Below are 57,671 nucleotides of genomic sequence, written 5' to 3'. Positions count from 1 at the left end.
GGTTTCAGGGCCGCCAGCGTGCGGTCGAAATAGCCGCCGCCATAGCCGAGACGATAGCCATCGCCGGTCCACCCGACGACGGGCGCCAGCGCGATCGCAGGAGCGACTTCCTGTGCATCCGGTGGCGGGACGGGAATGCCCCAATCCCCCTTCACCATTTTCGTTTCCGGCGTCCAGCGGCGAAACACAAGCGGCGCGGCCCTGGTTTCCACCAGAGGCAAGGCGACGATGACGCCCGCCCGGTGCAGTTCCGCCATCAGGGGGCGAAGATCCGGTTCCCCCTTGATCGGCCAGTAAGCCGAAAAGACCTGTCCCGGCGCACCTTCAAGTCGTGTCAACACGATCTCTCGCAGATGCCCGGCAAGGATTTCACCGGCCTGCCTTCGTTCCGCAACCGACAGTGCCATTCGCCGGGCGCGCAAACGGGTTCGCTCCGCCTTTCGCCAGCGTGCAACGTCGCGGGCCTGTTCGGGATCAACGGCCATCGGGTCGAAGTAACCGGGTGCGACCTCGGCCGCGTAGCAGGGCGGAGAGGAATAGCCGCCGGCCGCGCGCCCGTCTTTCAACTCGTCCGCCATGACATTGCCTCCCGTTTTCCCGTGACCTTTCGATCCGGCCTAAGCGTCCTTGCCACGAACCGGATAGATCGGCCGCCGGATTGTGGAACGCTTTACGATACTCTGCAAACTTCCCGCCGTTACAATTCGCGGTTCCGGACCTGCATCGGGTCCAGGGCAATGGGCGCCAGCGACATGGTTCGAGGCAATCTGCGCTGCCGATTGTCCGTTCGATGCGTCACTCTTCACGCTGGTTGAAGAGTGTCTTTACCGCCGGCCTCTCACGGCGAACCGGCAAACCGGTCGATGGTCCGCGGGTCAACAGCCCGAGGATACCAGACATGACACGCATACTCATTCTCTACTATTCCAGCTATGGCCACGTTCGCGCCATGGCCGAGGCCGAAGCCGAAGGCGCGCGGAGCGTGCCGGGTGTATCCGCCGATATCCGGCGCGTGCCGGAAACACTGCCGGCCGACATCCGGCAACGGGCCGGTTTCGCGCCGGACACCACGCCGGTCGCGGCCATTGCCGATCTTGCCGGTTACGACGCCATCATCATCGGGACGCCAACGCTGTTCGGCACCATGGCCGGGCAGATGAAATCCTTTCTCGACCAGGCAGGGAGCCTGTGGGCGCGCAATGCGCTGGAAGGAAAGGTCGGCGCGGTCTTTGCCTCGACAGGGTCGCAGCACGGCGGCCACGAGGCCACGCTGCTGACCAGCCAGATCCCCTTGCAGCATTTCGGCATGATCCTCGCCGGGATGCCCTACAGCTTTGCAGGACAGACGAGGTCCGACGAAATCGTCGGCGGTGCGCCCTATGGCGCCGGCACGATCGCCGGTCCCGACGGGTCGCGCCGACCGAGCGAAACCGATCTTGCCGGTGCACGCCATCAGGGCCGCCACGTGGCGCGGATCGCACGGCGTCTCGCCCTGGCTCCGATGGAGACCATCCAGGAGGAGGCGGCATGACGATGACCCGGTCCCCGACCCTGACAATCGACTTCTTTCACGATGCGGTTTGCGGCTGGTGTTTCAACATGTCGCCGCGCCTGCGCCACCTGGCGAATGACCTCGATATCGCCGTCAGGCATCGCAGCTTCGTGCTGCAGGACAGCCCGCAGCGCATGGCCGAGGTGTTCGGTTCCCTTGCTGCAGCCAAGGAGACGATCCTCGGCCACTGGGCGGCCTGCCGCGCGGCCAGCGGCGCACCGGAGAGGATCGACATCGCCGCCATGCGGTCCGCCGGCTTCGACTATCCCCACGGCCTGCCTGCCGCCCTGGCCTGCAAGGCCGCGCAAGCCCTTGCCGGGCAAGCCGGGCATTGGAACATGTTCGATGCGATCCAGGCCGCGCACATGGGCCAGGCCCGCAACATCGCGGACCGCGACGTGCTGCTGGATATCGCGGCCGGAGCCGGTCTTGACGTCGCTGCCTTCCGGCTGGCGCTGGACAGTCCGGCCACGGCGAGCGCGGTGGAAGCGGACCGCCGCCTGGCACGGCGCCTCCAGGTTTCTTCGGTTCCTGCGCTCATCGTGGCGGAGACCGGGATGCGGCTGGCGAATGGCCCGGTCGAAGACCTCCGGGCGCAATTGCTTGCCAACATGCGTCTCGTGGCGTGAGGCAGCATGATGTGCAAGCGCTGTTTTTCTCGTTTCCTGCTTGCGGGGCGCCCGCTTCGACGACGCCGCCCCGGCAAACCGCCGGACAGCGGGCATCTGCGCCGCGACATCGGTATTGCCATGACCCGCACCCTCGACCTCCTGCTCACCGCTCTTGCCCCGACGATCTGGGGAAGCACCTACATCGTGACGACCCAGTGGTTGCCGGAGGGCCACCCGGTCACGCTCGCCGCAATGCGGGCCCTTCCGGCCGGCCTCCTTCTGCTGCTCCTGGTGCGAACATGGCCGCCGGTCGCCTGGCTGCCGCGTCTCGTCATCCTCGGCGCCGCCAACTTCGCGGTGTTCTGGACGTTGCTGTTCATCGCGGCCCATCGCCTGCCGGGCGGCGTTACCGCCACGCTCGGTGCAACGCAGCCGCTGATCGTGATCGGCCTCGCCCGCGCCTGGTTGGGCACACCGGTTCGTCTCGCCGCCGTGGTGGCAGGCGTTGCCGGGGTTTTCGGCGTGGCGGTCCTGGTGCTTGGTCCGGACGCCCGGCTGGACTCCATCGGGCTCATGGCCGGGCTTGGCGGGGCCCTGTCGATGGCGATCGGAACCGTGCTTTCGCGAAGGTGGCAACCGCCGGTGCCAGCACTGACCTTCACGGCCTGGCAACTGACCGCCGGCGGCTTCCTGCTGGCTCCTGCCGCATGGATGTACGAACCGGTGCCGCCGGCGCTGGGTTTCCCGGCCGTGATTGCCATGACCTATCTTGGCCTCGTCGGCGCCGCCCTCTCCTACCTGCTCTGGTTCCGCGGTGTGGCCCGTCTGGACACGCCGTCGGTTGCCATGCTCGGCATGATGAGCCCGGTCAGCGCCGTGGTTCTCGGCTGGGCCATAGTCGGTGAGCAGTTTTCGCCCCTGCAACAGGCGGCGGCCGGCCTCGTTCTCGGTCCGGTCTGGGTCAGCCAACGTTCCAGCCTGCCTCCCAGGTCACCGGCCATGGCCCGTTCGCAGGATCGTCGCGCAACGACCTGAACTCGTTCGCGTTTGCACTTCAGTTCGCCGCCGCGCCTGTCTATGGTCGTCGCGTCTGCCGGGAGGGTTGCCTTGGACAGGTTGAGCGTCATGAAAGCCTTCTGCCGCGTCGTCGAGCGCGGCAGCTTCGCGCGGGCAGCGGAAGACCTCGGCATATCGCCGGCGCTTCTGAGCCGGGATATCAAGCTGCTCGAACAGGCCCTGTCGGTCCAGCTCCTGTCGCGAACGACCCGCCGCATGGCGGTGACCGATCATGGCCGCCTGTATTACGAGGACTGCCGGCGGATCCTGCAGGAGATCGACGAGGTCGAGGCGCGCGCCAGGCGTGGTGCCGGCCGCGTCGCCGGATCGCTCCGGGTGAATGCACCATCCTCTTTCGGTTTGACAGTGCTGTCGGCCATGCTGCCCGGGTTCATGGATGCCTACCCGGACGTGCAACTGACACTCCACCTCGACGATCATGTCATCGACATGATCGAAGGCGGGTATGACCTCTCGATCCGGATCCGGGCCGGGCTGCCCGATTCCGTTCTCGTGGCGCGCCGGATCGGAACGGTCCGGCAAGCCCTGTTCGCTTCACCGGACTACGTCACCAGCCACGGAGCACCCCGGTCACCAACGCAATTGCAGGGGCATGATATCCTCGGCTATCTCCTTGCGGACCAGCCCCAGGACTTTTCCATGACGGGTCCGGCCGGGGAGGAAACGGTGCCGGTCACGCCCAGGGCTTTCCTTGGCAGCAGTCTCCTGCTGCGCGACCTCCTGGCGAACGGCCGCGGCATCGGCGCGCTTCCGGATTTCCTGTCCGCTCCGCTTGAATGCGACCGGCGCCTGGTCCGCATCCTGCCCGGCTGGTCCCTGCCCGAACGCCAAATCTACGCGGTGACGCCATCCCATCTGGGCATGGACGGGCGCGTTTCGGCCTTCGTGACGTATCTGCAGCAATACCTGCCGGCCCCGGAAGAGACCGGTTCCGGCAGCTAGGGCGCTTCAACCGTTCGCCCGGCGTTTCAATGACCTGACCCACTATCTTCTGGTGGCACCGCCTAGACCGCCATGCACAGGTACTTGATCTCCAGGAATTCATCCATGCCGTATTTCGAGCCTTCGCGCCCGAGGCCGGACGACTTGATGCCGCCGAACGGCGCTTCGGCCGTCGACACGAGACCGGTGTTGATCCCGACCATGCCGCTTTCCAGTTCCTCGGCCACCTTCCAGATCGTCGAGATATCGCGCGCGTAAAAATAGGCGGCCAGGCCGAACTCGGTGTCATTGGCAAGCGCGATCCCGTCCTCGACCGTCTCGAAGGTAATGATCGGCGCGACCGGGCCGAAGGTTTCCTCCGAGAGGATCTTCATTCCCCTCGCCACGTCCATCAGCACCGTCGGCTGGAAGAAGGTGCCACCAAGGTCGGACCGCTTGCCGCCGGTCAGCACCCGGGCCCCTTTCGACACGGCATCGGAAACGTGGTCCTCGACCTTCTGCAGGCCGGCCGTATCGATCAGCGGCCCGATGTTGACGCCCTGGTCCATTCCGTTTCCGACCGTCAGGCCCGCGGTGGCCGCCGCCAGTTTTTCGGCGAATGCCGCCGCGACCCCGCTCTGGACATAGATCCGGTTGGCGCAGACGCATGTCTGGCCGGAGTTGCGGTACTTGGCGATCATCGCGCCTTCGACAGCCGCATCCAGGTCGGCATCGTTGAAGACCAGGAACGGCGCATTGCCGCCGAGTTCAAGCGACAGTTTCTTGATATCGTGCGAGCACTGTTTCATCAGGATGCGGCCCACTTCCGTCGATCCGGTGAAGGTCAGCTTGCGCACCTTCGGGTTCGTACAGAGTTCAAGGCCGACCCCCTTGGAATCGGAACTGGTGATGATGGACAGAACGCCCTTCGGCACCCCTGCCCGCTCGGCAAGCACGGCCATGGCGAGCGCCGACAGCGGCGTCTTCTCGGCGGGCCTGCCGACAAAGGAGCACCCCGAAGCCAGCGCCGGACCGACCTTCCTGGCGATCATGGCGTTGGGGAAATTCCACGGCGTGATCGATCCGACGACCCCGATGGGCTGCTTGATGACGACGATACGCTTGTCGGCCTGGTGGCCCGGGATGACGTCGCCATAGACCCGGCGTGCCTCTTCCGCGAACCACTGGATGAAGGACGCGCCATAGGCGATCTCGCCCTTTGCCTCGGCCAGGGGCTTTCCCATTTCCGCGGTCAGGATGGCACCGAGGTCATCCTGGTTTTCCATCAGCAGGTCGTTCCACTTCAGCAGAACGGCGCAACGCTCCTTGGCGGTGCGGTTGCGCCATTCCCTTTGCGCGTCGTAGGCCAGGTCGATCGCGGTGGCCACATCCTGCGGCGTCAGATCGGCCACATCGGCGATCTTTTCGCCAGTGGCCGGATTGAGAACCGGAAAAGTCCTGCTTCCCGCGACCCATTCTCCGCCCAGAAAGGCATGGCTCTGCAGAAGCGTCGGGTCTTTGAGCTCAAGCGTCATGGCAGTTCCTCTCTTCGGTGTCAGTAGGCCGCAGTATAGATGGCGAGCGCATCCGCCTCGGTCAGCGGGCGCGGATTGTTGACGAGCAGACGCGTCTGGTTCATCGCGTCCGAGGCCAGTTTCGGCAATACGTCTTCCGGGATGTTCATCGCGCGGAGATTGGGCTGGAGGCCGCAGGCCACGGAAAGGTCGGCCAGCCGGTCGCAGAAGGCCGCTGCGCGCGCCTGGCCTTCGAGATCCGCCAGGTCGGGAAATGCGAACGGGGCCAGTTCCGCGTAGGGCGACGGCGACGTGACGATGTTGAACCGGAGGACGTGGGGCAGCACCAGGGCATTGGAGAGGCCGTGCGGGATGTGGAAATGGCCCCCGAGCGGATAGGCCAGCGCGTGGACGGCGGCGACGGGCGAATTCGCGAAGGCCTGGCCGGCCAGCATGGAACCCAGCAGCATGTTGGACCGGGCTTCGGTGTCGGCGCCGTTGCGCACTGCCTTCAGGACGGAACCGCCCATCAGCGTGAGCGCCTGGGTCGCCAGCATGCGCGACACCGGATTGTTGTTGGCGCTGGCCGACGCATAGGCTTCGATCGCATGCACCATGGCATCGATCCCGGTTGCTGCCGTGATATGCGGCGGCAGGCCATAGGTGAGTTCCGGGTCGAGCAGCGCGATATCGGGCAGGATAACCGGCGATACGACGCCCATCTTCTCATTGGTACCGGTGGTCACGATCGATATCGGCGTCACCTCGGAGCCGGTCCCGGCGGTCGTTGGCACGAGAACCAGCGGCAGCCTGGGGCCCTTGGCGTTACCGACACCGTAGACATCGGCTAGCGTCTCCTTGCCATGGGCAAGCAGGGCCGCCAGCTTGGCGACGTCAAGCGAGGAGCCGCCGCCGAAGCCGACGACACCATCGATGCCGGCCTCCATGGCGCGCCTTGCAGCCTCAAGGACAACGGCTTCCGGCGGATCGGCCTCGACATCGGAAAACATCTCCACCGTGATATCTGCCTTGCGCAGGGCATCCAGCGCCCGTTCGACAAGGCCGGTGGCAATCATGCCAGGATCGGTGACGAGCAGGACCCGGCTGCCGATTTCCGACGAAACGATGTCGCCCAACTGCCCGATCGCACCGGCTCCGAAGCGGATCGACTTCGACGTGTTGAACGTGAACGGGGTCATCGGGCTCTCCTGGGTTCGAAACGCCGGATCACCGGCTGAATATGAATGCGGCGAGAACCGCCAGGACGAAGACGATCGCGCCGGCCATGAACAGGATCCGCAGCCGCTCCTGTTCGATCTCGGTATTGTTGCGGCGAAGCTTCAATGGCGGCGTGTAGGCGGGGATCACGGCCTGCGACGGGTTCGCCATCTCCATCCGGTAGGCCAGGAACCAGATCATCCCCAGGCCGCTGACCCAGCCTGCAATGCCCCAGGCCCAGAGCGACGGCATGCCGAGAAGCCAGGCGGTCGTCTCGCCCTCGCCTGACACGAAGGCGGTATTCCCGAAGATCAGGCCCGGTCCGGCCGCGAGGAAAAACCAAGCGATCACGATCGACCAGGCGAATGACCGCCAGTCCCGGGCTTTGGGAGAAATGGCGAGCAGGCCCGAGAAGAGCGCGCGGATCTCGGCCGCCTCCTGCCGCACGACCGTCCTGTTGGTGATCGCGGAAATGATCAGCACGGCGGCAAGATTGGCCGCCATTCCCCAAAGAGCGGAATGGATCGTCCAGGGCCAGCGGCCCCACGGCAGTTCCAGGCCGAAGAAGGACAGGACCTGGTAGCCGAGCGGCTCGGTCAGGAGGACCCCGGCAATCCCGAAACCGACGCCGGTGGCCGCGGCCTGCCGGGTGATCCACCCCAGCCATGAAACGCCGAGGAGCGGGGTCCACAACTGGAAGGCCAGCGGCAGCGCCAATGCCGCCAGGGCGGAAAGCGTGACCGGCGCGATGGTCTGGAGGATCATCGCGAGGACGGCCAGGATGGCAATGGCGATGCGGGTGATGGTCACGGTCGCCGCCTTGGACAGGGCCGAATGGAAGTACGGCCTGTAGACGTGGCGCACCAGGCCTTCAGCCGCGGCAAAGAGCGAGAGACCGGCGAGCAATTGCACCCCGGCCGCCACGCCGATGAACATCCAGGCCGCGAACCACGGCGAACGGTCATGGAGGCCCTGGAACAGGGTGACGATCGAGAAACCGTCGTCGACGAGCCCGACGGCGCCGGTCAGCATGATCCCGCCGGCGATCAAGGCGCCGAGGAAGCCGGCCGTAACCCAGATCTGCCCTGCCGCCACGCCACTGGGCCTCCGGGTCGAGAACAGGATCTTGAAAACGAGCGGGCTTGCCTGGAAGCCCATCAGGGCGAACGCAAGGCTGAGATTGGCGAGCGCGGTATGCGATGTCGCATAGTCACCGCCGCGGCCAAGACCGGCGGTGAACTCGATGACCTTGCCGACCGAGAAAAGCCGGGCGGTCTCCGGTTGAAGACTGAGCGCCAGCAAACGGGCATTGACGGGTTCAAAGCCGCCGGCCGAAACGACGGCGAACCCGGCCACGAAGACGATGGCCGACAGGACCAGCACCGTCTGGATCACGCCGAAATAGCCGATCGACCGCATCCCGCCGATCCCGACGCCGGCAAACAGGATGAACCCGAAAATGGTCGTCGCGGCCAGTTCGGAGACGGCGCCCCCCGTCATGGCCTCGACGAGGCCGGACAGCATGCGCACCTGCAGTCCGGAAAAGCCCAGCGCGAAAAGGACCGCGATGGCAGTCGTGACGACGACGAGGAACGGGCTGCCGTAGTAGAGACGGAAGACGTCGGCCAGCGACGAAACATGCAGGCGCTCGGCTGCGAACCAGAGCCGCTTGAAGAAGATCACACCGGGAAGCGCCAGCAGAACCCCGGCTGAAACGAGTACCGGCAGCGTAAAGCCGTCCCGGGCGACCAGTTGCGTTCCGCCGAGCACGAACCAGCCCGTCAGGCTGACCCCGGCAGTGACCAGCGCGCCGAGCCATGGCGGCAGGCCGTGGCTGGCGGAGAAGAAGCCGTCCGCGCCCCTGTTGCCGGCGATGGACACCCGCACCCAGTACAGCATCACCATCGCATAGAAGAAGACCGACAGCGGCAGCCAGATCGCGTGGTGAAGACCGGTCATTGATCGGAATCCTCGAAATCGGCGTGCCGGACGTGGAAATGCGAGAATGCGCCGCGCAGCCCGTAGCGGGTCGACAGGTAGACGGGCAGCCCGAGGGCGAGCACGGCGAAAAGGGTCAGGCCCGACCAGTAGTCGCTTTCCGACAGGGCACCGATTGCCCATCCTCCAATGAAGACCATCAGGATCACCCCGAAGACGCCGATGCCGAGGGCAGCCTCGCCCGGGCCGAAGCCGACGCCGAAAATGCCGTTGACGATGAAGTGGGCCACGAAACTGGCGACGATTGCGGCAATCCCGATCAGGGAAAGAAGATAGGAGTCACGGGAGAAGCCTTCGAGCAGGAAACACAGCCCGCCGCTTCCGAGCACGGCCCAGATCGAAAAGACCAAAAGATCACGCTCAACCCTGGCAGGCTTGGACATGGCTCGGCTCCAGTCTGTCGGCGGCAGGACAGGGGCCCTGCCGCGCAGAAGACATCATCGCAACGGGTTCACTTCGCGGGCGGCTTGCCGGCGCTTCCGGAAGCCGGCGTCTTTTTCGCCTTTCCTTCGACCGAAGAGGGATCCGTGTAGACGATTTTCGACAGGTCCTGCAGGGTATGCGGCCGGTGAACGGTGTCGGCGCTCAGCCCGATCTCGTTCAGCAACTGGTCCACGAAGGGCGCCTGCGACCGGTAGCGCAACGCCGAGGACACCACCTGGTCGGCCAGGTTCGGATCGCTGGGACCGGTGCCCTCGCCGCCCGCGCCTCCCGTGCCACCGCCAGCACCGCCAGCAGTGCCGGAGAAGCCCGGCATGCCGTCGACGTGGAGGATCTTGATACCCTCGATCTTCTCCATAGGCTTGACGCTTTCGCGAATGATTGCCGGCAGGTTTTCCACCAGCGCCTTGTGCAGGCCCGAGCGGCGGGACGCATCGGAACGCAGGTTTTCCGCCTCGTTGAGCTTGCGCTTGCCTTCGGCCTCGACCGCGAGACGCTCGGCGAGTGCCGCAACGGCGATCTTGTCGGCATCGGCACGGTCCTTTGCCGCCGCCTTTTCTGCTTCGGCGAGGATCTTCTGGCGCGCGGCTTCCGACTCGGCGACCTTCTGCGCTTCCAGCAGTTCGATTGCCTTCTGACGGTTGGCGATCTCGGTGTCGCGGATGGTCTGCACCTTTTCCTGCGCCTCGATCATCTTGGCGCGGGCAGCCTCCGCGAGCGCCTGCGCTTCCGAACGCTCCTTCGACTTCATCGAAACGGCGATCTCGCGGGCCTGCTCCTCAAGCTGGAGCGCTTCCCGGCGCTTGACCTCGATGCGCTCGACTTCCTGCTCCATCGAAATGCGGGCGCTCTCGACAGCCCTGCGCTCGGAGAGCTTGATCTCCTCGATCTCGCGCTCGCGGCGTGCGTTCTCGTTGGAGATTTCCGCCTTGCGCTCGGCGCGCTGGATCGCGACTTCCGCCTCGTGGGCCAGGCGCGCATATTCGCTGTCGCGCTGGATCTCGAGAGATCTCTTTTCCGCTTCCAGGTTCTTGGCGCGCATGGCGATCATCGTGTCCTTCTCGATGTCGTTGCGCTTCTTCTTCCGGCTCTCGATCTGCTCGGTCAGGATCGTCAGACCCTCGGCGTCGAAGGTGTTCGACGGGTCGAAGAGGGAAATGTCGGTCTGGTCGAGCGATGTCAGCGAGACCGATTCAAGCTCCAGACCGTCCAGCGCCAGGCTCTCCGCGACCTCGGTGCGGACCTCCTTGACGAAGTCCGAGCGATGCTCGTGGATCTGCTCCAGCGTCATCTTGGCGGCCGCCCCGCCCATGGCATCCACGAACCGGCCCTGGATGAGATCCTTGAGCTGCTCGGCGTGCATGGTGCGATTGCCGAGCGACCGGGCGGCGGTGGCCACCGCATCGACCTCCGGCTGGACACGGACGTAGAATTCGACCGTCAGCTCGACACGCATCCGGTCCTTCGTGATCAGCGACTTCTCCCGCGCCCGGAGGATTTCCAGGCGCAGCGTGTTCATGTTGACCTCGGTGATGTCGTGAAGGATCGGGAGCACGAAGGCGCCGCCCCCCATCACGACCTTCTCGCCGCCGAAGCCGGTTCGTACGAAGGAAATATCCTTTGTCGAGCGGCGGTACAGCCAATGCAGGAGATAGGCGCAGACCGCGATGACTATCGCTGCAAGGATGATGATTGCAATGAAATCTGCACCCTTCATTGATTTGTTCCTTCACAATTGTACGGACGTTTCTGGTTGACGTTCGGTCGCTCAGTTCCGGTCATGACGCGCCTCCTCGCCCTGGAGCATGGCGGTTGCCAGCACGGCGGCCCCAAAGGCCATCCGGTTCAGGAAATCGGCGATGTTGTAGGCAACCGACAGCGCCCCGTCGTCGGCATAGCCGGCAAAGGACGTGATGAAATTGCCCAGCGGGTAGATGGCCCAGCCCACCGTGACGATCAGCCGAAGCCAGAAATAGCCTCGGCGCAGCGTCTCGCTCGGCGACTTGCGGATGACTTCGTCCATCCTGCCGAAGAACAGTTCTCCGAGGATGTACAGCCAGAAGACGAGGCCGATGAGGAAGGCGAGCGTGGCATGCATGAAGCCGGCCTCGCCGAGGTAGCGGACGAAGACCATCAGGACCGACACGACGCTCAGCCGCCAGAACAGCCCTATTCCGAGCCGGCCGCTGGTCAGCGCCAGGAAATAGAGCGCCAGCACCTGCAGCGGCATCGATATCGCCCAGCCGACGTAGTGGTACACCACCGGCACGCTCTTCGCGGCCGCCCAGGCGGTGCGGGCCTCGTACATCGCCACCACGCCAACGAGAGCGGCCAGCGCGCAGAGCGTCACGGGGAGTTTCCAGGCGCGGCCGACCCAACCCGTGCCGATGAGCAGCAGGACACTCGTCGCGACCAGTCCCAGAAAGGCCGTCGAATAACTCGCCGCCGTCAGGTCGGCTGTCTCGAACACCGCCATCACCTTGCACTCCCCTTGCGTATCATGTCCGACTTCATGGCATGTCTTCCTAGATTTGGGTTCTGATGTGCGGGGAGCGCGCGTAAAGCGCGACCATCGGCAGGATCAGAAGACCGAAAATGAATTGCTGCCATTCGAAATCCAGGCCGATGCCGATCAGGAATGACGAGAGAACCTGGAGAACCAGCACGCCGATGACGGTGAAGCCGTATCCGCCCTGCCCGCCGAGCAGCGACGTTCCGCCCACGACCACAGCGGCAAGCGTCAGGAAGAGATACTGGTCGCCAACGCCGATGAACCCGCCACCCGACCAGCCGAGCAGAAGCCCGCCGGTCAGCGCGGCGAAAAAGCCGGAGATGGCATACATGGTCACCCAGTATCCCAGTTCCGAAATCATCACCCGCTTGGCCGATGTCCTGTTCACGCCGAGCGCGTAGAGGTAGCGGCCATAGACCGTCAGCCGCATGCCGGCGATCAGGACGATCAGCACCAGGCCCCAGATGGCAATCACCGGCGGAAACGGCAGGCCGAAGGTCGAGCCGTTCATTGCGGCGAGATTGGACAACCAGGGCGGCACCTGGCCGAAGACGTTGCCGGAATAGGCCGAACCGATCGAGGTGATGATCTGGACGCCGCCGGAGATGGCAAAGCCGGTGCCGAGCGTCACGATCAGCGCCTGCCCCTGCAGGCGGTAGCTCAACAGGCCGTTGATCACGCCCAGCAGCGTGCCAATGGCCAGCACGATGATGGCGGCCAGCCAGGGCGGGACGCCGAGTCCGATGAGGTAGAGCAGGCCGACGTTTGCGGCGCCGATGATGAAGGGAATGGACAGGTCGAGACCGCCGAGAAGCGCCACCAGCGTCTGGCCGACCGATGCGATTCCGAGAAACGATGCAAACAACAGCATCGACTTGATGTTGTTGGCGGAGGCGAACCCCTCGATGTTCATCGACCCGATCGAAAACAGTCCGCACAGGACCATGATGCCGATGAAGGCCGAGCGGTTTTCCTGGAAATGGCGCCCAAGAGTCCGTGTCAGCACGATGATGGTCAGGATGATCAGGAACGAGACGACGTTCCAGACATTGAAGAAGCCGTCGATGGTGAGCGACAGGATGATGAAAAGGGCCAGCAGGACCAGAAGGCCGTAGATGGCCGGACGGAACTGGAGCCAGACGCGCCGTCCCTCGCTGATCTGCCCCTCGCCCAGCGGTTCGGCATCCTGGTTCATGAACTGTCCGAGCACGAACCGCCAGGCCCAGACGAAGGCGCCGAGCGTGGCGATGGCCGACAGGATGATGATCTGGACGGACAGCCCCTGGATGAAACCGTAGACGACGCCGATCGCGGTCAGGATGACACCGGCGACGAGGCCGATGATGGTCGCCGGCAGTCCGAGGGACGGAGGATTGGCCGAAACGGTCATTGGACGCGCTCCGTATTTCCGGCCGGTGCCTGCGGCGGTGTGCCCGCACCGTCATCCGCCTGCTCCCGCACGAGATAGGCTGCAAGAAGCACCAGCGAGGCCACCACCACGGCCACCGCGGGCGCAACGGTCCTGCGGTTCGAACGGCTGACCGCAAGGCGCAGGAAGACCGCGATCACCACCAGGAGGATGGCCGACAGGATCATCGGAACGGCATCGCGGCGCAATTCGTCCGTCCTGGCATCGGGCCGCGCGACTTCGAGAGGGCCGACGTAAAGCTGGTCCGCAGGGATCGGTTCGAGCACCTGCATCGTCACGACGGCCGTTTCCGCCGGCGCGCGGCGCGCCCGGGGATCGTGGTCGTTGGTCGCGTGAAGAATGACCCCGAGCGCGACCACGCCAAGGACGACGAAATAGAGAACCGGCGAGAAATTGTGGATGTGGCGCTGGATGAAGGGGATGATGAGGGTCAGCAGCAGGGAGATCACCAGGATCGACCCGTAGGCCAGGTTGGTGACGAAACTCTGGACCGCGCCGAAGTTGAACGTCGCCAGCACGTATGTGATCAGATAGAGGTTCACCGCGCCAAGGAAGGACCCGAAGACGCCGGCCCGTCCGCCGCCAAGGGAGGCGCCGCCGAGCACCAGTGCGGTTACGGCGATCAGCGTGTATGTGGTTCCCTGTGAGGGATCGCCGGACGAGATCAGCGCCGTGAAGGCGATCGCGGCAAGGCCTGCAAAACCCCCGGAGATGATGTGGGCACCGATGCGCACGATGAAGATCGGCACGCCCGAGGTGTAGGCCGCGCGCTCGTCTGATCCCATGAGGCGGAGGTGGGTGTAGAAGGCCGTCCGCGTGAACAGGAGCCATGCCAGCGTCGCCAGCACCAGGATGACGAAGACCGGAGAGAAAATCGAGGTGCCGAGGCCCCAGTCCGCCATGAACTGGGGGGCCATGCCGCCTGGCCGGGGCAGGATCACGAGGTTGATGCCGGACAGCGCCAGGTAGCCCGACAGCGACACGATGATGGGCTGCACGCGAACGTAGATGACGATCAGCGCAAAAACGAACTGGTAAAGGGCCCCGAGCGCGATCGCATAGGCGAAGATCGCAATCGGGTTCTGGAGGATTTCCGCCGCGTAGAGCTGGATCAGCGTGACGTTGATGAAGCCAATGAGCGGGCCGATGGACAGGTCGACCGTGCCACGGCCGGAGATGACGGATGCCATCAGCGCATAGGTTGCCAGGATCAGCGGCGTCGCGACGATCACGGCGCTGCCGAGGCCATAGGAGGTCATGAGGCTCGGCGAGCGGAGAACGGCAAGACCGAGCAGCAGGAAAAACAGCGTGATGGGGACCAGCAGGAAGGGATTGGCGCGGCCGCCGCGGACCATTGCGGCCGCCTCGGTCTCCGGCACTGCCTCGCCATTTCCGTCCAGTGTCATGCCGGCCTGGCTCATGGGCGCGGCCCTTCCGGGTTGACATCCCGCGCCTTGCGGACACCGCCCTCGAACTCCACGATCCGGATGGACCTGGGCAGGCCATCGCGCTTCGCCGCCCTTTGAGCGGGTATGGCATCTCGCGTGTTGTCCCGATCAAGAGGTGCCACGGGAGCATGACGCGGCGCGATATCCAGCGATGCGGCCAGACCGGAACCGTCCGTCTGGCCGAACATCGCCTCGAGGACCTTCTTGGGATCCAGTGTCCGCCCGTCGAAAGCATCGAAGGGCTTGCCGTCGCGAAACACGATGACGCGCGTGGCGAAGCCGATGAACTCCTCCAGTTCGGACGATAGGTAAACGACGGACTTCCCCTCACCCGCAAACGTCCGCAGGTGCTTGTAGAGTTCGCTCTTGGCTCCCACGTCGATACCGCGAGCCGGATCGTTGAGCACGATCACGTCGGGACGCATCGCGAAGCCGCGCCCGATCAAGACCTTCTGCTGGTTGCCACCGGACAGTGACGTGATGCGATCCTCGCGCAGGCCGAACTTGATCAGGAGATTCCCGGCTTCGCGCTTGAAGATCGCGCCCAGCGTTCCCCAGTCGATCAGACCGAGGATGCCGCCACGCTTCTTCTCGCGGTAGAGCGGCATCACCATGTTCTCGAAGATCGACAGCGAGGCGAAAATGCCTTCCCGCTTGCGATCTCCGGAGACATAGGCGATCCGGTTTTTCACCGCATCGGCAAGGGAGCGGACGAAATGCCGGTCGCCGTTGCGGTCCAGTACGCGGACCGTTCCCGTCAGCACGGGCTCGACGCCGGCGATGGCCCTGACGAACGCATCCTGGCCCTGTCCGTCGAGGCCGGCCACCCCGACGATCTCGCCACGCCGCAGGCGGAAATCAAACGGCTTCGTTCCGGCCCAGACGCCGATACCCTCGCCAACCATGGCCGGTGTATCGTCGACGGGCTGCGGGGCGGCGTGTCCATGGCCATGATCCGCGCTCTCGTCTCCCGTCATCAGGGCGAGCAGGTTCTTCTCGGTGATTTCTTCCTTTTCGAGCACACCGACATCGCGCCCGTCGCGCAGGACCGTTGCCCGATCGGAAATGCGGATCAGTTCGGCAATGCGATGCGTGACGATCAGGATCGTCGTTCCGCTGTCGCGCAGTTCCCTCATCTTGGCGAACAGCCGTTCGGTGCTGTCGAAATCGAGCGCCGCGGAACTTTCGTCGAGAATGAGGATCTTCGGTTCGCTGACGAGCGCACGCGCAATCGTGATCCACTGCTTGAGGCCGAGCGGCAAAGTACCGGCGATCGCATGGGGATCGACAGGCTCGCCGGCCAGGTCCTTCATCAACTGCGCGGCGCGCTGCACCTTTCGTTCGTGCGAAAGGTTTTTCGAGAAAAGCGCGTCGGCGCCCATGAAGATGTTGTCCGCGACGGTACTTTCATCGGCTACCAACACTTCCTGGTAGACGGTGGAAATACCGAGCGCCTTGCTTTCGGCCGGGGTCGAGGGCGTCTCACCCAGGATCGACACGGATCCGGAATCGATCGGCAGAACTCCCGAGACCACCTTGGCCATGGTGGACTTGCCGCAACCGTTCCCGCCGACGATGGCATGGATTTCCCCGGCGCAGGCCGAAAAGCTGACGCCATCGAGCGCACGGGTCGGCCCGAAAAACTTCTTCACATTCCGGACAGCGATGGTCTCTCGCCTCGCTGCCGTCTGTGTGATGTCGTGCTCGGTTGCGGTCATGGGTGATCGAACTTCGTTGCTGCCCGGGAAAGAGGGACCGCCGCCGCGCGGCGACGGTCCGTGTCGGGATGCCTGTCAGGGCTTGTACTTGGTCGGGTCGGCAGGATTGACGAAGAACTGGTCGAGGTATTCCTCGGAACCCCACTTCTCGGCGCCGACGTTGAGCCAGTTCTGCGCATTCTCGTCGCAATTCTCCGGCAGCAGCTTCATCACGTCGTCGTGGGTGATGGTGACCGGATCGACGAGAACCGACTGAACCTTCGGACCCTGGCCCTGCAACGTGCGCATCATGATGCGCCAGATGAGGTTCACGTCATCGGCCGGCGGCCAGGTCTGAACGGCGACCGAGATCAGGTCGGGGTTCTTGCGCCAGGTGCAGAGCGCCCCGAGTTCACCACCGATGGCGACCTTGACGCCCGTCCGGCCGGATTGCTGTAGGGCGCGCAGCACGCCCATCTCGGCGGCGGACTGCACCACGATGCCGTCGAGCTTGCCCGGATGGGTGGCGAGCCACTTCTGCACTTCGCCCTGGGCGACCTGGTCGGTCCACATGCCGGCGATGGAGCCGACCACCTTGATGCCAGGCGCGGTGGCGAGGCCGGCCTTGACGCCGCGGTCCTGGCTGTCGGAACCGGAGGTGCCGGGGATGCCTTCCACGACGAGGACATTGCCCTCACCGCCGAGTTCATCGGCCATGCGCTTGCCGATCTCGAAACCGGCAACCTGGTAATTGACCGAAGAGTTCACGGCGCTGGGCGCCGTCAGGTAACCGGTCATGGAGAAGACCGGAACGCCCTTGTCGATCGCGTACTGGACGGTCTGGTTCAGGGCCGTCGGGTTGGAGCAGCAGACGAAAATGGCGTCAACGCCCTGGTCGACCAGCTGGCGCATCTGCTGGATCTGGGTGGAGTCGTTGAGGTTCGACTGGGTCACAACGACTTCGCTGATCAGGCCGAGTTCCTTCCACTTGGGAATGATCTCGTTCTGCAGCGCGTCCATGGCGTTGGCGCGCCAGGTGTTGCCGGCGTAGGACGAGGCGTAGCCGATCTTCCACGGCGGCGGGTTCTTCGCCTTGAAGTCACGCAGCGTGCTCGGCCCGACCGGCTGCATGGGGTCGAGCATGTCGGGGTTGTAGAGGCGCTTGGCGACCTCCGGGTTGATCTCGTCCACGCCCTCGGCCAGCACGGCCGAGGAGCCGATGGCGAGAATGCCCACGGCCAATGCCAGTTCTTTCAAGAATTTCATTGACGTCTCCTCCTTGTTGCAAACTCCCGTCCCGTCCGGTCACCCGGAGCGGGACACACTGTCCAGGCAGTCACCTGCCCACAGCCGCCCTTGTCCGCGCCTTGCGCCAAGGTCCGGCCGTCAGTCGTAAAAGTCCTTCGGCGCCTTTCGGAACGTCTTCCAGTTTTCCGGATCATGGCCCGTGACGATCATGGCGTTGGTGTCGCTGGCAATGCGCCGCAGCTTGGCCACCGAGTTGGCGGCGTCGGCCGACGACACGACCAGGCCCGGCAGCGCCTTGTCCTCCCAGTGATCAAGCGTGTAGGCCGCATCGATCGTCAGCAGGACCGGACCCGTCCGCGGCAGCGTGACCAGGAATGACTGGTGCCCCGGTGCATGGCCCGGAGTGAAGATCATGCGGATCGTTCCGTCACCGAACAGGTCGTAGTTGTCGGTGTATTCCCCGCCGAGGAATTTCCAGTTCAGCCCGGGCCGGTCGAAATCGGCGCGGATGTAGGCGCCGGCCGAAAACCAGTGCGGGTTGAAGGCGTATTCGTATTCTGCCCGCTGGCAGATGATCTGCGCCTTGGGAAAATGCCCGATGGCACCGGTGTGATCGAGGTGCAGGTGGGACTGGAGAACATAACGCACGGATTGGGGATCGACGCCGACCGAGCGGCACTGGTCAGCGCAATTGTCGGCAACATCCATGATCGGGTCATAGGCGTCCACCACGTCGCCCCAGTGCCCGCGCTTGTCGATGGCCGCCTCGACGGCATTGCCGCCGTCGATGACCACGTTGCCGGCCGGATGCTTGATCAGGAACCATGGCACGGGAATCTCGAAGTCTTCCTCGCCCTGGTTCATCTTGATGTACTTCACCTTGGTCCGGAGCGTGCCTGTCTGGAACATGTGAAGCTCGATGCCCGAGGAGTTGCCGCGCTTGCGCGCGGCGGCTTCCGGTTCGGGCGTCTTGAAACTTGGACGCGGGGCGAGACTGTCAGCACCCAGCGTCGAGCGGAACGATCCCGCCTCGGTCGTGACGCGCTGCCCTTTCTCATCGAATTCGATAATCTTCATCTGGATGTCCCCGGGGTGTCCTGTGTCTTTCTGACGAGCATGACGGTCAGCGCCGCTCTTCGATGAGGCGAAGGGCTTCCTTCAGATAAACCGAAAAGACCGGGTAGTTCTCCGACATTGGAAAATGCCCGATGTCTTCCATCTCGATGTAGATTCCCCCCGGGATCTGGCGGGCCGTGTTCTCGGTTGCCTCCGGCGGAGTCAGGTAGTCGTAGGTGCCCGTCATCATGATCACCGGACAGCGCCCGGTGTCGATGTCGCCGAGGCGCCCGCGCAGATCATGGTCGACGGAATAGAAATAGAGGTCGCCCTGGAAGACCTCCGATCCTTGGGTGTAGTAGTGCCAGGTCAGCCAGCGATCCCGGTCCGGGCTTTGCGGCGCCATCAGGTCCCAAACACCCGAGGCGCATACCTGCGCCGCGTTGGCATGGGGGTGACGCCACCATTCCAGGAAGAACCCGGGCGCATGCTCGGCTGCCTCGACCGGGATGACAGCACGAAACCGGTCGGGATGGTGGAGCGCCAGCTGAAGCGCGACGTTGCCACCGAAGGACGACCCCATGAAGATGGGGTCTTCGAGGTCCAGCGCATCGCAGAAGGCCAAGATGAAATTCATGTAGTGCTCGGCGGTCAGCCGGTACTCCTCCTTCCACCACTCCTTGTTGAGCGGCGGATCGGACTTTCCGTGACGCGCAAGGTCATAGGCGATCACGTCGTAATTCGCGGTAATCTCCGGATCTTCCAGCAGGTCGCGCCACTGGTGATTGTGACAGCCCGCGGTGTGCTGGCAGACCAGCGGCGTTCCGGACCCGTTGCGCAGGTAGAACACCTTGTATTCGCAGCCATCGACCTCGATGGTGACGTAACGGCCGATGACCGGGGAATGCTTGGCCATGGATGACTCCGTGAATTGAATAAACGCGGCCCGTCCGGCGGGAGGCGGCTTTAACTCCGGATCACACCGGTACACCCACCTTGCGCAACAGTTCGAACTGGATGGTGAAGTTCCTGAGGTTCTGCATGAGAACGAGCAGATTGCCCTCGAGCTTCAGGTCGCGGCGGAAGCTCGCGGACCAGATGCCATGATACATGGGCGCTGGAACGCGCCGGGCGAACTCGCGCCAGGTCTCGGGGCTGGCACGCAGGGCAAAATCGTAGGAGTCAAGCGGACCCGGAGCAATGTTGATCTCGTGGACCAGGCCATCGACCATGCGGACGATGACCTGCACGGCGCCCATGTCCCAAAGATAAACGCAGGTAAAATGGCGTGCCATTGCCGCGATCGCGGGATCACGATCCGAGGCTTCGCTGAACCGGGCAGCCCAGTCCCTCACGCTCATAGCCATGCTCTCCTCCCAAACAGCACTTGAGCTACAAAGAAAAGATGTTCGATGCGTTTGTCAGACTTGCAAAGGATCTTGCTTTCTGGCTATCGTTCAACATACTGAACACAATTCAATGATAAGAACACTATCCACCGATCTTTCTGACTGTCAAGGAACATTCGGTTGGCAATGGGTCTTTTCGGGAGGGACCATGGCTCAGGCGACGAAACTTGTACCTGCGGTCGAACGCGCCACCCGCATTCTCGATCATGTCAGCCGCTGCCGGGTTCACCCGACCCTGTCCGACCTGGCGAGAGAACTCGAGCTTGCCAAGAGCACGACCCATACGCTCTGCCAGACGCTGGTCGAACTCAACCTTCTCATTCGACGATCCGACCAGACCTACCAGCTCGGCCCGCACCTTATGCGCTGGTCCAATGCCTTCAATCGCCAGTCCGACGTGGCAACGGAGTTCGCATCGATCTGGGACAAGGAGACGGAACTGCCCGGCGCGACGATCACGCTGACGGTGCTGGAAGGGTCCGAGGTCGTCTACATCGCGGCGCGCAATTCCGCGGTCAGCCATTCGCTGGTCGACTTCCGCGCCGGGATGCGTCTTCCGGCCGCGTTCACCGCGACCGGAAAGTCATTCCTCAGCTACATGAGCGATTTCGAGGTCAAGAAGCTGTACGCGAACGGCCTGCCCGAGGCGCGAACACCGCACAGCGTGCAGTCGATCGACGAATTGCTGAAGGAACTCGCCGAGACCCGGAAGCGGGGCTATTCGGTCGACAACCAGCAGGTGGCCGAGGGCATCGTCTGCTTCGGCGCGTCTGTCCTCGATTCCCGCAACATGCCGATTGCCGGCGTGGCGGTCAGCGTCCTGGCCGAGGACATTGACGACGAAGACCGCGAGCGGATCATTGCGAACATCAAGCGCATCGCCTCCAGCCTGTCGATCAGGATGGGCGCAGATCTGGGCTGAGGCTGTCACGTCGCCTGTTCATGGGATGCAGGCTACCGGCTCCCTCTCCCGAACGCCTGCGTTCAGTCCTTCGCACTTAACCAGCCGAAGGCGGATCAGCCGCGGCCCGCCAGCCATGTTTCCAGGTCGCGCTGTGCCGCCTCGAGTGTTTCGGTGTTGATCATCCGCGTCACCAGGGCGCGGTTCAGCGCCCTCACCCGTTTGTTCAGGGTCAGTTCGGCGTCGAGGTCCGACAGCACGCCGAGCTTCTCGTAGAGCGACAGCAGCCGGTTTTGCACCGTTCGCAGCGACATGCCCCGCCGCTCGGCGATCAGCTTGTCCTGAAGCCCAAGCGCGAGGTCCAGCAGGACGGCGAACTCGCTGTCGTCGAGCCGGTTGCGGGGCGAGGCACTGCGTTTCTGGAGCCGGTGGATTTCCCGGTCGACCATGATCTGCCCCTCGACCAGTACGGCGCGAAGGGCCAGCTTCAACCGTTCCCGCGATGCCGTCTTCAGGATATAGCCATAGGCGCTGTCCTCGGGCACGATCTGGGCGATGCCGCGCAGATAGGCCTCGTCGGCATAGTTCGACCAGAACAGGATGCGGCTTTGCGGCCGCCGGGCCCAGATCGCGCGGGCCGCCTCGATTCCATTGCGGCGATCCATCTGAAGATCCATGATGATCGCCTCGATCTCGTCCTTTCGGGCTTCTTCCTCGCCGGCGACGCCGTCGGTGGCGTGGAAGATCTCGGTCACCTCCGGCAGCGCCTCGGCCAGCGCATCCTGGAGATAGCTGGCATGGAACTGGTCGTCCTCGACGATGAGCACTCTCATGGCCGGCCCTTCAGCACCACGCGGAGCGTGCAGCCGCGTTCCTGCAGGATGTCGAGTTCGGCCGAGATCAGGCGCGCCCGGGTACGCATGTGCGCAAGGCCGGACTTGCGCTGCAGCTGGGACGGGATGCCGCGTCCGTCGTCGCGCACCGTCATGACCAGGCCGGACCGGCCCAGGGGCTCCACCCGGACCTCGATGCGGCGGGCCCCGGAATGGCGGGCGGCATTGTTGATCGCCTCCTGCGAAATGCGGAACAGGGCCGTCCGCACGTTCGGATCCAGCCGGTCCGGCGCCCCGCCGGTTTCATCCACGACATCGATTTCAACGGGTTCCATGCCGACGGCCCGCTCCAGGTGAACCCGCACGGCGTGGACGAAGCCGAACAGTTCCAGCAGCGTGGGCACGGCCGTGTCGATGATGCGCCGGAGATCGCCGATGGTTTCGGAAATCCGCCGTGCAAGGTCATCCGGGCTGGGCGGCGTGTCGCCGGTGACCTCGCGGAGGAGCCTCGTCAGGTCGGCCAGGGTCTGATCGTGAAGATCCATGCCGATGCGCTGGCGTTCCTGCTCCAGGGCCTGGGTCAGTTCAAGCGCGCCACGGCGCAGGCCCTCTTCTCGGGCCTGGGCCTCCTGCCCCACCTGCGCGGCACGCTGGGCCTGTTCGGCGGTGTGCAGGGCGTGGAAATAGGGGGACAGGACATCGGCCACGTGCTGGGCCTGCTGAACGGTGTCCTCGGTGTAAAGGCCCGGGGTCGAATGGGAGATGTTCAGTGTCCCGATGGACTGTCCCATGACCTTCATCAGCACGTGGACGCGCGACCGGAGCTTGTGGTTGAAGATCGGCTCGGAACAGGCGCCCTCGAAGGTCTGGCGCGGGTCCTGCATCGCGTCCTCGCACAGCATGTAGTCGCAGTTCCCCGTGATGAGGTCGCGGATGGGCGAGGCATCGACGCGGGTATGCGCCCGTGACCACCGGGTCTGGATGCCGACCTCGTAGCTCGACAGCCAGCCGGGCCGGTCGTTCAGGCACAGGTCGGCATGGGTGAAGGGGATGACCTCGGCAATCTCGTCCGCGACGGCCTCCAGCGCCGAGGCGATGTCGGTCCGCTCGGCCAGATGCGCGGATATGCGCAGGAAGACATCCCCGCTGGTCGGGGCCTGCAAGGCTTGCGTCATCATTTCCTCCCGTCGCGCAGTGCGCGTCCCCGCAATTCTCGCAAGAGATCAGGCGAAAAGGAACACCCGAAGCCGCAAAGTCGTTGCGGGAACCCGCATCATGTCTGCGGGCGGTTGCCTTTACAGCCTCCCAATCGCCGCTCATCATCCGTGTATCCGTGCCCTTTCCGGGACGGGATGCAGCGCACTGTCATTGCGCGATAGGGAGGAAAACATGACGATTTCGAGAATGCTGCTCGGTGCAGCAAGCCTTGCGCTCATCGCCGGCATGGCGCACGCCGAGTCCGGCACGGCCGACAAGCGGATTGCTCTGTCCAACAACTATGCCGGCAATTCCTGGCGGCAGGCGATGCTGCAGACCTACGAGGAAATCGGCAAGAAGGCCGTCGCCGACGGTGTCGTGGCCGCCGCCGACGCTTATACCACGTCGGAAAACCAGGCGACCGAGCAGGCCGCCCAGATCCAGAACATGATCCTTCAGGGCTACGACGCGATCGTGCTCAATGCCGCATCGCCGACCGCGCTGAACGGCGCCGTCAAGGAAGCCTGTGATGCGGGCATCACCGTCGTCAGCTTCGACGGTATCGTGACCGAGCCCTGCGCCTGGCGGATTGCGGTCGATTTCGCGGCCATGGGCAAGGAAGAGGTCGACTATCTTGCCACGCGCCTGCCAGACGGCGGCAACCTGCTCGAAATCCGCGGCCTTGCGGGCGTTTTCGTGGATGACGAGATCTCCAAGGGCATCCACCAGGGCGTGGCCGAGCATGACAAGTTCAAGATCGTCGGTTCGGTGCACGGCGACTGGGCCCAGGACGTGGCGCAGAAGGCCGTGGCCGGCATCCTGCCTTCGCTGCCGGAGGTCGTCGGTGTCGTGACCCAGGGCGGGGATGGCTACGGCGCAGCGCAGGCCTTCAAGGCCGCCGGACGCCCGACGCCCCTGATCGTGCTCGGCAACCGACAGGACGAGATGAAGTGGTGGGCCGAGCAGCGCGATGCCAACGGCTACGAAACGCTGTCGCTGTCGATCGCACCGGGCGTCGCCTCGCTTGCCTTCTGGGTCGCGCAGCAGGTGCTGGCCGGCGAAGAAGTGCCGAAGGACCTGACCGTGCCCTTCCTGAAGATCACGCAGGACACGCTCGACGAATCCCTGGCCAACACGCCGGAAGGCTCCGTCGCGAACGTGACCTATTCGCTGGATGACGCCAAGAAGGTCATCGCGGACGCCAAGTGATCCTCCCGGGCGGGTCGCTCTCCGGGGCGGCCCGCATCTTCATCACTTCATGGAGCCCTCATGACCGATCATGAGAGAGCCCCGATCGTGACGCTGACGGACGCGGCCCGGCATTTCGGTCCCGTCCGCGCGCTCGACGGGGTGAGCCTGTCCGTCGCACCGGGCGACTGCATCGGGCTTGTCGGCCACAACGGGGCCGGCAAGTCGACGCTGGTCAATCTCGTCAACGGCGGACTGTCGCCGTCGTCCGGCAGCATTGCCTTCACCCGCGGCGAAACCGCGCTACAGGCGGGTGTGCGCTCGGTGTTCCAGGAACTGTCGCTCTGCCCGAACCTGACGGTCGCCGAGAACCTGCGCATCTCGCACACGGCATTGACCGGTCCCGGCTGGAGACGCCGGGCGCGGGCCGAGATCGGCGCCAGCCTCGACACGATCTTTCCGAACCACGGCATCGACGCCGACGCCGTGGTGGATACGCTTTCCATCGCCGAACGGCAAATGGTCGAAATCGCCATCGGCTTCGCCCCGCGCGGCACCGAGGCGCGACTGGTGATCCTGGACGAGCCGACCTCGTCGCTCGACGCGGGCATCGCCGATCAGCTCATGGCGCACGTGAAGCGGTTCTGCGCCGCGGGCGGGGCCGTCATCTTCATCTCCCACATGCTGGGCGAGGTTTTCGAGGTCGCCAGCCGCATCGTCGTTCTGAAGGACGGCAGGATCGTCGCGGAGCGGCAGACCGCAAAATTCACCCGCGCCGAACTGGTCGATGCGATGGGCCATGTCGCCGCCGAAGCGGTCGAAAGCGCGGTCGCCGAGCGGGCTTTCGGCCCGGAGGTCGTCAGCACCGCGCAGGGGCTTCGGGCACGCAAGGGCGAGATCGTCGGGCTTTCTGGCCTTGCCGGGCATGGCCAGGCAGCGGCGCTGGCAAAGCTCTACCTGTCGCGGTCGTCGTCCTGGCATTCGCGCAAGGATCCGGACGTGGTCTTCGTCGCCGGCGACCGTGCCCGTGACGGGATTCTTCCGCTGTGGTCGATCCTGCGCAACATTTCCGTCTCGGTCCTGCAGCAGGGCGCCCGTTGGGGCCTCGTGAACGGCGGCGCCGAGGCCAGGATCGCCGCGGAATGGAAGAGCCGCATCGGCATTCGCACCGACAATGTCGAGAACCCGATCCTGTCGCTTTCCGGCGGCAACCAGCAGAAGGTACTGTTCGCCCGTGCGCTGGCGTCCCCGGCCCCGGTTGTCATCATGGACGACCCCATGCGCGGCGTGGACGTCGGCACGAAGCAGGATGTCTACGCGATGATCCGCGCGGAGGCCGCCAAGGGACGGACCTTCCTCTGGTACTCGACGGAAACGGAAGAGGTCTGCCAGTGCGACCGCGTCTTCGTCTTCCGCAACCACGAGATCAGCGCCGAACTGACCGGAGCCGACATCAGCGAGGAGAAGATCCTCGAAGCGTCCTTTGAAATGCAGGAGGCGTCATGAGTTTCCTCGCCCGCCACCGGATCATCCTGCCGGTGGTCTCCCTGGCCGTGCTTCTGGCGGCGACCTTCTACATGCAGCCCCGCGCGATGAGCTATTTCGGGCTGAACCTGTTGTTCAACCTGGCGGTGCCGATCGCGCTGGCGACGATCGCGCAGATGATGATCATCATGGTCAACGACATCGACCTGTCGCTCGGGGCCTTCGTCTCGCTGGTCGCCTGCGTCACGGCAACGTTTCTGAACGACACGCCGATGCTCGGACTGCTGATCCTGCTGGCGCTCATCCTGAGCTACGCGCTGCTCGGCGCGTTGATCCATGCGCTGGACCTGCCGGCCATCGTGGTAACGCTCGGCATGTCCTTCGTGTGGGGCGGCCTTGCGCTGTTCATCCTGCCCTCGCCCGGCGGCGCGAGTCCGGACTGGCTTCGCACGCTGATGACCGTGAAGCCGCCCATCGTGCCGATGGCCGTGGTCGCCTCGGTCATCATCGCCGCGGTCACGCATCTCCTCATCATCCGGTCCGGCATCGGCACGGTGCTGCGCGGCGTCGGCGGCAATGCGACCTCGGTGGCGCGGGCCGGATGGCCGGTCATCCGGCTCAAGGCCTTTGCCTACGGACTGGCCGGCCTGTTCGGCGTCCTGGCCGGGATGACGCTCGTCGGCCTGACAACCTCGGCCGATGCCAATATCGCCCTGCGCTACACGCTCCTCTCCATCGCCGGAGTGATCCTGGGCGGCGGTGAGTTCATTGGCGGAAAGGTCAGCCCGACAGGCGCGGTGATCGGCGCGCTGACGCTGACGCTGGCCGCCTCCTTCCTGTCCTTCATGCGCCTGTCACCCGACTGGCAGATCGGCGCCCAGGGCGCCATCCTGATCCTCGTGCTGACCGCGCGCCTGATCTTCAGCCGAAGGGGTGAGGCATGAACCCGCTCTCGAAACCCTGGATCTGGTCGTGGCTGGCCGCCGCCGGTGCCTTCGCGCTGACGCTCGGGCTGACGTCGGGCCGCGGCGCCGGGGAACTGGGTTATGCCGCCTTGTCGTTTGGTGCCTTCGCCGCGATCGTCGGTCTCGGGCAGATGCTGGTGATCACGCTCGGGCCCGGCAACGTCGACCTGTCGATCCCCGCCACGATGACGCTGGCCGCGACCCTGGCGCTCAAGACCATGGGCACCGTGGAAGGCACGGCCTTCGTGGGCCTCGCGGTGGCCCTGGGTGTCGGGCTTGCCGCGGGATTTGCCAATTACATGCTGATCCTGCTCCTGCGCCTGCCGCCGATCATCGCGACGCTGGCGGCCTCGCTGATCTACCAGTCGCTGGCCATCTGGTCGAACCGCGGCCTGCGCATCAAGCCGCCCCGCGAACTCGCCGACTTTGCCACGGGCCAGGTGATGGGCATCCCGAATGTCGCCTGGGCCGGCCTGCTGCTGGCGGCGGTCGTGTGGGTGGTCCTGGAACGCTCGGTCTGGGGGCGCTGGCTGCTCGCCACGGGGCAGAACACGCATGCGGCGCGGCTCGCCGGCATTCCCGTCGAGATGATCCGGGCGGCGACCTACCTGTCGGTTGCCGTGTTCGCGTCCCTTGCAGGCTACCTGCTGGCGAGTTTCTCCGGAGGCGCGGCGCTCAACATGGGAACGGAATACCTGCTGATGTCCATCGCCGTCGTCGTCATCGGCGGCAGCTCCATTGCCGGTGGCAATTCCAACGTCCCGGGCGTCTGGGGTGCCGCGCTGTTCATGTTCCTCGTCGTCTCGATGCTCAACAGCTATGGCGCGGGCGCCGGTGTGCGCAGCGTGCTGACCGGGACGATCATCATCGCCATTGTCATTGCCGCCAGTACAAGGAGGGTCCGCGCGTGATTACCGTCCCGCCGCATCTGGAAATCCACGACGACCGCTTCGCTTCGCTGGTCCATCCCATGTCGACCCTGGACGTCATCGCCGAAGGGTTCACCTGGACCGAAGGCCCGGTGTGGTTCGGCGATCGGGATTGCCTGCTCTTCTCGGACATCCCGAGCCAGCGCATCCTGCGCTGGTCGGAGACGGAAGGCCTGTCCGTCTACCGTGCCGGGTCCGGGTTCAACAACGGCAACACGCGGGACCGTCAGGGCCGGCTCATCGGCTGCCGCCACGGGATGAGGGATGTGGTCCGGACCGAACACGACGGTTCGCTGACGGTGCTCGCCGGCCTGTTCGAAGGCAAGCGCCTGAACTCGCCGAACGACGTGGTCGTCAGTTCCGACGGTTCGGTCTGGTTCACCGACCCGACCTACGGCATCATCTCGAATTTCGAAGGCTACCGGAGCGAACCGGAACAGGCCGCGCGCAATGTCTACCGGCTTTCGCCGGACGGCGAACTGAGCGCCGTCATCACCGATTTCACCCAGCCCAACGGCCTGTGCTTCTCACCCGACGAGGCAATTCTCTACGTGGCCGAAAGCGGTTCCAGCCACGACGATTCCGTGCCCTCGGTCATCCGCAGGTTTGCCGTCGACGGGGCCACGCTTCGGGATCTCGGCGTGTTCGCCGAGATCGATACGGGCCTGCCGGACGGCATCCGCTGCGACATCCTCGGCAACCTGTGGTCCTCTGCGGCAGACGGCGTGCATTGCTTCGATGCCAGCGGCACGCTCCTCGGCAAGATCCGGGTTCCGCAGGTGGTCTCCAACATCTGCTTCGGGGGGCGCGACGGGCAGCGGATGTTCATCACTGCCACCACGGCGGTCTATCGCGTCTTCGTTGACGTGAAGGGCGCGGAACCCTGGACGCGCGGACGAGGCTAGGCCTACCCCGGCCCTGCCGCAGCCGCTTCCTTCAGACCGCGCGATCCATCGGGGGCGGATCATCCCGCAGACGGTTCTTCAGAACCTTGCCCATCGGGTTCTTCGGCAGTTCGTCGACAAAGGCGATGTGGCGTGGCACCTCGTAGTCGGCAAGGAAGCCGCGGCAATGGTCGGCCAGGTCCGCGGCGGTCAGCCCTGCGCCGGGTTTTGCGACCACGCAGGCGGCCACATCTTCGCCGAGTTGCGGGTGCGCGATCGCGAAAACGGCTGCCTCCCGCACGGCTCCGTGGCGATAAAGCGCGCTTTCGACCGCGACAGACGAGATCTTCAGCCCGCCACGGTTGATGATATCCTTCTTCCGGTCGCCGAAGAACAGGTAACCGTCCCCGTCGAGCTGGCCGACGTCGCCGGTGAGAATCCGGCGGCCGGAAAAGGCCTTTGCAGTGGCTCCCGGATTGCGAAAATATCCCAGCGCCACGGGCGGACCGCTCAGCGCAATCTCGCCTTCCTCGCCTGCCGGCAACGCCTGGCCGTGTTCGTCGACGATCTCGACGCGCATGTGCGGCATGGCGCGGCCGACCGAGCCGGCCTTTGCGGCCTTCATGTCCGGCGGCAGAACGGTTCCCGCGGGTCCGCTTTCCGTCATGCCGTAGATCTGCACCTGGTCGACCCACGGCCAGAGGCGCTGGATCGCCGCCAGAAGTTCCAGCGGCATGGCCGCGCCACCGTTGGCGACACGCCGGAGGCCGGTCAGGTCATGACGCGCGGGATCGAAGGCCTGCGTCATGAAATTGAGGATTGACGGCACACCGTGATAGAAGGTCGTTGCCTCGGAGCGGATCAGGTCCAGCCGTTCCTCGTTGCCGATCTGCCCTTCGATCACCAGGCCTGCTCCGGCGACCCAGCACGACATGCCCGCAAGATTGAGGGCTGAACTGGTGAAAAAGGGAAACGCGCCCTGGTAGATGTCGCCGGCGCGCAGGCCGAGCGCACTGCCTGTGCAATGACCGGTGGCGATCATGGTCGCGTGGCTGTGCATGACGGCCTTCGACCGCGCCGTGGTGCCGGAGGTGAACAGCAGGCAGCCGAGGCGGCCGGGCGAAAACGACAGCGGCTGGCTTCTCGGGGGCGCCTGCCCAGGGTCCGAAACGGCTTCGGCTTCCAGCAGCGGCGGCAATGCCGGGCCCAGCGCAGCGCCCAGCCTTTCGCGGCCCTCCGCATCACAGAGGATAAAACGCGGCTCGGCAAGCGAAACAGCATGGCCTATCTCCCCGGCCGAACTGCGCGTGTTCAGCGGGACGACGGTCGCGCCGAGCGCGAGGGTGCCGAGAGCCGCGACAAAGCATTCCAATGCCCAGTCGTTGGTCAGGTAGATGCCAAGCCGGTCGTCCGGACCAAGGCCCTCGTTGCGCAGGCGGGCCGCCGCGGCATCCATGCGGGAGACGAGCGCGGCATAGGACAACCGCTGCCGCTTCTGGCCGCCGGACACAGCCGAAAGGGCCAGCGCGCCGCCACGGCTTTCCGCCTGTTGGCGAAGGAGACCGGGAACGGTGATATCCGGTAGCGGGAGGCGGGGGTCGGCCGCGCTGGTTTCCGGGAACGTCCCGCGTGGTGGCATCGTCATCTCCGTCAGCCGGTCTGCCGCGTATCCTGCGTGCCGGACATGATCTTTTCCTCATCAATACCGAGACTGCGGGCAACGACGCGCAGGTAGGTCGTCTTGACATGCGCGGGCAGATCCTCGATCCGGCTGCCGCTGACCGCGTAGCGTTCGAGAAGGTATTCGCGGGCGCCGATGATCATGTAGGCGAGCACTTCAAGTTCGCTCTCGTCGTAGCCGTCGATTTCACCGGCCGACCAGCCGCGCTGCAACGAGCGGGTGTAGCCGCCGGCCATGCGGCGGAGATATTGCTGGTGGGCCTCCGGCGCGAAGAACGCCGCCTCGTTGAGGATGCGGTGCAGCGCGGGATGCTCACGCAGATAGGCGAAGTTCGCTTCCAGGCCTTCGCGCTCCCGGTCCGCCAGCGTCTGCGCGTCAAGGGTCGCCTGCGCGATGTAGCGCAGCATGGCCTCGCCCACGTGGGGCAGCAACTGGTCAAACAGGTCCTGCTGGTTCTTGAAATAGAGGTAGATCAGGCCGTGCGCGACGCCGGCCTCCTCGGCAATGCGCGCGATGGACGCCTTGCCGTATCCATGGCGGCCGACGACGACCGCCGCCGCATCCAGAATCGCCTGCCGGTTCGCCTGCGCCTTTTCCGCTCGCTTGGCCATTGTCCACCTCCTGCCGCTGCCCCGCCGCACGTGTCCCACCCGGTGTGCGGATTGTCCAGCCATCGGCCATTGTGACGCCGGGATCAAGTGCCCGCCCGCGTTTCCACCGCCTGTCGGATCATCGCACGCAGGATGTGCTTCTGGACCTTGCCGGACGCGGTGCGGGGAAGATCATCGACATATTCAATCCGATCGGGACATTTCTGGCGCGCCAGACCCGCTTGAAGCAGGTATTCAGTCAGGGCCGCGGCATCCGGCCGGGCCGTTCCCCCAGCAGCGATCAGGTAGGCACAGACCCCCTCGCCCAGGCGCGGATGCGGCATGGCCACGACCGCTGCCTCGCGGATGGCCGGATGGGCGTGCAGGGCATCCTCGATCTCCTTGGCGCTCAGGTTCTCGCCGCCGCGGATGATGATGTCCTTCTTGCGGCCTGTCACCGTCAGGATGCCCTCGGCGGTGACTGTACCCAGATCGCCGGTGCGGAAATAACCGTCCGCATCGAAAGCCTCCTTCGTGGCGGCCGGATCGGTGTATCCACGGAAGAGCGACGGACCCTTGGCCAGGATCTCTCCTTCGCTGCCAGCCAGGACGTCCCTGCCCTCGCCGTCGACGACGCGGACATCCCAGTCGGTGACGCGGCCGTCGCTGCGCGCGGCCAGGTGCATGTCCTCCATGCATCCCTGCGTGACCATGGGGCACTCTGAACTGCCGAAGACGCGAAAGGAGCGGCAATTGGCGAAATGCCGGTTGGCCCGGTCGATGAGCGCGGGCGGGACCGCCGCGCCGCCACAGGCGAAGATGCGCAGCGTTTCGAGCCGCGTGCCGGCCTTTTCCGACTCTGCCACCAGTTCGGAGAGAAAGGGCGTTGCGCCGATCATGAAGCCGATGCCATGCGCATCGACAAGGCGCACGGCCCCGGCGCCGTCCCAGCGTTCCATGAGGCGTGTCCGGGTGCCGAAGTGAAACGGCATCTCGAGGCCATAGGCATAGCCGGTCACGTGGGTTACCGGGCTCGGCATGAGCAGGCTGTCACCGGGTTTCAGCCCCCAGGTCTCCACGCTTGCCCAGAGCGGGCGGCGGGCCTGGTTGTGGCTGTAAATCACACCCTTGGGCTGGCCCGTCGTGCCGGAGGTGTAGATGATGAGCTTTGCCGAGTCAGGGGCGGCCGGTTCCAGCGCGGACGTGGACTGACGCCCGCGCGCCTCGATCGCCTCGAAGGTCAGGTCGCCGCTGCCACGCACCGTGGCGACGTGGCGCAGGTCGGGAAGACGGCCGCGCAGATCGGCGTACATCGCGCGGTAGTCGGTCGACCGGATGCTGTCCGGGATGAAGGCGATGCGGGCCCTGCAGTCCTTCAGAATGAAGCCGAGCTCGGCCTGCCGGTAAATCGGGATCACCGGGTTGATGACGAAGCCGGCCAGCGCGCAGGCCAGGTTGAGAATCCCGGCCTCGCTCCAGTTGGGAAGCTGGAAGCTGACCGTGTCGCCCGGTTCGACGCCGAGATCGAGCATGCCGCGCGCAAGGTCCGTTGCGCGGCGCAGGATGGTCGCAAAATCGAGGTTGGCGCGGTCATCGCCGATCGCGATCGTGTCCGGGTGGTCCGCCGCCATCTGGCGTGCCGCGTGGGAGAGGTTCGTTCCGAGCCATTCGCCAGCACCCGCGCGCGATTGGCGTTCGCCCGGTTCAAAGCGCAGCGGCCAGGCGCTGGCCTGCGTATTTGCCGGATCAGACGGCAAGGTAGCGTTCCTTGAGCCCGGGATCGGCATCGAAATCCTCCCACGTTCCATCAAAGACGATCCGTCCCGTATCGATCAGCACGACCCGGTCCGTGCAGGCCCGGGCAAAGGACAGGTTCTGTTCGGCGATCAGCAGTGCAAGGTCCTGGGTCTGGCGGATCCGCTCGATATGGCGGGCCATGTCCTGGACGACAACCGGCGCCAGGCCCTCGACCGGTTCGTCGAGCAACAGCAGGCGCGGCGCGCCTAGCAGCCCGCGCGCAACGGCGACAAGTTGCTGCTGACCACCGCTCAACTGGTAGCCGGCGCGGTCGCGCAGCGGCTCGATGAGCGGGAACAGCGTAAAGATGTCCTTCAGCGAAAGCGCCTTGCCGGCGCGCGCGGCATGGCGTCCGAGTTCGATGTTCTCGCCCACCGAGATGTTGGGATAGATGCGCCGGTCCTCCGGGACCAGCATCAGGCCGCGGCGGCTTCGCTCGTCCGTTGGCACGCCTGCGATATCGGCACCGTCGAACATGATCTCACCCTCGACGCGCGGGCCGGCGTCGAGAAGGCTCTTCATCAACGTCGTCTTGCCGGCGCCGTTGCGCCCGAGCAGGGCGACGCTTTCGCCCGGCCCGACGGAGAAGGCCGCGTTGCGGATGATATGGCTGCCGCCATAGAAGGCGTTGAGGTCGCGGACCGCGAGCAGGGTTTCAGTGCTGGCCAAGGTAAACCTCCCGGACGCGGGCATCGGCCCTGACTTTGTGCGGTTCGCCGGACGCGATAATGGCTCCGTGGTGAAGCACGGTCAGCCGCGTTGCAAGGCCGAAGACCACTTCCATGTCGTGCTCGGTCAGCAAAAGGGTCAGGCCATACTTTTCCCGCACCTGCGCGATCAGGCGCACCGCTTCGGCGCGGTCGGACTGCGACATGCCGGCGGTCGGTTCGTCCAGCATGAGCAGTTTCGGCTTCAGCGCCAGGCTCATGGCCAGTTCAAGGCGCTTCTTGTCGCCGTGCGACAGGGTGCTGGCGGGTTCATCGAGCCGGCCTTCCAGCCCCAGTTCGACGACCAGGTCCTCGGCTTCGCCGCGCACGGCGGCCCGCGGCGCCACGAGGCCGAAGGTCGACTTCAGTCCCTTGTCGACCCGTTCGCGCGTCTCGATGGCGACGATAAGATTCTCGAAGGCCGACATGTCGGGAAAGATACGGGCGACCTGGAACGACCGGCCGATGCCCCGTTTCACCCTTTGCCAGCCGGCAAGGCCGGTGATGTCCTCTCCTGCCAGCGTGATGGTGCCGCCATCGATGCGGGACTCGCCGCTCAGGCACCGGAACAGCGTCGTCTTGCCCGCACCGTTGGGGCCGATGACAACATGGGCCTCGCCCGCCTCCAGGTCGAAATCGACGTCTTCGAGCACGCGGACCGGGCCATAGGACTTGTGGATGCCCCTTGCTTCCATCATCCGGGTCATGTCGCCTTCTCCGCGTTGGCCATGGGAACGCGCTTGCCGGATCCGGTGAGGCGGCGGGCAGCCGTACGGCGGGACAGAAGGAAGCCCAGCAAGCCTCCCGGCATGAGAAGCACCACGCCCAGCAGCAGCATGCCGACGGTGATTTCGGACAGGCCGTAAAGCGCACGCGTGGCATAGTCTATGGCGCCGAAGAGGATCGCGCCGACCGCGGGTCCCCAGAAATGGCCTGCCCCACCCAGAAGCGTGAACAGGATGGGTTCGGTGGACACGGTCCAGTAGGCGATTTCCGGCGATGCAATCTGGGCAAAGGGAACCATGACCGCCCCGCAGAACGCGGCGATTGTGCCCGACAGGACGAAGGCGGTCAGCTGCCAGCTGCGGACATCGGTGCCTAGGAATGCGGTTCGCACCGGGTCCTGCCGGATGGCCTGGATCAGGCGGCCGGCGGGCGAATTCTGGAAAGACCACAGGGCGAAGGCGACAACGGCCATGGCAACGATGATGAAGTAGTAGTAGGCCAGCGCGCTCGTCAGGTCGATCGAAGCGACACCGAGATTGATCACGGGGCGCGGGATTCCGACGAGCCCGTCGTTGCGGCCAAGAAACGTCGTCTTGGTGATGACGATGTGGACCAGTTCGGAGAATGCCAGCGTCAGGACCGCGAAATAGACGCCGCTTGCCCGCCGCAGGGCGATGTAACCGAACACGAGCGCAATGATGCCGCCGGTCATCGCGCCAAGCAGAAGCCCGCCCGCAAAGGGGAGATCGGGAAGCCGGAGCGAAACGACGGCCATGGCATAGGCACCGCCGGCGAAGAACATGGCGTGGCCGAAACTCAGCAGTCCGACCCCGGAGAAGAGCAGGTTCCAGGACAGGCCGAACACGATGTTCACCGCGACGAGACCGGCCAGGAAAACCAGGCCGCTGTTGGCAACCAGGGGAAAGACGGCAAACAGGACCAGTCCGATGACCGCTATGGCCAGGTTGGCACGCATCCGGCGGCGGTAGTCAATCATGCGGTCTGCTCCTTGCCCATGATGCCTTCCGGCTTGATCAGCAGGATGACGGCCAGGGCGACGAGAAAGAAGATCCCCGGATATTGCGGAACGAAATAGGTACCAAAGCTTTCGATCATGCCCAGCAGGATGGCGGCGATGAAGGCACCGCGTATCGATCCCATGCCGCCCACGATGACGACACCGAAGGCCTGGAGCAGAAAGATCCCGCCGAGTTCGGGAGACAGGCTCTGGTTGGCCATCAGAAGACCGCCGGCAAGCCCGGCCAGTGCGAAGCTGAACACGACCGTGACGAGATAGATGCGCCGGACGTTCAGGCCGAGCAGTTTCGCCATCCAGGGATCGGCGGCAACGACTCGGATCAGGCGTCCCATTTCCGTGTGCGATATGAAAATCTCCAGCCCGATGAAGGCCAGGATGCCGCAGGCGATGATGAAGATCGTGTAGGTCGGCATGAACATGTCACCGAGAAAGACGACCGAGTTCAGCGCCGGCGGCGGCATCACGCTGAGATAGTTCAGGCCCCACACGAGCTGGACAGCGCCGACGCAGACCAGGAGCAGAGCATAGGTGGCGATCAGCGAATAGGCGTCCTCCACGTGGCGAAGACGCCGCAGGATGAGCTTGTCGACGCCCCATCCCATCCCCCCGACAGCAATGCCCGCGGCGATCGCCGCGACGAGGTAGAGCCAAAGCGGCATGGTGCCGCCGAACGCCAGCATGACCGAGTAGGCGACATAGGCGCCGATCATGAAAAAGCCGCCATGCGCGAAATTCAGGATGTGAAGGATCCCGAATATCAGCGTCAGCCCGGCGGCGACGAGGAATGTCGCCATGCCCCAGGCTAGCCCGTTGAAGACGGTCAAGCCGATATCGACCATGGTCCATGCTCCGGAATTGACCGGGCGGGACCCATTTCCCGCCCGGAGCCCTGGGAGGCTTGTCAGAGGATCGTGGTATCGAGCGGCTGGCCCGGCGTGGCCGGCTCGATCACCTTCTCGCCGTCCAGCGAGACGTAGTCCGTGACCGCGAAACCATCTGGCGCAGAAGCGGACGGCTCGATGAAGGCCAGTTCGGCATTCTTGACGGCCTGGTTGTCCTCGGCGCGAATGCGCCGCTTGCCGGTGGCACTGTCGAACTCGAGGCCTTTCAGCGCGGCAATGACATCGCCCGTCTCCGTGCTGCCCGCCTTGGCGATGGCGCCGGCGTAGGCCATGATCCCGGCATGGGCTTCGGCGGCCCAGCCCATCGGGTACTTGTTGCCGGTGCGCTCGACATATTGCGCATAGAGCTCGTCGGAGAGCGGATTGCCCTTGTTGGCCTCGTAGTACCAGTGGAAGCCGCTCCAATGCGCCGGTGTCTGGTCCTTCATCGCGGTCGCGACAAGGAACTCGTTGGCGGAGTCCAGAAGCACGTCGATCTTGTCGAACAGGCCGAACGGCTTGGCCTGCTGATAGAGCGTCACCGCATCGCCGCCGTAGACGGAGGTGTAGATGCCTTCCACATCGAGGCGCATGGCCTGGGTGATGTAATTGCGATAGTCGCCCGAGCCATAGGGAACGAGGATCGGATCGGCAATCTGGGCTTCCTCGCCGGTCAGTTCGGGCACGATCTTGCGCATGGCCGCGTCGAAGATCTTCCAGGTGGTGCGGCCATATTCATGGTCGGGGATGATCCCGCCCCATTTGCGGATCTCGGGCCGGCTCTGGACGATGTGCCGGACGAGGCCGGCATTGCGGCTGACCGGGCTGTCGCCGACGCGGAACACGTGGGCATTGTAGTTCTCGTGATTGAGCTTTTCGGTGCCGGCGCCCGATGTCAGGACGACGCCGCCCTCGCTTTCGAGAAGGGGCCCCATCGCCAGCGCCACGGCGCTGGAAATCGTGCCAAGCTGCAAGTTGACGCCCGAGCCGATCAGCTCGCGGGCAGCCACCGACGCATCGTTCGGGTTGGCCTTGGAGTCACGGAATTCCAGCGCGAGCTGGCGGCCGTTGATCCCGCCGTTGGCATTGATGTGCGCCACTCCGATTTCGGCGCCCTGGCGCACGAAATTGCCTATCAGCTGCACCGGGCCGCTGAGCGGCGTCACGATCCCGATGGTGATCGGGCCATCCTGGGCTGCCGCCGTGCGGAGGTTGATGAACGGCATGGCGAGGCCCGCTGCCGCGGCGCCTTTCACGAGATTTCGTCTGCTGATCCTGTATGTCATTGCATTTCCTCCCGGTTGAAACCTTTGGCGGTGGAGCCGAACCTACTCACCCGTGAATACGGGCTTGCGCTTCTCGCGAAAGGCGGCGACCGCCTCGCGATGATCCTTGGACACATTGGACATGGATTCGTAGGCAACGCCGGTATCCATGATGGAGTGGGCGAGCTGCTTGAGGCCGATATTGGCGGTGACCTTGGTCCAGCGGATCGCCTTGCGTGCTCCTGAGGCAATACGATGGGCGAGCGCGTAGACGTCCTCGTCGAGCTTGTCGGCCGGAACCGCCCGGTTGATCAGGCCCATGCGCGCGGCCTCCGGCGCCGGTATCGGGTCGCCCGTCAGCAGGTATTCCTTGGCGCGCAGGTAACCGATCATCTGTGGCCAGAGGATCGCGCCGCCATCCCCGGCCACGAGACCGATCGAGACATGCGGGTCGCCGATCTTGGCGGTGTCGGCGGCGATCACGATGTCGCAGGTCAGCGCAATCGTGGCGCCAAGTCCGATGGCGTGGCCGTTCATGCGGCAGATCAGAGGCTTTTCCAGGTCCAACTGGCTGAAGATGATCCTCTTGGCCTCGAAACCGGTCACCTCGAACTGGGCAGGGTCGTCAATCGCGTCCTGCATCCAGTCGACGTCGCCGCCGGCGCAGAAGGCGCGCCCGGCCCCTGTCAGCACGATCACGTCAGAGCCCGGGTCGTCATTGAGGTCGATGAAAAGCCGCGACAGCTCGGAATGCAGGTCGGCATTCACCGCGTTCAGCGTTTCCGGCAGGTTCAGCGTCACGGTCAGGACCCTGCCATCGCGCTTGAACGTCATCGTCTTGTAGTTCGCAAACCGATCCATACCCGTTTCCTCCCGGCTGGCTGCGCGTCATTCTTCAGGTGGTGAGTCTTTTCCGATGGTCCTCGGCCCCGCCGGGCATCAATTGCAGGACCTTGATGCGGCGCAGGCCGGCGCCGAGCGGCAGGTCCTCGGTCATGCCGACACCGCCGTGAAGCTGGATCGCCTCCTTCGCGACATGCAGGGCGCGGTCCACTGTCCCGACCACGGCCTGGGAGACCGCGCGGCCAGGCGCTTCATCGTCTTCCGCCGACCGTGCGGCGGCCAGAGCCAGTGAGCGTGCTTCCTCCACCGCGACATACATGTCCGCCAGCCGATGCTGCAGCGCCTGGAACCGTCCGATCGGCTGACCGAACTGCTCGCGCTGCGCCACGTAGGCAAGCGTCTCCTCGAACAGCCGCGCGGCGATACCGGATGCTTCCGCCGCCGTCGCGACCGAGAAAACCTGGCTCGCCCGGTCGGCCACCGGTCGGGCGGTTTCGCCCTCGCACAGGACCGAACCGTCATCCAGCGGGACGTCGCGGAAAACGATGTCGGCGTAGCGCCTTCCGTCCATCCCGCGGAATGCGCGCATGTCGATACCCCTCGCAGCAGGGTCGAGGGCGACGGCGATATCCGGCAATGCGAGCACGAGCAGGTCGGCCGCGGCGCCCGCATGGACCGTCGGGAAACGGCCTGACAGGACGCGTGAGCCGTTCCGGCCGGTGACCGACAATCCGCTGCCGGCTTGCGCTGCAAGTCCGCAGGCCATCGAATTACCGGACAATAGCCCCGGCAGTGAGCCGTGGGACGGATCGGCCGCTTCCAGGATGGACAGGGCGAGACAGGCCGTGACAAGCGGCTCTGCCATCATCGCCCGCCCTGCCCCTTCAAGCACGATGGCCATTTCGCGCGGGCCACCGAAACCGCCGGCGCTTTCGCCGACACTCGCGCCGAGCCAGCCGAGCTCCGCGATCTCGGTCCAGGTATCCCGGTCATACCCGCAGGCCTGCGCCTCCGCCCGGCGGCGTGCAGCGTCATCGTACCGGTCGGCCAGATAGCGGCTGATGCTCTGTGAAAGGAGCGTCTGCTCTTCGGTCTGGGAAATCTTCACGGCTCCACCATTCTACCCGAGACCAAGCGCATGCTTGGAAATGATATTGCGCTGGATTTCGTTGCTCCCGCCCCAGATCGTGGGCGCCCGCTGGAACAGGAATTCAGACACGATGCCCATGTGGCGCGCGAGTTCGTCGCCGGGATCGTTGGTACCTTCTTCCAGGCAAGCGGGATCGTAGGGAATCGCCTCGGGACCCAGTGCATCGGCGGTCGCCTCGGCGATGGCCTGGACAAGGGTCGAGCCGCGAAGCTTGAGAAGCGACGCCTCGTAGCCCGGGGCGGACCCGTCCATCACGGCTTCCAGCATCCGCAGCGTGGTCCATTCAAGGGCCAGGAGATCCGTTTCGAGCTGGTTGAGGCGTTCACGGTAGCGATGGCTGTCGGCGATGCCGGAGCGATCCGCAATGGTGCGGAGGCGGTCCAGCATGCGCTTCCCTTTCCCGACTTCGGCCGAAAGCACGCGCTCATGGCCAAGCAGGAACTTGGCATAGGTCCAACCCCTGTTCTCGTCTCCGACCCGGTTTTCGACGGGCACGCGGACATTGTCGAAAAAGACCTGGTTGAGATGGTGGGCCCCTTCAATCGACCGGATCGGCCGGATGGTGACCCCCGGCGATCGCAGGTCGATCAGCAGAAAGGAGATCCCGGCCTGCGGCTTTGACCTGGCATCGGTCCGCACCAGGGCAAAAATCCAGTCCGCCCAATGGGCCATGGAGGTCCATATCTTCGATCCGTTGACGATATAGCTATCGCCGTCCCGGTCGGCCCGGGTCGACAGGCGGGCGAGATCAGAGCCGGCATTCGGCTCGGAATAGCCCTGGCACCAGAAGACCTCGTTTGAAACAATCCCGGGGAGATGCCGTGCCTTCTGCTCTTCCGTTCCGTAGGTGTAGATGACCGGGCCGACGTAATTCACGCCGAACGGCAACAGCCACGGCGCCCCCGCGTAGGTGGTCTCTTCCTGGAAGATATAGCTCTGTGCCGGCGTCCAATCACAGCCGCCAAACCGTTGCGGCCAGAACCCGGCAATCCATCCACGATCCGCCAGAACGTCCTGCCAACGCATGTGGTCCGTGCGTGCCAGCGGCCGGCCACTCATGACCTTGTCGCGAATATCGGCAGGAAGGCTTTCCCTGGTGAACGCCCTCACCTCCTCACGAAACGCGATGTCGGATGGGGACCATCCAGCGTCCATGCCGCTCCTCCCAAAGCAAAACTGACTAGTGATTCATTATTCACTTCGATGCATTTGTCAATCATGTTTCGGAGGATTTCATCCACGGGGCGTGAGTTCGCCCGAGAATGCGAACCATGATCGACCGATCAGCGACCGCGAGGAACGGCTGCATCGTTTATCGGTTCGGGTGAGGTGGGCGCTTCGCAGGAGAAAAGGTGTGGGAGACCTGGCGTCCACGTGGGGACGACGGACAACCCGTTGTTGCGGTCAATCCGGCAAAGCCTCGATCAACGCGAAACAGCTAAAGGAATACCGTGGCAGTAAGCGGGAAAAGGATGACGAGCAGCAGGACGAGCAACATCACCGCGATGAACGGAAGGGTCGCCGCGAATATCTGTTCCACGGAGACAGTCGGATCGTTGAGCGTATTGTGCACCGTAAAGACCGATATTCCGAACGGCGGGGTGAGAAGGCCGATCTCGACTGCAATCACGATGACGATACCGAAGTGGCTGAGATCGATCCCCATGCCCTGGGCGATGGGAGCGGCGATCGGCACCATGATCAGAAGAATCGACGTGCTGTCGAGAATCATGCCCATCAGCAGGATGATGGCCGAGCAGAAGATCAGAAAGCCGAGCGGACCAAGCCCGGTCTGCCCCACCATGCCGGCAATCGCGTTTGGGAGGCCGGCAATGGAGAGCATGCGCGAATAGAAACTCGCGGCGAAGAGCAGCAGCAGGATCGAGACCGATATGACCCCGGTCTGTTTCATGACCTGCCACAGCTTGTGACGATCGAGGGAACGGCGCGACAGCGCGACGAGCAGCGCACCAAAGGCGCCGATTCCGCCGGCCTCCGTGGGCGTGAAAAAGCCGGTGTAAAGCCCGCCAAGAACCAGCAGAACCAGCAGAAGGATGGGCAACAGCTTGGCCAGCATGGTGCGCAGCGGCATGACGGGACCGTCGCGGTCGAGACGCCGGTCACGAACCGCGTCGGGGTCGGTCAGCACGAAGGACGGGAACAGCACGGTGATCGCGATCAGCATGGTGACGAAGCCACCGGCAAGCATCAGTCCGGGCACGATGCCGGCGATGAACATGCCGCCGATCGAGACCTCGGCCAGCACCCCGTAGATGATGAGCAGCAGGCTGGGCGGGATGAGCATGCCGAGCACGGAAGAACCGGCAACGGTACCGGCGGAAAAGGCTGCGCGGTAGCCGTGGCGGCGCATTTCCGGCACGGCGACGCGCGTGAAGACGGCCGCGGAGGCGATGGAAACGCCGGTCACCGCGGCAAAGACGGTGTTGGCCGCAACCGTGGCGACGCCGAGGCCGCAGATCATTCGCCTGAGCAGTTCCTCTGCCACCTCGAACGTGTCACGCCCGACGTTGGAGACACTGACGAGCAGGCCCATGAGCACGAAGAGCGGAATGGTGGCGAACAGGTAGTCGGCGATCCCGCTGTAGGCGGTCAGTTCGAGCATGCGAAACGCCAGATCGACGTTGTGGCGGATCAGCCAGATGCCGGCGAATGCGACGAGGATCAGTGCATAGGCGATCTGCATGCCGAGCAGGACGAGCGCGACCAGGGTCCCGATCAGGACAAAGCCGATGGCAAGGGTCGTCATGCCGACCTCCGGAGACTGCGGATCTCGTCCTGGGCGCGATAGAGCGATGCGCAGGCAGCGACGGCGCATCCGAGCACGGTCACGCCGCGAAACGGCCAGGTGGGGATGGTGAAGACGCCCTGGACGCCGAAGAACTCGGCGGTCGACCAGGCATCGACGAACTTGGGCCAGGATGCCCAGAGGATGAGAAGGAAAACGATGGCTCCCGTCAGGGCAAAGAACGCCTCGATCAGGCAGACCAGCCGCGGCGACAGCCGTTCCAGCCGCCGGACGAGGAAGTCGGCCCGGGTCAGGCGCTTCTGCAGGACGGCGGCGGCAACCTGGAGAAAGACGATGGCGACGACGGACCGCGCAGCGATCTCGGCGACGCCGGTGATCGGGGCGTTGAGGAAATTGCGGCCGAGGACGTCGGCCACGATCAGCACCATCAGGGCGCCGATTCCGAGCGTCCCGACCGAGGACATGACGGCGGCCACGCCCGACAGCATCGCGCCGACCGGCGCTTCCGCAAAAGGCGGGATGAAGGTGTCATCGGCCTCGGCCGCGCTGTCATCGCTCATGGTTCAGTCCGTCCCGGTCACGTGATCCGCCCGGCACATAGGCCGGGCGGGCAGTCTGGCATGGCTCGAGGCGGCTTACAGCCCCTCATCCCAGGCACGCAGCGGCTTCGCGCCGCGGGCGCGCAGGGCATCGAAATAGGCCTTGAGGACGACCCGGCCGGCATCGCCGGTCTGTTCCAGCCAGGGCTTGACGATGTTCGGAAGCCCGTTGACCCACTTGGCCTTTTCGTCGGCCGGGAGTTCATGGATCGTCAGGCCGGCGGCCTGCATGTCGGTCAGGGCCTTCTTGGCAAGGTCCTCGACATATTGACCGTGGGCAGCGGAGGTTGCCTTCGCGGCCTGGCGAAAGGCGTCCTGCACCGGTGCCGGGAGGCCGTCAAAGAATGCCTTGTTCGCGGCAATCCCGCCAAAGTACATCGAGCCGATGCCGACGCGGGTCAGTTCGGGGGCGACCTCGTAGACGCGGGTCGGCAGGATGCCGGACGCGAACGAGAGCGTCCCTTCGGTCACGCCGGTCTGGATGTTGGTGTAATAGGTGGTCAGCGCGCCATCGACCGGCGTCGCCCCGGTGCCCTGCAGCCAGTTGGCCGACGTGCCCGGCGCGTTGAGCTTGCGGTTTTTCAGGTCTTCCATCGAGCTGACCGGAAAGGTGGCGTAGATGTCGTAGCTGTCGGTGATCAGCGAGGACAGGTGCACCATGCCGTTCTCGGCCCAGCTGTCGCGAAGTTCCGGCAGGTTCTGCGACAGGTCGTCGAAGATCTCGATGATCATCTTGTGATCTTCGGTCGCGAAGGGCGTGAAATAGGTCACGTTCTGGAGCGGCATGTGCGCACCTTCCCAGACCGTGCCGACCATGCCGACATCGACGATGCCGTCCATCACGGCTTCCCGCGTGTCGGTGAACTTGTAGAGCGTCCCGGCATAGGCTTCGACCCAGTTGACCTGGTATTCGCCTTTCTCGGCGAGGATCCGGTTCACCTCCGGCTCGAAGGTGTTCTTCATCGCATAGACCCAGATGTTCTGCTCGGGATGCGACGATCCGATGTTGACCGTGATGCTCTGCTGCGCCATGGCCCAGCCCGTGGATGCCACGCTGAGCGCCGTGGCCATGAGAAGTGTCTTGAGTTTCATGCGCTTCCTCCCTGGATGGGGGCGCCTCCCAGAGCGCCCCGGTTCTCGTTCAGTTTCCGATCACGCGCAGGGCGCGAAGGATGCGCTCCGGCGTGAAGGGCATTGCGGTGACCTCGGCGCCCAGCGGGCGCAATGCATCGTTGATGGCGTTCATGACGGCTGCGGGCGACCCGGCGGTCCCGGCCTCGCCGGCACCCTTGGCACCGAGCATGCTCTCCATGGTGGGGGTCTCGACATGGCCAATGACCATGTCCGGCATCTCGGCCGCCATCGGCACCAGGTAATCGGCCATGGAGCCGTTGAGCAGCTGGCCTTCGCCGTCGTAGTGGATTTCCTCGTAAAGGGCGCCGCCGAGACCCTGGACGATGCCTCCGCGGATCTGCTCGTCCACCAGCAGCGGGTTGATGACCCGGCCGCAATCCTCCACGCACCAGTGCTTGAGAAGCTTCACGACCCCCGTTTCGGTATCGACCTCCAGCCAGGAGGCCTGAACCCCGTTGGTGAAGGCGAAGGGATAGTCGGAGGTGATGAAATGCCGGGTCTGGACCAGTTCGCGCGGCAGGCCCTTGGGCAGGGTATCGCCCCGGAAGTAGACGATCCGGCCGAGTTCTTCCAGCGGCATGCGCGCTTCGCCCGAGGCCGTGTCGACCACCTGGCCGGCCCGGATATCCAGCCCCGACGGATCGGCCTGCAGCATGGCACCGGCAACCTCGAGGATGGAATGGCGCAGCGCGCGGGCCGACTGCAAAGCGGCCTCGCCGCCGATGCCGGCGCCACGCGATGCCCAGGTTCCCCCGCCATAGGGCGTCACCTGGGTATCGCCGGTGATGACCCTCACCCGGTCGGGAGAGACCCCGACGCCTTCGGCGACGACCTGGCTCAGCATGGCCTCGGTGCCCTGCCCCTGTTCCGTCACGCCGGAGAGCGCCACGATGGAGCCGTCCGGGTCCATCCGCACGGTGCAGCCGTCCTGGGCGGAAATGCGCGCCCCGCCGATGCCGTACATGAAGGGCGAAGGATTGGTCAGTTCGATGAAGCTCGCGATGCCGATGCCGCGATAGATGCCCTTTGCACGCAGCGCTGCCTGCTCGGCCCGCAGGCCGTCGTAGTCCATCAGTTCCATGAGCCTGTTCATGGAGGCATGGTGGGACAGGCCCTCGAAGCGCATCATCGCCGGCGAGGTGACCGGGTAGGCATTGTCGCGGTACATGTTGCGCCGGCGGATCTCCACCGGGTCCATGCCGAGCCGCGCGGCAGCCATGTCGACGAGCCCCTCCGTGACCGCGACGGCAATCGGATGGCCGACGGCGCGATACTGGCAGGTCGGCACCTTGTTCTGGAAAACGACGCTGGTGCGCGCGCGGTAGTTGGCGAAATCGTAGGGACCGCCGCACAGGTTGACGACCTGGTTGCCCTCGATGGCGGAGGTGCGCGGATAGACCGAGTAGGAGCCGATGGCCGTCCAGTCATCGACATCCATGGCCAGGATGCGGCCCTCTTCGTCGACGGCCAGACGTGCCACGATCTCGTGATCGCGCGCGTGGATATCGGTGTTGAAGCTCTCGAGACGGTCGGCGATGAATTTCACCGGCCGGCCGAGGATCTTCGCGATGGCGGCCGTCGCGACCTCGTCGGGGTAGACGTGGACCTTGATGCCGTAGGAGCCGCCGACATCGCCGCAGATCACCCGGACCCGGCCTTCCGGGATATCGAGATGCTGCGCCAGCACCGTCTGGATCATGTGCGGCGCCTGGGTCGCATGCCATGCGGTCATCTGGCCTTCGGCCGGGTTCCAGTCGACGAGAATGGAGCGCGGCTCGGGCGTGACACCGGTATGGCGGGCCGTCGTGAAATGTGCCTCGACGACCGTGTGGGCCGCGGCGAAGGCGGCATCGACGTCGCCCTGCTCGTGCAGGCGGCGAAACGCAAGATTGTCCCCCATTTCCTCGTGCAGCACGGGGGTGCCGGCGTCCAGCGCGGTCATCATGTCGGTCACGGCCGGAAGCGGCTCGTAGTCAACATCGACCATGTTTGCGCCTTCTTCGGCTGCGAGCCGGCTGGTGGCGACAACGGCGACCACCGGTTCGCCAACCCAGGTGGCACGCCCGACCGCCAAGGGATATTGCGGCGGCGACTTCAGGCCCTTCAGGTGCGCCAGGACTGCGACCCAGGGCGTGCAGACTGCCGCCAGTTCTTCGCCGGTGAAGACACGGACGACGCCCTTGACGCGCGCCGCCTCGGCGGTGTCGATCGCGGCAATGCGGGCGTGCGCCAACGGCGAGCGCACGAAGGCGACATGGACCAAGCGCGGCAGCACGACATCATCGACATACTGGCCGCGGCCCTGCACCAGGCGGGCGGCATTGGGCCGCGGAACGGTCTTGCCGATATAGGAATTCGGCCGGTCCGGATTGTCGAAGCGAATGGTCATGCCGCCCCCTTACCGGCGCGCGCCCGCGCCACTGTTTCCACCGCATCGACAATGGCCTCGTAGCCGGTGCAGCGGCAGTAGTTGCCCGACAGATGCTCCCGGATTTCCTCCCGGCTCGGGACACCATCCGCTTCCAGCAGTTCTTGCGCCGAGACCAGCATTCCAGGTGTGCAGAAGCCGCACTGCAACGCGTTGCGGGCTACGAAAGCGTCCTGCAAATCGCGGATGGCGGCGCTGTCCGACAGGCCCTCCACGGTCCAGACCTCCGTGCGGTCGGCCTGGACGGCCAGCATCAGGCAGCCGCGGACGGCCTGCCCGTCGACACGGACGGTGCAGGCGCCGCAGACGCCATGCTCGCAACTGGCATGGGCGCCCGTCAGCCCCAGTTCGCCCCGCAGGAAATCGACCAGGTGCTGGCCGGCGGGCACGCGCGCCTCCACCGGTTCCCCGTTGACGGTGAGGGCTATGTCGATCCTGTCACGAAACACGTCGGTCATTCCGCCTCTCCCTGAAGTCCGGCCACTGCCCGCCGCAACAGGACGCCGGCGAGGTGCCCGCGATAATCCGCCGATGCCTGCGTGTCGGACGCCGGATCGATCTCGCCCTGGAGGGCCTCAACCGCCGCGTCGATGTCGCCGGCATCCAGTGCTGCCATGGCGCCCGGTGCAAGCATCGGCCGGGGACCGACCGAAAAGGCCGAAACCCGGTGGGTGTCACCGCGCCGGACGAGGCAGATACCGGCAAGGGCGTAATCGCCCGAGCGGCGCGCCACCTCGCGGATGACCTGGCGTTCGCCCGGCAAGGCCCTCGGCATCGAGACCGCGGTCAGGATCTCGCCCTCGGCGATGGCGGTCTCGAAAACGTCCTGGAAGAAATCGTCTGCCGCGACGTCCCTGCTTCCCTCGAGGCTTTCCAGGTGCATCGTGGCATCGAGCGCCAGAACGCAAGCGGGGAACTCGGCGGCCGGGTCGGCATGGGCCAGGGCGCCGCCAATCGTGCCTCGGTTGCGGATCGCCGAATGGGCGATGTGCGCGACCGCGTCGGCCAGAAGCGGCGCATGGCGGCGGACCAGCGGGTCGCGGCCGATCGCGGCATGGCGCGTCAGCGCGCCGATCCGCAACCGGTCGCCCTGCTCTTCCACGCCGGCGAGGGCCGCGATGCGAGAAATGTCGATCAGCATGTCGCCTTCCGACAGGCGCATGTTCATGGCCGCGACAAGGCTCTGGCCGCCGGCCAGAATGCGCCCCATGCCACCGGACGCGGACAACAGGTCCAGCGCGTGGCGCACGTCGGCCGCCCGGGCATATCCACCCGCCGATGCCTTCATGGCGTTCCTCCCTCGTTCTCGCCAGCGTCTCCCGCCGCCGGCTATTGAGCAGACGCTCAACCTTATTGATCGAATGATCTATAAAAATTTTCCAATTGCAAGTACAATCTTGCCCGGGGCAAAAAGACGGTGATGGACGTGGACACGAGAATCGAACGCAGGGACGACAGCGAAGACGAACGGCCGAGCCGGCGGCGGTTGCCTCCCGAGGAGCGGCGGCAGCAGATCGTCGATGGCGCCGTGGCCTTCTTCGCCGAGGTTGGCCTTGACGGAAAGACGCGGGACCTGGCGCGGCGGCTCGGCGTGACGCAATCGCTGCTGTTCAACTATTTCTCGACCAAGGACGACCTTCTGGAAGCGGTCTACGAGCAGGTCTACCTCAACCGGCTGTCGCCGGACTGGCCGGACCAGTTGAAGGACCGAAACAGGCCGCTGCGCGACCGGCTGCTTGGCTTCTACACCGAGTACAGCCAGTTGATCTTCCAGTACGAGTGGATGCGTATCTTCATGTTTTCAGGGCTTTACGGGACGGAGCTCAACCGCCGCTACCTGAAGCACATGAGCGATTTCATCCTGCGCCCGCTGCTCGATGAAATCCGCCATTCGGCCCGGGGCGGAACCGCCCCCGACATGGAGGACATTTGGAACCTGCACGGCGGCATCGTCTACATCGGCATCCGCCAGCACATCTACCGCACCCCCTGCCCCGACGATCCGACCCGGGCGATCACGCGGGCCGTGGACCGGTTCCTGAGCGCGTTCGGCATCGACGTGCCGGACGGTCCGGCGGCGGAACGTGGCGAAGGCTCCTGAGACAGCGCCCTGGCGCGTTTCAGGTCAGTGCCGGTTCGGGTCTCGGCCCGCGGATGGCCATGCGCGCCGGGAACTGCGGCAAATCTGCCATTTCCGCCGGACCCGGCTGGCCATGCGGCACCCGATCTGTCATGTCACGCGCATCCGGTTCGTCAACCCAAGCCAAGAGGCCAAAGCCCATGCGTCCAGCCTTCCTGATCGGCGGCCTTGCCGGCGCCGCGGGCGTCGCGCTTTCCGCCTATGCCGCCCATGCCGGCGGAACGAACGTCGCCACGGCAGCGCAGATGCTGCTCTTCCACGCACCGGCTTTCCTGGTTCTCGGCACGGTTCCGCGCTCGCGCCTGCTTGGCGCCGCGCTGCTCGTGCTGGCTGTCGGCGTCCTGCTGTTTTCCGGTGATCTGCTGGCGCGAGAGATCCTCGGCCACCGCCTGTTCCCGATGGCCGCGCCGGCGGGCGGACTGGCGATGATCGGCGGATGGCTGCTGCTGGCCATCGCCGGCATCGTCACCCGCCGCACCTGACCGGGTTCAGTTCTTCAGCGGCAGGAGCCGTTCCGTCAGCCGCACCCAGTAGCTGACGCCATGCGGAATCGCGGCATCGTCGAAATCGTAGGCCGGGTGATGCAGCGATGCGCTTTCGCCGTTGCCAAGAAAGATGAAGGCGCCGGGCCGGGCATTGAGCATGAAGGAGAAGTCTTCCGCGCCCATCATCGGTGCGCAGTCAGGCACGACCTTGTCGTGTCCGGCAATCTCGCGCGCGACCTCGAGGGCCAGTTGCGTCTCCTCGACGTGGTTGACGGTGACCGGATAGCCCTGGCGGTAGGAGAGCGTTGCCCTTGCGCCAAAGGCCGCCGGCACCGCCTCGATCATTGCCGCCATGCGTGCCTCGACCTCCTGGCGGACCTTCTCCGACAGCGTGCGGACCGTTCCCTTGAGCGCCACGTTCTGCGGGATCACGTTGTAGGCGTCGGTGTCGGTGCGCATGGAGGTGACCGAGAGAACGGCGCTTTCCACCGGATCGACGGTGCGCGAGACGATGGATTGCAGGCTGCTGATCAGTTGCGCTGCCACGAGCGTTGTGTCGACGGTCGTATGCGGCAGGGCCGCGTGGCCGCCCTTGCCTTCCAATTGCACGGAAAAATGGTCCGCCGCGGCCATGATCGGCCCGCTGCGCATGGCAAACTGGCCAACCGGCAGGCCCGGAAGATTGTGCATGCCGAACACGCGCTGGATGGAGAAGCGCTCCATCAGGCCGTCGTCGACCATTGCCTTGCCGCCGGCCCCGCCTTCCTCGGCCGGCTGGAAGATGAAGACGACCGTGCCATCGAACTGGCGCGTCCTGGCCAGCCATTCGGCAGCGCCCAGCAGCATGGTCGTGTGGCCGTCATGACCGCAGGCATGCATCTTGCCGGCGGTCTTCGACGCCCAGGACTTGCCCGTGATTTCGCTGATCGGCAGCGCGTCCATGTCGGCGCGAAGGCCGATGACCGCGCCCTGGCTGTCGGTCCGGCCCCTGATCACCCCGACGACACCCGTCCGCCCGATACCGGTGACAACTTCATCGCAACCGAATTCGCGCAGGCGATCGGCGACGAGACCGGCCGTGCGATGCACGTCGTAGAGGAGTTCCGGGTTCGCGTGGATATCCCGGCGCCATTCGGTCAGGTGGGCCGCGTTGCGGGCGATCTCGTCGATGGGCGCCATGGGATTTCCTGCTTCTCGTTTTCCTGGTGTCATGCCGGCCTACATAGGCCAGCCACGTTCGCTTCGCCAGTCGGCGCGGGTCAGGCCGCCTCGGCGAGCTTGGCCAGTTGCGCCATGACGACCGCCGCGCCGGCCAGGCGCTTTTCCTGATTGGGCAGGTCGCGCATCAGGAAAACGCTCTGGTCGGGGCGGATCTTGGCCAGGACGCCCTGCCCGGCGATGTATTGCACCAGGGCCGCGGGGTTGGGGAACTGCTTGTCGCGGAACTGGATGACGACACCCTTGGGGCCCGCATCGAGCTTCTCGACATTGGCCTTGCGGCAGAGCGCCTTGATGTAGACGATCTTGAGCAGGTGCTGCACTTCGTCGGGCAGCGGGCCGAAGCGATCGATGAGCTCGGCGCCGAAGCCGTCGATCTCCTGCGGCGACGCGAGGTCGGCCAGGCGGCGGTACAGCCCCATGCGCAACTGCAGGTCCGGCACGTAATGTTCCGGGATCATGACCGAGGTGCCGACCGAAATCTGCGGCGACCAGCCGGCGTCGGAGGCAATTTCCTCGCCGCGGATTTCCTGGACGGCTTCTTCCAGCATCTGCTGGTAAAGCTCGTAGCCGACCTCGCGGATGTGGCCCGACTGTTCCTCGCCGAGCAGGTTGCCGGCGCCGCGAATATCGAGGTCGTGGCTGGCCAGCTGGAACCCGGCGCCGAGCGTGTCGAGCGATTGCAGTACCTTCAGCCGCCGGTCGGCGGTGGTGGTCAGCGTCTTGCGCGCCGGCAGGGTGAAGAGCGCATAGGCGCGCAGTTTCGACCGGCCGACGCGGCCGCGCAGCTGGTAGAGCTGGGCCAGCCCGAACATGTCGGCGCGGTGGACGATCATGGTGTTGGCGGTGGGAATGTCGAGGCCCGATTCGACGATCGTCGTCGACAGCAGCACGTCGTACTGCCCGTCGTAAAAGGCGTTCATGATGTCGTCGAGTTCGCCCGCGGCAATCTGGCCATGGGCGACGGCGACCTTCAGTTCCGGCACGTGTTCGGCGAGGAAGGTGCGGATCTCGTCCAGATCGGAAATGCGCGGCACGACGTAGAAGCTCTGGCCGCCGCGGTAGCGCTCGCGCAGCAGCGTTTCGCGGATCACCACCGGGTCGAAGGGCGAGATGAAGGTGCGCACCGCCATGCGGTCCACCGGCGGCGTCGTGATCAGCGACAGTTCGCGCACGCCCGAAAGCGACAGCTGCAGCGTCCGCGGGATCGGTGTCGCCGACAGCGTGAGGACGTGGACATCGCTCTTCAGTTCCTTCAGCCGCTCCTTGTGCTTGACGCCGAAATGCTGTTCCTCGTCGATGATCAGCAGGCCGAGCCGCTCGAAACGCACGCTGGACCCGAGCAGCGCGTGGGTACCGACGACGATGTCCACCGTGCCGGCGGCAATGCCTTTCTTGGTCTCCGCCAGTTCCTTGGCGCCGACGAAACGCGAGGCCTGGCGCACGGTGACCGGCAGGCCGGCAAAGCGCTGCGAAAAGGTCTTGAAATGCTGGCGGGCCAGGAGCGTCGTCGGCACAACGACGGCCACCTGCAGGCCTTCCATGGCGGCGACAAAGGCCGCGCGCAACGCCACTTCCGTCTTGCCGAAACCGACATCGCCGCAGACCAGCCGGTCCATCGGCTTGCCCCTGGCCAGATCGTCGATGATCGCGTCGATGGCGGCCTGCTGGTCCTCGGTCTCCTCGTAGGGGAAACGGGCCGAGAATTCGCCGTAGAGGCCTTCCTGCGGGACCAGTTTCGGCGCACCGCGCATCTCGCGTTCGGCGGCGATGCGGATCAGCTGGCCGGCCATTTCCAGCAGCTTCTTCTTCAGCTTGGCCTTGCGGGCCTGCCAGGCGACCCCGCCCAGCCGGTCCAGCACGGCGTCGGAGGCATCGGAGCCGTAGCGCGACAGGAGATCGATGTTCTCGACCGGAAGGAAGAGCTTGCCGTCGCTGGCATAGTGCAGTTCGAGACAATCGTGCGGCGCGCCGGCGGCCTCGATCGTGCGCAGGCCCATGAACCGCCCGATGCCGTGCTCGGCGTGGACGACAACATCGCCTGCGGCCAGCGACGAGACCTCCGAGATGAAATCGGCGCCCTTGCCGCGGCGCTTCGAGCGCCGGATCAGTCTGTCGCCCAGCATGTCCTGTTCGGCGATGACCGCAAGGCCCGGCGCCGTGAAGCCGTGCTCGATGGGCAGGACGGAAAGCGCGATCGCCTGGCCCTTCAGGTTTGCCGCATCGTCCAGCGTCGGCGCGGCGACCATGTCGCCGAGCCCGTGCTCGGAAAGGATCTGCGTCAGCCGGTCGAGCGAGCCCTCGGTCCACCCGGCGACGATGACGCGGCTGCCCGAACTCCGCAGGGAGGCGATATGGCGCACGACATGATCGAAGACATTGGCCTTCGGATCGGCCCTCTCCTCGGCGAAGTTGCGGCCCTGGTGGGCCTTGGCGTGCAGTACGGCGCGGCCCTCGGTGAAGGGCTGGTCGAAGGGCGTCAGGGTGATGGTGAGGCGTTCGGCTGCGCGCCGTTCGGCTTCTTCCCGGGTCAGGTAGAGGCTCTCGGGCGCCACCGGCCGGTAGGGCACGCTGCCGGAAATGTCGCCCTGTCCGATGCGGGCCTCGTAGTGCTCGCGGATCTGCGCGACGCGGCCTTCCAGCGCATCATGGGCGAGGTGATCGAAGACGACCGGGGCGTCGGGCAGAAGGTCGAAAACGGTTTCGAGGTGATCGTAGAAGAGCGGCAGCCAGTGCTCCATTCCGGCAAAGCGGCGTCCCTCGGTGACCGACTGGTAGAGCGCATCGTCGCGCTGCGGCGCGCCGAAGGCCTCGATATAGGCACGGCGGAAACGGCTGATGGTCTCGGGCGTCAGTGCCACTTCGCTCATCGCCTCAAGCCGCATCTGCTTCTGCTGGCCGGTGGTGCGCTGCGTCGCCGGATCGAAGGCACGGATCGATTCCAGCGTGTCGCCGAAGAAATCGAGCCGCAGCGGTTCGTCGGCACCGGGCACGTAGAGGTCGAGGATGCCGCCACGGACCGCGTATTCGCCGACGTCGCGCACCGTGCCGGTGCGTTCGAAGCCGCTCGTCTCGAGGCGGCGGACGAGCACGTCCATGGCGATCTGGTTGCCGGGCCTGAGCGTCAGGCTCTGGGCGGCGATCACCTCGCGAGGCGGGATGCGCTGCAGGAGCGCGTTGGCCGAGACAAGGACGATGGCCTGGTGCGGCTTTTCCGCCAGCGCGATCATCGCGGACAGCGCGTCGAGGCGGCGCGCCGCTGCGTCGGATCCGGGCGAAACGCGGTCGTAGGGCAAACAGTCCCAGGCTGGCAGGTCGAGAACCGGCATGCCCGGCGCGGCATAGGCGAGCGCCTGCGCCAGCTGCGGAATGCGGGCTCCGTCGCGGGCGACGAAGACCAGCGGCCCGCGCGGCGCGGTTTCCCGGGCGAGCCGGGCCAGGGCGAAAGCCTCGTAGCCATCCGCAACGCCATCGATGATGACGGCACGATGCAGGTCCGGCCTCACGCCGATCGGGGCAAGCAGGGTCATGTCGCTTCCGCCTGCGTCAGTCAGAATGTCATCTGGTCGCGATGGGCCAGGATCCGGCGGTAGATCGCGGTGTCATGCTCGGCCGGCACGGGCCGTTCGCCCATGATCCACTTGAACAGGTCCTGGTCGTTTTCCGCCATCAGGGTTTCGAGTTCGTCGAGCTCGACGTCGTTCAGGTCGCGAATCATCGCGTCACAGAAACCACCGAACACCAGGTCCATCTCGCGCATGCCGCGGTGCCAGGCGCGAAACATGATCCTGCGCCTGCGGGTGTCGAGATCTGCGGAGGTGTGGGTGGTACCGGTCATCGCGCTGCCATGCTCGTTTCTTCCTCGAGTGATGCATATAGAGGTGAAAAGGCGTCCTGTCAGCCTTTCGCGCCGTGGTCCGGACACGTAATCTGCCCGCCATGAGACCCTCCGTCCTCGATCCGCTGTTTGCCCCCGTCACGTCGATTGACGGCGTCGGCCCGAAAGTGGCCGCGCTGATCGCCAAGATCGTTCCCGGCGGCGTGACGGACCGGGACGCGCGGATCGGCGATCTCGTCTTCACGCTGCCGCATTCGATCATCGACCGGCGCAACCGGCCGGGCATCGCCCATTCGCCGGAAGGCGCGATCGTGACGCTGGACGTTCGTGTCGACCATCACCAGCCGCCGCCGCGGGGCCGCTCCAACATGCCCTACCGCGTCTTTGCCCATGACGACACGGGCGAGATCGCACTGACGTTCTTCCATGCCAAGGCGCAATGGTTGGAAAAGCTTTTGCCGGAAGGCGAGACGGTGACCGTGTCGGGCAAGGTGGAATGGTTCAACGGCCGGCCCTCCATGGTGCATCCGGACCATGTCGCGCGGCCCGGCGAGACCCTGCCGGAAGTGGAACCGGTGTACCCGTTGACCGCCGGCCTTTCCGGCCGCGTGCTGCGCAAGGCCGTGCAGGGCGCGCTGGAACGCGTGCCGGACCTGCCGGAGTGGCTGGACCCGGAACTCATGCGGCGCCAGTCGTTCCCGACCTTCGCCGATGCGCTGCAGCGGCTGCACGATCCGCGCGACGCGCTCGACATCAGCACCGATTCCGTGGCGCGCCGGCGGCTGGCCTACGACGAGTTCCTGGCGGGGCAACTGTCGCTCGCGCTTGTGCGCGCGAAGATGAAGCGGTTGTCCGGGCGGCCGCTGCCCGGGACCGGTGCGTCGCAGGCGAAGCTCAGGACCGCCCTGCCCTATGCGCTGACCGGGGCCCAGGAGCGGTCCATCGCCGAGATTTCGGCCGACCTGGCCCGGCCGGAACGCATGTTGCGCCTGCTGCAGGGCGACGTCGGCGCGGGCAAGACCGTGGTTGGCCTCATGGCAATGGTGCAGGTGGCGGAATCGGGCGCCCAGTCGGCTCTGCTCGCCCCGACGGAAATCCTGGCGCGGCAACACCTTGCCACCATCGCCCCGCTGGCCGAGGCGATCGGGCTGAAAACGGCGATCCTGACCGGCCGCGAAAAGGGCCGCGAGCGCGCCGCCGTGCTGGCCGGTCTCGCCGACGGATTGATCCATATCGCGGTCGGCACGCATGCCTTGTTCCAGGAAGGGGTGACGTTTCACGACCTCGGGCTGGCGATCATCGACGAGCAGCACCGGTTCGGCGTTCACCAGCGCCTCGCGCTGACCGCGAAGGGCAACGCGCCGGACATGCTGGTGATGACGGCCACGCCGATTCCCCGCACGCTGGTGCTCTCCGCCTTCGGCGACATGGATGTCTCGCGCCTCGACGAGAAACCGGCCGGGCGGCGGCCGATCCGCACGGTGACATTGCCGGCGGAACGCCTCGACGACCTCGTGGCCCGGATGCGCGCAGCCGTGAACGAGGGCCAGAAAGTCTACTGGATCTGCCCGCTGGTCGAGGAATCGGAAGAGGTGGAACTGACGGCGGCAGAGGACCGGTTCCGGTCGTTGCAGCCGCTTTTCGGCGAGCAGGTCGGCCTGGTGCACGGGCGCATGTCGGGCACGGAAAAGGACGCCGCGATGGCTGCCTTCAAGGAGGGCCGCACGCGCCTCCTGGTCGGCACCACCGTCATCGAGGTCGGTGTCGACGTGCCCGACGCGACGATCATGGTGATCGAGCACGCCGAACGCTTCGGCCTGGCGCAACTGCACCAGCTGCGCGGGCGCGTCGGACGCGGCTCGGCGGATTCCTCCTGCGTCCTGCTCTACAAGGGGCCGCTCGGCGAGACGGCGCATCGCCGGCTGGAAGTGATGCGCGAGACCGAGGACGGGTTCGTCATCGCGGAAGAGGATCTCAAGCTGCGCGGCGAAGGCGAGTTGCTGGGCACCCGCCAGTCGGGCACGCCGGGTTTCCGCGTGGCTCGCATCGATGCTCACGGCGACCTGCTGGCGATGGCGCGCGACGACGCGCGTCTCGTGCTTGCCACGGACCCGGACCTGGAAGGCAAGCGCGGAACGGCGTTGCGCGTTCTGCTCTACCTGTTCGGCCGCGACGAGGCGATCCGCCTGCTGAGGGCCGGCTGAACGCTATTCCGCGGCCGGCTTGTTGCGCATGTCCTTGGCCTCGCCCGGCAGGGCCGGCGGCGTCTCCAGGCCTTCCTGTTCGGCCAGCGCCTGGGTTTTCGCTTGGTATTCCGGCGACACGAGGCCGGCGGAAATGATCAGCTTGGCCGCGTCCTCGACGGTCATGTCGAGGATGTGCACATCGCTGCGCGGCACGAAGAGCAGAAAGCCGGAGGTCGGGTTGGGCGTGGTCGGCAGGAAGACCGCGATGGTATCGCCGCTCTCGCGCTCGATGACCTGCTTGACCTCGCCCTGCGCTTCCGTCGCGATGAAAACCAGCGCCCACAGGCCCTTGCGGGGATACTGCACCAGCGCAACCTGCTTGAAGGTATTGGACTTGTCGGACAGCACCGTCTCGATGATCTGCTTGAGACCACGGTAGATCGACCGCACCAGCGGCATCTGCCCGAGCAGGTGCTCGCCGTATCCGACGATGGACCGGCCGATGAAGTTGGCGGTCAGGAAGCCGATCAGCGTGATCAGGAAGAGCGCGACGATGAGCCCGAATCCCGGCACCGGGAACGGCAGGTAGAAATCGGGATTGTAGCGCGCCGGAATATAGGGTTTCACCCAGCTGTCGACCCAGCCGATGAACGTCCATGCCAGCCAGGCCGTCACTGCCAGCGGCGCAAGCACGATGAAGCCGGTCAGGAAATAGTTCCGCAGCCGCATCATGCCTGACCGCTTGTGCGGTATTTCACTCATGTCCGCTCATGCCCCGGAGAGGTTGCAACCCGCTTAATCTAGTGCGCCGCAACATGGATTGAAAGGGTCGCGGTCCCGGAGTTTTTCGCCGCTATTCGACGGTGACGGATTTGGCGAGGTTCCTTGGCTGGTCGACGTCGGTGCCCATGATGACGGCGGTGTGGTAGGCCAGCATCTGGATGGGCAGGGCGTAGATGATCGGGGCGATGAACTCCGGCACGTCGGGCAGGACGATGGTGTCCATGGTCCTGACGGTGGAGGCTTCCGCGCCCTTCCTGTCGGTGATCAGGATGATCTTGCCGCCGCGCGCCGCCACTTCCTGCATGTTCGACACCGTCTTCTCGAAGATTCGGTCGTGCGGTGCGATGACGATGACCGGCATGTCCTCGTCGATCAGTGCGATGGGGCCGTGCTTGAGCTCGCCGGCGGCGTAGCCCTCGGCGTGGATGTAGGAGATTTCCTTGAGCTTGAGCGCGCCTTCCATGGCCAGCGGGTAATTGGTGTCGCGGCCCAGATACAGCACGTGCTTGTGGCCGGCCAGGTCGCGCGCCACCGCCTCGATCTGCTTTTCCAGGTGCAGCACCTGGGCGGCCAGGCGCGGCGCCTCGGCCAGCTGGGCCACCAATTCGCCCTCGCGCTCCGGCGTGATCGTCTTGCGCTTGGCCGCCGCGCGCAGCGCCAGCGCCGCCAGCACCGACAGCTGGCAGGTGAACGCCTTGGTCGAGGCCACGCCGATCTCCGGCCCGGCAAAGGTCGGGAAGACGGCGTCCGATTCGCGCGCGATCGACGATTCGCTGACGTTGACCACCGCCCCGATCGCCATGCCCTGCGCCTTGCAGTAGCGCAGCGAGGCCAGCGTGTCGGCCGTCTCGCCCGACTGCGAGACGAACAGCGCCGCGTCGCCCGCGCCAAGCGGCATCTC

Annotated in this window: 51 protein-coding genes (1 of these 51 running past the window's edge); 13 read left to right on the top strand and 38 right to left on the bottom strand. The window is 65.3% G+C overall.

The genetic code is table 11. The features are described from left to right. Nucleotides 1-578, bottom strand: the 5' portion of a protein-coding gene (locus CSC94_RS17135) for a 5-formyltetrahydrofolate cyclo-ligase (protein ID WP_099307596.1). The gene continues 136 nt to the left of window position 1, outside the view; only the first 578 of its 714 coding nucleotides appear in the window; the start codon lies at nt 576-578; its stop codon lies off the left edge, out of view. Nucleotides 579-898: 320 nt separating this feature from the next. Between CSC94_RS17135 and wrbA the strand changes: the two genes are divergently transcribed. The 4 genes from wrbA (at nt 899) to CSC94_RS17115 (ending at nt 4,182) form a co-directional block, all read left to right on the top strand. Continuing rightward, nucleotides 899-1,531, top strand: coding sequence for an NAD(P)H:quinone oxidoreductase (gene wrbA, locus CSC94_RS17130; RefSeq protein ID WP_099307595.1), 633 nt, complete (start codon nt 899-901; stop codon nt 1,529-1,531). Beyond that, a complete protein-coding gene (locus CSC94_RS17125) occupies nt 1,528-2,181 on the top strand; it encodes a DsbA family oxidoreductase (RefSeq protein ID WP_099307594.1) in 654 nt (217 codons plus the stop codon). The genes wrbA and CSC94_RS17125 overlap by 4 nt, the downstream gene beginning before the upstream one ends. Before the next feature lie 120 nt (nt 2,182-2,301). After that, the gene (locus tag CSC94_RS17120) at nt 2,302-3,198 is read left to right on the top strand and encodes an EamA family transporter (protein ID WP_099307593.1); all 897 of its coding nucleotides are present in this window, start codon (nt 2,302-2,304) and stop codon (nt 3,196-3,198) included. Between the two features lie 72 nt (nt 3,199-3,270). Then, a complete protein-coding gene (locus CSC94_RS17115) occupies nt 3,271-4,182 on the top strand; it encodes a LysR family transcriptional regulator (protein ID WP_099307592.1) in 912 nt (303 codons plus the stop codon). 62 nt (nt 4,183-4,244) lie between these two features. On the opposite strand, the gene CSC94_RS17110 is transcribed toward CSC94_RS17115, so the two are convergent. The 13 genes from CSC94_RS17110 to CSC94_RS17050 form a co-directional block, all read right to left on the bottom strand. Beyond that, entirely contained in the window at nt 4,245-5,696 is a 1,452-nt protein-coding gene (locus CSC94_RS17110) for an NAD-dependent succinate-semialdehyde dehydrogenase (RefSeq protein WP_099307591.1), read from the bottom strand. A 20-nt stretch (nt 5,697-5,716) separates the two neighbouring features. Continuing rightward, a complete protein-coding gene (locus CSC94_RS17105) occupies nt 5,717-6,874 on the bottom strand; it encodes an iron-containing alcohol dehydrogenase (protein ID WP_099307590.1) in 1,158 nt (385 codons plus the stop codon). A gap of 28 nt (nt 6,875-6,902) precedes the next feature. Then, nucleotides 6,903-8,852 (bottom strand): SLC5/6 family protein, encoded by a 1,950-nt coding sequence (locus CSC94_RS17100; protein ID WP_099307589.1) that lies wholly within the window; start codon nt 8,850-8,852, stop codon nt 6,903-6,905. Then, a complete protein-coding gene (locus CSC94_RS17095; protein WP_133122918.1) occupies nt 8,849-9,274 on the bottom strand; it encodes a hypothetical protein in 426 nt (141 codons plus the stop codon). The genes CSC94_RS17100 and CSC94_RS17095 overlap by 4 nt, the downstream gene beginning before the upstream one ends. Before the next feature lie 68 nt (nt 9,275-9,342). Continuing rightward, complete coding sequence (locus tag CSC94_RS17090; protein WP_099307587.1) at nt 9,343-11,049, bottom strand: flotillin family protein; 1,707 nt, start codon at nt 11,047-11,049, stop codon at nt 9,343-9,345. Between the two features lie 51 nt (nt 11,050-11,100). After that, complete coding sequence (locus CSC94_RS17085; RefSeq protein ID WP_099307586.1) at nt 11,101-11,808, bottom strand: bacteriorhodopsin; 708 nt, start codon at nt 11,806-11,808, stop codon at nt 11,101-11,103. Nucleotides 11,809-11,857: 49 nt separating this feature from the next. Further along, entirely contained in the window at nt 11,858-13,234 is a 1,377-nt protein-coding gene (locus CSC94_RS17080) for an ABC transporter permease (protein WP_099307585.1), read from the bottom strand. Further along, on the bottom strand, nt 13,231-14,694 hold the full coding sequence (locus tag CSC94_RS17075) for an ABC transporter permease (protein ID WP_245408396.1): 1,464 nt from the start codon (nt 14,692-14,694) through the stop codon (nt 13,231-13,233). Before CSC94_RS17075 ends, CSC94_RS17080 begins: the two co-directional genes overlap by 4 nt. Beyond that, entirely contained in the window at nt 14,691-16,439 is a 1,749-nt protein-coding gene (locus CSC94_RS17070) for a sugar ABC transporter ATP-binding protein (RefSeq protein WP_099307584.1), read from the bottom strand. Before CSC94_RS17070 ends, CSC94_RS17075 begins: the two co-directional genes overlap by 4 nt. A 75-nt stretch (nt 16,440-16,514) precedes the next feature. Then, on the bottom strand, nt 16,515-17,684 hold the full coding sequence (locus tag CSC94_RS17065) for an ABC transporter substrate-binding protein (RefSeq protein WP_099307583.1): 1,170 nt from the start codon (nt 17,682-17,684) through the stop codon (nt 16,515-16,517). A gap of 120 nt (nt 17,685-17,804) precedes the next feature. Then, nucleotides 17,805-18,575: an AttM family quorum-quenching N-acyl homoserine lactonase gene (attM, locus tag CSC94_RS17060; RefSeq protein WP_099307654.1), complete on the bottom strand. Its 771-nt coding sequence runs from the start codon at nt 18,573-18,575 to the stop codon at nt 17,805-17,807. A 214-nt stretch (nt 18,576-18,789) separates the two neighbouring features. Then, nucleotides 18,790-19,638, bottom strand: a complete 849-nt coding sequence (locus CSC94_RS17055; protein WP_099307582.1) for an alpha/beta fold hydrolase — start codon at nt 19,636-19,638, stop codon at nt 18,790-18,792. 61 nt (nt 19,639-19,699) lie between these two features. After that, complete coding sequence (locus CSC94_RS17050) at nt 19,700-20,089, bottom strand: hypothetical protein (protein WP_099307581.1); 390 nt, start codon at nt 20,087-20,089, stop codon at nt 19,700-19,702. Between the two features lie 190 nt (nt 20,090-20,279). Here CSC94_RS17050 and CSC94_RS17045 point away from each other — a divergent pair, with 190 nt between their 5' ends. Further along, nucleotides 20,280-21,053, top strand: coding sequence for an IclR family transcriptional regulator (locus tag CSC94_RS17045; protein ID WP_165784484.1), 774 nt, complete (start codon nt 20,280-20,282; stop codon nt 21,051-21,053). A 95-nt stretch (nt 21,054-21,148) separates the two neighbouring features. Here the strand turns inward: CSC94_RS17045 and CSC94_RS17040 are convergent, their stop codons facing one another. Further along, nucleotides 21,149-21,865, bottom strand: a complete 717-nt coding sequence (locus CSC94_RS17040; RefSeq protein WP_099307579.1) for a response regulator transcription factor — start codon at nt 21,863-21,865, stop codon at nt 21,149-21,151. Continuing rightward, nucleotides 21,862-23,040 (bottom strand): sensor histidine kinase, encoded by a 1,179-nt coding sequence (locus CSC94_RS17035; protein ID WP_099307653.1) that lies wholly within the window; start codon nt 23,038-23,040, stop codon nt 21,862-21,864. Before CSC94_RS17035 ends, CSC94_RS17040 begins: the two co-directional genes overlap by 4 nt. Before the next feature lie 214 nt (nt 23,041-23,254). Here CSC94_RS17035 and CSC94_RS17030 point away from each other — a divergent pair, with 214 nt between their 5' ends. Genes CSC94_RS17030 through CSC94_RS17010 form a run of 5 tightly spaced genes read left to right on the top strand, consistent with a single transcriptional unit; the run spans nt 23,255 to nt 28,534 of the window. Then, a complete protein-coding gene (locus tag CSC94_RS17030) occupies nt 23,255-24,271 on the top strand; it encodes an ABC transporter substrate-binding protein (protein ID WP_099307578.1) in 1,017 nt (338 codons plus the stop codon). A 60-nt stretch (nt 24,272-24,331) separates the two neighbouring features. Then, on the top strand, nt 24,332-25,756 hold the full coding sequence (locus CSC94_RS17025) for a sugar ABC transporter ATP-binding protein (RefSeq protein WP_099307577.1): 1,425 nt from the start codon (nt 24,332-24,334) through the stop codon (nt 25,754-25,756). After that, entirely contained in the window at nt 25,753-26,679 is a 927-nt protein-coding gene (locus tag CSC94_RS17020) for an ABC transporter permease (protein ID WP_099307576.1), read from the top strand. Before CSC94_RS17025 ends, CSC94_RS17020 begins: the two co-directional genes overlap by 4 nt. Further along, nucleotides 26,676-27,611, top strand: coding sequence for an ABC transporter permease (locus CSC94_RS17015; protein WP_099307575.1), 936 nt, complete (start codon nt 26,676-26,678; stop codon nt 27,609-27,611). The genes CSC94_RS17020 and CSC94_RS17015 overlap by 4 nt, the downstream gene beginning before the upstream one ends. 59 nt (nt 27,612-27,670) lie before the next feature. Next, a complete protein-coding gene (locus CSC94_RS17010; RefSeq protein WP_165784487.1) occupies nt 27,671-28,534 on the top strand; it encodes an SMP-30/gluconolactonase/LRE family protein in 864 nt (287 codons plus the stop codon). Between the two features lie 31 nt (nt 28,535-28,565). On the opposite strand, the gene CSC94_RS17005 is transcribed toward CSC94_RS17010, so the two are convergent. The 17 genes from CSC94_RS17005 to CSC94_RS16925 all read right to left on the bottom strand — a co-directional run bounded on the left by CSC94_RS17005 (nt 28,566) and on the right by CSC94_RS16925 (nt 47,408). Then, entirely contained in the window at nt 28,566-30,152 is a 1,587-nt protein-coding gene (locus CSC94_RS17005; RefSeq protein ID WP_165784483.1) for a class I adenylate-forming enzyme family protein, read from the bottom strand. Nucleotides 30,153-30,163: 11 nt separating this feature from the next. Next, nucleotides 30,164-30,805, bottom strand: a complete 642-nt coding sequence (locus tag CSC94_RS17000) for a TetR/AcrR family transcriptional regulator (RefSeq protein WP_165784482.1) — start codon at nt 30,803-30,805, stop codon at nt 30,164-30,166. Nucleotides 30,806-30,888: 83 nt separating this feature from the next. Next, nucleotides 30,889-32,541: an AMP-binding protein gene (locus CSC94_RS16995; RefSeq protein ID WP_205853344.1), complete on the bottom strand. Its 1,653-nt coding sequence runs from the start codon at nt 32,539-32,541 to the stop codon at nt 30,889-30,891. Next, nucleotides 32,531-33,250: an ABC transporter ATP-binding protein gene (locus CSC94_RS16990; RefSeq protein ID WP_245408395.1), complete on the bottom strand. Its 720-nt coding sequence runs from the start codon at nt 33,248-33,250 to the stop codon at nt 32,531-32,533. The genes CSC94_RS16995 and CSC94_RS16990 overlap by 11 nt, the downstream gene beginning before the upstream one ends. Further along, nucleotides 33,237-33,995 carry an ABC transporter ATP-binding protein gene (locus tag CSC94_RS16985; protein WP_099307569.1) on the bottom strand — a complete coding sequence of 253 codons (759 nt, stop codon included), beginning with the start codon at nt 33,993-33,995 and terminating at the stop codon, nt 33,237-33,239. The genes CSC94_RS16990 and CSC94_RS16985 overlap by 14 nt, the downstream gene beginning before the upstream one ends. After that, nucleotides 33,992-35,011 (bottom strand): branched-chain amino acid ABC transporter permease, encoded by a 1,020-nt coding sequence (locus tag CSC94_RS16980; RefSeq protein WP_099307568.1) that lies wholly within the window; start codon nt 35,009-35,011, stop codon nt 33,992-33,994. The genes CSC94_RS16985 and CSC94_RS16980 overlap by 4 nt, the downstream gene beginning before the upstream one ends. After that, the gene (locus tag CSC94_RS16975) at nt 35,008-35,892 is read right to left on the bottom strand and encodes a branched-chain amino acid ABC transporter permease (RefSeq protein ID WP_099307567.1); all 885 of its coding nucleotides are present in this window, start codon (nt 35,890-35,892) and stop codon (nt 35,008-35,010) included. The genes CSC94_RS16980 and CSC94_RS16975 overlap by 4 nt, the downstream gene beginning before the upstream one ends. Before the next feature lie 62 nt (nt 35,893-35,954). Then, nucleotides 35,955-37,220 carry an ABC transporter substrate-binding protein gene (locus CSC94_RS16970; RefSeq protein WP_099307566.1) on the bottom strand — a complete coding sequence of 422 codons (1,266 nt, stop codon included), beginning with the start codon at nt 37,218-37,220 and terminating at the stop codon, nt 35,955-35,957. 42 nt (nt 37,221-37,262) lie between these two features. Beyond that, nucleotides 37,263-38,060: an enoyl-CoA hydratase/isomerase family protein gene (locus CSC94_RS16965; protein WP_099307565.1), complete on the bottom strand. Its 798-nt coding sequence runs from the start codon at nt 38,058-38,060 to the stop codon at nt 37,263-37,265. 34 nt (nt 38,061-38,094) lie between these two features. Then, on the bottom strand, nt 38,095-39,150 hold the full coding sequence (locus tag CSC94_RS16960; RefSeq protein ID WP_099307564.1) for an acyl-CoA dehydrogenase family protein: 1,056 nt from the start codon (nt 39,148-39,150) through the stop codon (nt 38,095-38,097). 12 nt (nt 39,151-39,162) lie between these two features. Then, nucleotides 39,163-40,347: an acyl-CoA dehydrogenase family protein gene (locus CSC94_RS16955; protein WP_099307563.1), complete on the bottom strand. Its 1,185-nt coding sequence runs from the start codon at nt 40,345-40,347 to the stop codon at nt 39,163-39,165. A 283-nt stretch (nt 40,348-40,630) separates the two neighbouring features. Continuing rightward, the gene (locus CSC94_RS16950; protein ID WP_099307562.1) at nt 40,631-41,959 is read right to left on the bottom strand and encodes a TRAP transporter large permease; all 1,329 of its coding nucleotides are present in this window, start codon (nt 41,957-41,959) and stop codon (nt 40,631-40,633) included. Next, nucleotides 41,956-42,519, bottom strand: a complete 564-nt coding sequence (locus tag CSC94_RS16945; protein ID WP_099307561.1) for a TRAP transporter small permease subunit — start codon at nt 42,517-42,519, stop codon at nt 41,956-41,958. Before CSC94_RS16945 ends, CSC94_RS16950 begins: the two co-directional genes overlap by 4 nt. A 75-nt stretch (nt 42,520-42,594) precedes the next feature. Continuing rightward, nucleotides 42,595-43,650, bottom strand: a complete 1,056-nt coding sequence (locus CSC94_RS16940; protein ID WP_099307560.1) for a C4-dicarboxylate TRAP transporter substrate-binding protein — start codon at nt 43,648-43,650, stop codon at nt 42,595-42,597. A 49-nt stretch (nt 43,651-43,699) separates the two neighbouring features. Next, nucleotides 43,700-46,081 carry a xanthine dehydrogenase family protein molybdopterin-binding subunit gene (locus tag CSC94_RS16935; RefSeq protein ID WP_099307559.1) on the bottom strand — a complete coding sequence of 794 codons (2,382 nt, stop codon included), beginning with the start codon at nt 46,079-46,081 and terminating at the stop codon, nt 43,700-43,702. Then, a complete protein-coding gene (locus CSC94_RS16930; RefSeq protein ID WP_099307558.1) occupies nt 46,078-46,578 on the bottom strand; it encodes a (2Fe-2S)-binding protein in 501 nt (166 codons plus the stop codon). The genes CSC94_RS16935 and CSC94_RS16930 overlap by 4 nt, the downstream gene beginning before the upstream one ends. Next, complete coding sequence (locus tag CSC94_RS16925; RefSeq protein ID WP_099307557.1) at nt 46,575-47,408, bottom strand: FAD binding domain-containing protein; 834 nt, start codon at nt 47,406-47,408, stop codon at nt 46,575-46,577. The genes CSC94_RS16930 and CSC94_RS16925 overlap by 4 nt, the downstream gene beginning before the upstream one ends. Before the next feature lie 138 nt (nt 47,409-47,546). Between CSC94_RS16925 and CSC94_RS16920 the strand changes: the two genes are divergently transcribed. Together CSC94_RS16920 and CSC94_RS16915 are read left to right on the top strand one after the other, a co-directional pair. After that, nucleotides 47,547-48,221 carry a TetR/AcrR family transcriptional regulator gene (locus CSC94_RS16920; protein ID WP_205853343.1) on the top strand — a complete coding sequence of 225 codons (675 nt, stop codon included), beginning with the start codon at nt 47,547-47,549 and terminating at the stop codon, nt 48,219-48,221. A 179-nt stretch (nt 48,222-48,400) separates the two neighbouring features. Next, nucleotides 48,401-48,742, top strand: a complete 342-nt coding sequence (locus CSC94_RS16915) for a DUF423 domain-containing protein (RefSeq protein ID WP_099307555.1) — start codon at nt 48,401-48,403, stop codon at nt 48,740-48,742. 6 nt (nt 48,743-48,748) lie between these two features. Here the strand turns inward: CSC94_RS16915 and CSC94_RS16910 are convergent, their stop codons facing one another. The 3 genes from CSC94_RS16910 to CSC94_RS16900 all read right to left on the bottom strand — a co-directional run bounded on the left by CSC94_RS16910 (nt 48,749) and on the right by CSC94_RS16900 (nt 53,801). Continuing rightward, the gene (locus tag CSC94_RS16910; protein ID WP_099307554.1) at nt 48,749-49,924 is read right to left on the bottom strand and encodes a M20 aminoacylase family protein; all 1,176 of its coding nucleotides are present in this window, start codon (nt 49,922-49,924) and stop codon (nt 48,749-48,751) included. An 80-nt stretch (nt 49,925-50,004) separates the two neighbouring features. Next, nucleotides 50,005-53,493: a transcription-repair coupling factor gene (gene mfd / locus CSC94_RS16905; RefSeq protein ID WP_099307553.1), complete on the bottom strand. Its 3,489-nt coding sequence runs from the start codon at nt 53,491-53,493 to the stop codon at nt 50,005-50,007. Nucleotides 53,494-53,513: 20 nt separating this feature from the next. Then, nucleotides 53,514-53,801, bottom strand: a complete 288-nt coding sequence (locus CSC94_RS16900) for an FAD assembly factor SdhE (protein ID WP_099307552.1) — start codon at nt 53,799-53,801, stop codon at nt 53,514-53,516. A gap of 101 nt (nt 53,802-53,902) precedes the next feature. On the opposite strand from CSC94_RS16900, the gene recG reads away from it, so the two are divergent. Next, nucleotides 53,903-56,005: an ATP-dependent DNA helicase RecG gene (gene recG, locus CSC94_RS16895; RefSeq protein ID WP_099307551.1), complete on the top strand. Its 2,103-nt coding sequence runs from the start codon at nt 53,903-53,905 to the stop codon at nt 56,003-56,005. Nucleotides 56,006-56,008: 3 nt separating this feature from the next. Here the strand turns inward: recG and CSC94_RS16890 are convergent, their stop codons facing one another. Continuing rightward, on the bottom strand, nt 56,009-56,749 hold the full coding sequence (locus CSC94_RS16890; protein ID WP_205853342.1) for a DUF502 domain-containing protein: 741 nt from the start codon (nt 56,747-56,749) through the stop codon (nt 56,009-56,011). A 91-nt stretch (nt 56,750-56,840) separates the two neighbouring features. Further along, the coding region (locus CSC94_RS16885; RefSeq protein WP_114647865.1) for an SIS domain-containing protein at nt 56,841-57,671 on the bottom strand (831 nt) is incomplete at its 5' end.

The organism is Zhengella mangrovi, assembly GCF_002727065.1.
Lineage (GTDB): Bacteria > Pseudomonadota > Alphaproteobacteria > Rhizobiales > Rhizobiaceae > Zhengella > Zhengella mangrovi.
This window is presented reverse-complemented; position numbering and strand designations above follow the sequence as displayed.

Coding starts and splice junctions, on each gene's coding strand:
- wrbA (WP_099307595.1), top strand. CDS start 899: ATGACACGCATACTCATTCTCTACTATTCCAGCTATGGCCACGTTCGC.
- CSC94_RS17125 (WP_099307594.1), top strand. CDS start 1,528: ATGACGATGACCCGGTCCCCGACCCTGACAATCGACTTCTTTCACGAT.
- CSC94_RS17120 (WP_099307593.1), top strand. CDS start 2,302: ATGACCCGCACCCTCGACCTCCTGCTCACCGCTCTTGCCCCGACGATC.
- CSC94_RS17110 (WP_099307591.1), bottom strand. CDS start 5,696: ATGACGCTTGAGCTCAAAGACCCGACGCTTCTGCAGAGCCATGCCTTT.
- CSC94_RS17105 (WP_099307590.1), bottom strand. CDS start 6,874: ATGACCCCGTTCACGTTCAACACGTCGAAGTCGATCCGCTTCGGAGCC.
- CSC94_RS17100 (WP_099307589.1), bottom strand. CDS start 8,852: ATGACCGGTCTTCACCACGCGATCTGGCTGCCGCTGTCGGTCTTCTTC.
- CSC94_RS17095 (WP_133122918.1), bottom strand. CDS start 9,274: ATGTCCAAGCCTGCCAGGGTTGAGCGTGATCTTTTGGTCTTTTCGATC.
- CSC94_RS17090 (WP_099307587.1), bottom strand. CDS start 11,049: ATGAAGGGTGCAGATTTCATTGCAATCATCATCCTTGCAGCGATAGTC.
- CSC94_RS17085 (WP_099307586.1), bottom strand. CDS start 11,808: ATGGCGGTGTTCGAGACAGCCGACCTGACGGCGGCGAGTTATTCGACG.
- CSC94_RS17080 (WP_099307585.1), bottom strand. CDS start 13,234: ATGACCGTTTCGGCCAATCCTCCGTCCCTCGGACTGCCGGCGACCATC.
- CSC94_RS17075 (WP_245408396.1), bottom strand. CDS start 14,694: ATGAGCCAGGCCGGCATGACACTGGACGGAAATGGCGAGGCAGTGCCG.
- CSC94_RS17070 (WP_099307584.1), bottom strand. CDS start 16,439: ATGACCGCAACCGAGCACGACATCACACAGACGGCAGCGAGGCGAGAG.
- CSC94_RS17065 (WP_099307583.1), bottom strand. CDS start 17,684: ATGAAATTCTTGAAAGAACTGGCATTGGCCGTGGGCATTCTCGCCATC.
- attM (WP_099307654.1), bottom strand. CDS start 18,575: ATGTTCCAGACAGGCACGCTCCGGACCAAGGTGAAGTACATCAAGATG.
- CSC94_RS17055 (WP_099307582.1), bottom strand. CDS start 19,638: ATGGCCAAGCATTCCCCGGTCATCGGCCGTTACGTCACCATCGAGGTC.
- CSC94_RS17050 (WP_099307581.1), bottom strand. CDS start 20,089: ATGGCTATGAGCGTGAGGGACTGGGCTGCCCGGTTCAGCGAAGCCTCG.
- CSC94_RS17045 (WP_165784484.1), top strand. CDS start 20,280: ATGGCTCAGGCGACGAAACTTGTACCTGCGGTCGAACGCGCCACCCGC.
- CSC94_RS17040 (WP_099307579.1), bottom strand. CDS start 21,865: ATGAGAGTGCTCATCGTCGAGGACGACCAGTTCCATGCCAGCTATCTC.
- CSC94_RS17035 (WP_099307653.1), bottom strand. CDS start 23,040: ATGACGCAAGCCTTGCAGGCCCCGACCAGCGGGGATGTCTTCCTGCGC.
- CSC94_RS17030 (WP_099307578.1), top strand. CDS start 23,255: ATGACGATTTCGAGAATGCTGCTCGGTGCAGCAAGCCTTGCGCTCATC.
- CSC94_RS17025 (WP_099307577.1), top strand. CDS start 24,332: ATGACCGATCATGAGAGAGCCCCGATCGTGACGCTGACGGACGCGGCC.
- CSC94_RS17020 (WP_099307576.1), top strand. CDS start 25,753: ATGAGTTTCCTCGCCCGCCACCGGATCATCCTGCCGGTGGTCTCCCTG.
- CSC94_RS17015 (WP_099307575.1), top strand. CDS start 26,676: ATGAACCCGCTCTCGAAACCCTGGATCTGGTCGTGGCTGGCCGCCGCC.
- CSC94_RS17010 (WP_165784487.1), top strand. CDS start 27,671: ATGTCGACCCTGGACGTCATCGCCGAAGGGTTCACCTGGACCGAAGGC.
- CSC94_RS17005 (WP_165784483.1), bottom strand. CDS start 30,152: ATGCCACCACGCGGGACGTTCCCGGAAACCAGCGCGGCCGACCCCCGC.
- CSC94_RS17000 (WP_165784482.1), bottom strand. CDS start 30,805: ATGGCCAAGCGAGCGGAAAAGGCGCAGGCGAACCGGCAGGCGATTCTG.
- CSC94_RS16985 (WP_099307569.1), bottom strand. CDS start 33,995: ATGACCCGGATGATGGAAGCAAGGGGCATCCACAAGTCCTATGGCCCG.
- CSC94_RS16980 (WP_099307568.1), bottom strand. CDS start 35,011: ATGATTGACTACCGCCGCCGGATGCGTGCCAACCTGGCCATAGCGGTC.
- CSC94_RS16975 (WP_099307567.1), bottom strand. CDS start 35,892: ATGGTCGATATCGGCTTGACCGTCTTCAACGGGCTAGCCTGGGGCATG.
- CSC94_RS16970 (WP_099307566.1), bottom strand. CDS start 37,220: ATGACATACAGGATCAGCAGACGAAATCTCGTGAAAGGCGCCGCGGCA.
- CSC94_RS16965 (WP_099307565.1), bottom strand. CDS start 38,060: ATGGATCGGTTTGCGAACTACAAGACGATGACGTTCAAGCGCGATGGC.
- CSC94_RS16955 (WP_099307563.1), bottom strand. CDS start 40,347: ATGGACGCTGGATGGTCCCCATCCGACATCGCGTTTCGTGAGGAGGTG.
- CSC94_RS16950 (WP_099307562.1), bottom strand. CDS start 41,959: ATGACGACCCTTGCCATCGGCTTTGTCCTGATCGGGACCCTGGTCGCG.
- CSC94_RS16945 (WP_099307561.1), bottom strand. CDS start 42,519: ATGAGCGATGACAGCGCGGCCGAGGCCGATGACACCTTCATCCCGCCT.
- CSC94_RS16940 (WP_099307560.1), bottom strand. CDS start 43,650: ATGAAACTCAAGACACTTCTCATGGCCACGGCGCTCAGCGTGGCATCC.
- CSC94_RS16935 (WP_099307559.1), bottom strand. CDS start 46,081: ATGACCATTCGCTTCGACAATCCGGACCGGCCGAATTCCTATATCGGC.
- CSC94_RS16930 (WP_099307558.1), bottom strand. CDS start 46,578: ATGACCGACGTGTTTCGTGACAGGATCGACATAGCCCTCACCGTCAAC.
- CSC94_RS16925 (WP_099307557.1), bottom strand. CDS start 47,408: ATGAAGGCATCGGCGGGTGGATATGCCCGGGCGGCCGACGTGCGCCAC.
- CSC94_RS16915 (WP_099307555.1), top strand. CDS start 48,401: ATGCGTCCAGCCTTCCTGATCGGCGGCCTTGCCGGCGCCGCGGGCGTC.
- CSC94_RS16910 (WP_099307554.1), bottom strand. CDS start 49,924: ATGGCGCCCATCGACGAGATCGCCCGCAACGCGGCCCACCTGACCGAA.
- mfd (WP_099307553.1), bottom strand. CDS start 53,493: ATGACCCTGCTTGCCCCGATCGGCGTGAGGCCGGACCTGCATCGTGCC.
- CSC94_RS16900 (WP_099307552.1), bottom strand. CDS start 53,801: ATGACCGGTACCACCCACACCTCCGCAGATCTCGACACCCGCAGGCGC.
- recG (WP_099307551.1), top strand. CDS start 53,903: ATGAGACCCTCCGTCCTCGATCCGCTGTTTGCCCCCGTCACGTCGATT.
- CSC94_RS16890 (WP_205853342.1), bottom strand. CDS start 56,749: ATGAGTGAAATACCGCACAAGCGGTCAGGCATGATGCGGCTGCGGAAC.